Source organism: Mammaliicoccus sp. A-M4, assembly GCF_022386955.1.
Classification (GTDB): Bacteria; Bacillota; Bacilli; order Staphylococcales; family Staphylococcaceae; genus Mammaliicoccus; species Mammaliicoccus lentus.
Genome location: NZ_JAJNHH010000001.1, coordinates 115,344 through 173,014, shown reverse-complemented (window position 1 = coordinate 173,014; position 57,671 = coordinate 115,344). Strand labels below are relative to the sequence as shown.

The following is a 57,671-nucleotide window of genomic DNA, read 5'->3' as shown; positions in this document are numbered from 1 at the left end:
AATCAGTATATTTGTGAACCTAATCATCCCAAGTTTTGAATTAAATATGAATGTGAATTACTTATTAATTCTTAATATGTTTTATGGTGTATTAGTTATTGTAGTTATGCTATTGTCACTTCTCAATACCAAAAAGAAAATTGCGAATGAAGGTAAATTTGTTAATAATATGCTCGTTTTAGGTTATGGTGTTTTTATTCTTATTAATTTCTTAATCATTAGTTTTAAGCCAGATTCAATTTTAAAATTTTATGAAGGTGTATGGATTGTATACGTATCACTAATATTCTATTACTTAAACATTATCTTCATATTTCAAAATCTTTATGCTTGGATCATAAGTGGGTTATCAAGAAAAAGAAAAAGTCATTTCATTATCGTTTTAGGAGCAGGCATTATAGAAGACAAAGTAACGCCATTACTTCAAGCAAGATTAGATAAAGCAATTAAAATAAAAAAGAAAAATTTAGATGCGGTGTTTATAGTAAGTGGAGGCCAAGGACCAGACGAAATTGTAAGTGAAGCAGAAGCTATGCGTAAATATTTGTTGAGTCAAGGGGTATCAAATAAAGATATTATTATGGAAGAAAAATCTACAAATACTAAAGAGAACCTTATATATTCTTATGATATTATGAAAAAATATGAAGTAAATCCGTTTGCGATTATTGTTTCGAATTATTTTCATATATTGAGAGCTGGATTTTTATCAAAGCAATTAAAGATTGATGCTACTGTTTCAGGTGGTGTTTCAAAGACATACTTTTATCCTAACACGTATGTTAGAGAATTCATGGCTTTGTTGGTCATGTTTAAGAAGACACATATAATCGCATTTTTATTGATAACAGCTTATGTTATATCGTACGTATTAATACAATAAGAGGGTGTCGCCTCTAAGACGAAAGAAATTTTAACTAAACACGTTATATCTAAATTTTAATTGACGACTATAACAAAATAGCATCTCATTTCTAACTGAATAAATCAGTGAAATGAGATGCTATTTATTTTAAGTTAGGAATTATATTCCAGACTGTTTTTTATTTAAGGAGTCCAAATTACAACGTCTTCTCCAGATTGATTTTGTTGCTCGATATCTTTAAATCCATGATTTACAAAGAAATCTTTAGATTGGTTACGTGCAATACATTTAATCGGTAGGCCATAGCTTTTAGCATAGTCTAATAATTGCAATCCGTAACCTCTGTCTTGATAATCTTTTAACACTTCTAGTTTCCATAAAATTAAATAATCACTAAAGTTAGGGAAATAAGTCTTCTCAACTTCATCTTGCTTGAATAAGCACATTCGAGCTACTAATTTATCCCCAACATAAATGCCGAAAAATGGTGAATCTGAACTTGCATCTATAATTTTGCCTTTTAGTTCTTCTACCATATATAAACCTTCGTTACCGAAGTTTCGGAATTGTTCAAATGCTTCTTCTGTTTTGTAATTAATTTGTAAATGTTCTACTTTTGCCATGATAATCCCCCTTGCTCTTTTCTTAATTATACTTCATTTATAACAAATTTTAAATTATAAGCCGTTAGATTGTTTTATTTAGCTATAATCTTTATACTTATTATAGTAATCAATTCTGAAGGAGAAAGACACGTATGGACTGTATAAAGACGTTAATTGATAAACAAAATAGTTTCATAGATAGATACACTAATCAAAGTGAAGAAATACTGAATTTTTATGATTATAAGCCAGGCTTACAAGATGAATTCGTTAGACGAAGCGAGACATCTGCTAATGGTAGAGAAGAAACATTAGCACATGTTATAAGAAATTATATGTCTGATTTAACTTTATCAAAGGCTCAAGAAACTAATATTCAAAATTTAAGTAAAGGTCATAAAGTTGTAATTGGTGGTCAACAGGCGGGATTGTTTACAGGACCACTTTATACATTTCATAAAATCATTTCTATCATTATTTTAGCTAAAGAGCAAAGTCAAAAATTAAATCAACCTATCATACCAGTATTTTGGATTGCTGGGGAAGATCATGATTTTGATGAAGTGAATCATACATACGCGTATGACCGTATCACAAGACAGTTAAATAAAATCAAATATAATACTGTAGAACCACCAGAAAAAAGTGTTTCTGAATATGTATTTGACGAAGAGCTTATATTGAAAGCTTTAGATGATATGTTTAAATCTATTGGAGAAACAAAACATTCAAAAGATTTAAAATCGTTAATCACTCAAATAGTAAAGGATGCTCGTTCATGGAGTGATATGTTTAAATATTTAACACATGAAATTTTTAAAGAATACGGTTTATTAGTAATTGATGCTCATCACCCAAGATTAAGAGAAATGGAAAAACCATTCTTCAAACAAATTATAAATAATTATAAACAAGTTGATGAAGCCTTCAGAACAACGCAAAATAATTTTGCAGAAGTTATCAAAAATCGCATGATTTTGACTGATACGAATGTACATTTATTCTATGAGTATAATGACAAACGTCAATTAATAATGGCGGATGAAAATGCTTTTTATTTAAGTAAGGATTCTGAGGTTGTATTTAGTGAAGATGAATTGCTACAACTAATAGATAATTACCCAGAGAGATTTTCTAATAATGTGGTAACAAGACCTCTTATGGAAGAATATTTATTTAATACTTTAAGCTTTATTGGTGGTCCAAGCGAAATAATCTATTGGGGAGAGTTAAAAGGTGTATTCAACGTATTAAATATTGAAATGCCAATTGTAACACCTAGAATGCGTATAAGTTATTTAACTCAAGAAGCGAAAAAAGCTATAGAATCATATGAACTAGATATAAATGATATTTTAATAGAGGGCGTACAAAGTGATAAAGATAAGTTTATACGTGCTCAAGCATCTGATGAAGTATTAAGAGAAATTGAAAAAATGAAAGATATACAAACATCATTCCACCATAAATTAATTGATGAAATCGGTGATGAATATCAAAATAGACAATTAATAGAAAAAAACAACAAAATTCATCAACATCAGTATCAGTACTTATTAGATCGATATTTACTGAATGTTGAAAGAGAAAACGAAATTAGTATGAGACATTTTGAAATAATAGAAAATACGTTACACCCTCACCAAGGTTTGCAAGAAAGAGTGTGGAATCCGGTACAAATTATGAATCAATTTGGGACAGATGTGTTCAGTCCCTCCACCTATCCACCACTTTGTTACACTTTCGAGCATATAACAATAGAAGTATAGAAATATCAAGGGTTACACCGAATTTACAGACTTGTAAATTCGGTGTTTTTTTTATGTATTGTACAAATTTTGAGAAAACTTGTATAAATAGTGGAGGATTGTGGGGGAATGTGGTAAATTATAAATAAGGTGAGGTGAAATAAAATGTTCATGGGTGAATATCAACATCAATTAGATACTAAAGGACGTATGATTGTACCTTCGAAATTTAGATATGATTTGAATGAACGTTTTATTATCACTAGAGGCCTAGATAAATGTCTGTTTGGTTATACACTTGAAGAGTGGGCACGCATCGAAGAAAAATTAAAAAACTTACCTATTACAAAAAAAGATGCACGTAAATTTATGAGAATGTTTTTCTCAGGTGCTGTTGAAGTTGAATTAGACAAACAAGGACGTATTAACATCCCGCAGAATTTAAGAACGTATGCAAATTTAAGTAAAGAATGTACAGTAATTGGTGTTTCTAACAGAATTGAAATCTGGGATAGAAACACTTGGAATGATTTTTATGATGAATCTGAAGACAATTTTGAGGACATTGCAGAAGATCTCATCGATATTGATTTTTAGGAGTGGAGTAAATGTTTCATCACGTATCAGTACTATTAAGAGAAACAGTAGACAAATTAGACATAAAACCCGATGGTACATACGTAGATTGTACATTAGGTGGAGCTGGGCATAGTTTATACCTAGCCGAACAATTGAATGATGATGGTCATCTAATTGCAATCGATCAAGATGAGACGGCTATTCAACATGCTAAAAATATTTTGAAGGATCATATCCATAAAGTAACCTTTGTACAAGACAACTTTAGAAATTTAGAACATATATTAGAATCATTAGATATAAGCAAAGTAGATGGTGTGCTTTATGACTTGGGCGTTTCAAGTCCGCAACTTGATACTCCTGAAAGAGGTTTTAGTTATCATTATGATGCAAAGCTTGATATGAGAATGGACCAAACTCAATCACTATCTGCATATGAAGTGATAAACGAATGGCCGTATGAGCAACTTGTTAAAACATTTTTTAGATATGGTGAAGAGAAGTTCTCTAAACAAATAGCTAGAAAGATTGAAGCAAGACGAGAAAATGCTCCTATAGAAACGACTTTCGAACTAGTGGATTTGATAAAAGAAGGAATCCCAGCTGCTAAGCGTAGAAAAGGCGGACACCCAGCTAAAAGAGTGTTCCAAGCTGTGAGAATTGCAGTGAATGATGAGCTAGGAGCCTTTGAAGAATCTATTGAAGCAGCTATACAACATGTCAAAGTTGGTGGGAGGATTTCCGTTATCACTTTCCATTCTTTAGAAGATCGTTTGTGTAAACAAGTATTTCAAGAGTATGAAAAAGGGCCGGATGTCCCAAGAGGATTACCAGTTGTACCTGAGGAATACCAACCTAAACTCAAAAGAGTTAACAGAAAGCCTATTATTTCTGATGACGAGGAACTTGAAGAAAATAACCGAGCAAGAAGTGCGAAGCTAAGAGTAGCAGAAATCTTAAAGTAGTTAGAGGAGTGGCAATTGAATGGCAGTAGAGAGAATATATCCAAATTATAGACCTGACGAGTGGCAAGAGCCACAAGTCGAACCGCAAAGAAAAAAAGTTACCAAAAGTAAAATAGTTGGCATATCAAGGATAGAAAAGTTTGTATACATAACACTAATAACTATGATTGCGTTGATAAGTATTTATATGCTATCTTTAAAAATGGATGCGTACAATAATAAAACTCAAATTGCAGAATTAGATAATAAAATTGAAGAGCAAAAAACTACTAATGGTGATTTGAAAACAGAATCTATGAAGCAGTCATCATATGAACGTATCTACGAAAAAGCTGAAGACTATGGTCTTAAGTTGAATAACAACAATGTAAAGGTAGTGCGTAGTGATGCCAAAAATTAAAATAAAGAAAAATAAAATAGGAGCAGTCCTCTTAGTAAGTTTTTTCGGACTGCTCTTTTTTATATTGGTCTTAAGATATTCCTACCTCATGATCAGCGGACAAGCTGCTGGAGAGGATTTAGCATATAGAGCAAGTGAAAAATATTTAAGACAAACAGTTGCTCAACCTGAAAGAGGTAAAATTTATGACAGAAATGGAAAAGTGTTAGCAGAAGACACGGATAGTTATAAATTGGTCGCTATTCTAGATAAAAAAATGAGTAAAGATAGTGATAAACCGAGGCACGTAAAAGATAAAGAGAAAACAGCAAAAGAACTTTCGAAAATCTTAAAAATGGATGAAAAAGATGTATTAAAAAGGTTGAAAACTAAAAATGCTTTCCAAGTTGAATTTGGTCAAAAAGGAAAAGATTTAACTTATAAGCAAAAAACAGATATTGAGAAATTAAAACTTCCAGGTATTACTTTTGAAACCGAAAAGAAACGATTTTATCCAAATGGCAATTTTGCATCCCATCTTATAGGATTAGCTGATAAAGATCAGGAAACTAATAAGTTAACAGGTGTATATGGTGCTGAAAAAGTCTTTGATAGTTATCTAAAAGGTAAGACAGGTAAAAATTCTTATAAACAAGATATTTGGGGCATGTTAGTACCAAACTCAGAAGATAATATTGAAGCTAAAAATGGTGACGATGTACATCTAACATTAGATTCGAATATCCAAGTATTTGTTGAGAATGCATTAGATAAAATGGTTGATCGTTATGAACCAGAAGATTTATTTGCAGTTGTTATGGATGCTAAATCAGGTGAAATATTAGGCTATAGTCAACGACCGACATTTAATCCAGATACAAAAGAAGACTTTGGTAAAAAATGGGCGAATGATTTATATCAAAATACATATGAACCTGGTTCGACATTTAAAACGTACGGACTAGCTGCTGCAATTGAAGAAGGCAAATTCGAACCTAATAAAAAATTCAAAACAGGTCATAGAGAAATTGACGGATTTAAAATTTATGACTGGAACGATGATGGCTGGGGTAATATACCTATGACAACTGGATTCACATATTCAGCAAACACTTTAATGATGAAATTACAAGATTTAGTTGGTGCAGATAAAGCGAAAACTTATTATGAAAAATTCGGTTTTGGTAAGAAAACAGGAAGTTTATTCGATAGCGAAGCTCCTGGTAACATTGCATTTGATAATGAACTTCAAAGAAAAACATCTTCGTTTGGACAATCTACAACTGTAACGCCAATTCAAATGTTACAGGCAGAAACTGCGATTTTAAATCAAGGTAATATGTTACAACCATATTATGTTCAATCAATAAAAAATCAACAAACTAAAGAAACGATTAAAGAAGGTAAGAAAAAAGTAGTAGGTAATCCAATTTCAAAAGATACAGCTCAGAAAACGATGACTGAATTGGATAAAGTGGTAAATAGTAAAGACAGTAATGCAACCAATTACAAAATTGATGGATATCGTGTTGCTGGTAAGACAGGTACTGCACAAGTTCCTGACACTAAAGGTGGCGGATACGTAGATGGGGCTAATCCTTACTTTGTAAGTTTTATGGGGTATGCACCAGCTAAAGATCCAGAAGTAGTAGTTTATGCAGGTATGTCGCTAGCTAAGAAACGAGACTTAGAAGCTTATGAATATGGTGTTTCTCGTGGCTTTAATCCAATAATGGAGAATACATTGAAATATTTAGATGTAGAAGAAAGTGAAGGAAAAGAGAAAAATGACTCTTCAAAAGTTCCAGATGTTGTTAATATGGAAACTAAAAAGGCTACAGACATTGTAAAAGGTAAGAAATTAGAACCTGTCGTTATCGGTAATGGAGAAAAAATAATAAAACAATTACCACTAAAAGATAAAAGCGTACAAGATAAAGAAAGAGTATTACTTGTGACAGATGGCGAACTAACAATGCCTAATACTGAAAAATGGACAAAACGTGATATATTAAAACTTCAAGAAGCGACTGGTATTAAAGCTGAAACAGAAGGTTCTGGTTATGTTAAAGAACAATCAGTAGATGAAAATCAAAAAATTAAATCAGGCACTGAAGTTAAATTTACGTTGTCTAATAATCATCCAAATGGAGATGATTCAATAGGGCAAGTACCAGAAGAAGATACAAGTGAAAAAGATAAAGAAGATAAAGAGAAAGATAATAAAGATAATAAAGATAAAAAAGAAGAGAAATCGAATGATTCTAAAGAATCAGATGATTCCTGATAAATAAACAAAAGAAAAGGTGAACTATTATGAATTTTACGCTACCTGTCATTGCGTTTTTATTGACTTTGATTCTTGTACCAATACTTATCCCCACACTTAAAAAACTTAAGTTTGGGCAGAGTATAAGAGAAGAGGGTCCTCAAAGTCATATGAAAAAAACAGGCACACCAACAATGGGCGGATTGACATTTTTACTTTCTACCATTGTAGTGACGGTTATTGCATTATTTTTCGCTGACCAAATCGGACCACTAATTTTATTATTATTTGTCACAATAGGCTTTGGACTGATTGGTTTTATAGACGATTATATAATTGTCGTTAAAAAAAATAACCAAGGCTTAACGAGTAAACAGAAGTTTTTAGCTCAAATTGCAATAGCTGTAATATTTTATATTGTCAGTGTTGCGTTACCAAATTATCAATTTGAGTCAGCGATTAATATACCGTTTACTGATTGGTCATTACCGTTATCAGTATTCTATATCGTGTTTATTATATTTTGGCAAGTAGGATTTAGTAATGCTGTTAACTTAACTGATGGGTTAGATGGCTTATCGACTGGGCTATCTGTTATAGCATTTGCATTTTATGCAATATTGTCATTTGTTTTAGATAAACCAGAAATAGGGTTATTCTGTTTAGTGATGTTAGCTAGTTTAATTGGATTCTTAATTTATAATAAGTATCCAGCAAAAGTATTTATGGGTGACACAGGTAGCTTGGCATTAGGCGGTATCTTTGCAACTATTTCTATTATGTTAAATCAAGAAATTACTTTATTATTGATCGGTTTTGTATTCGTTATTGAAACTTTATCTGTAATGCTACAAGTAACTTCGTATAAACTTACTGGGAAAAGAATATTTAAAATGAGTCCATTGCACCATCATTTTGAATTAGTAGGTTGGAGTGAATGGAAAGTTGTATTAGTATTTTGGGCTACTGGTATCATTACAGGGGCTATAGGTCTATGGATTGGAGTGATGTAAAGTGAAGCCATATACTGGATTGAAAGATAAGAACGTCTTGATTTTAGGGTTAGCAAAAAGTGGATATGAAAGTGCTAAGCTTTGTAAGAAACTAGGTGCAAACGTTATAGTAAATGATGGACAAGATTTAACGAACAATCCACATGCATTGGAGCTTGTAAATGATGGGATTAAAGTTATTAGTGGTGAACATCCACTGAGTTTATTGGATGATAATCCATTAATCGTTAAAAACCCTGGTATCCCATATAAAATTCCTTTATTACAAGAGGCATTAAATAAAAATTTAAAAATCATAACGGAAATTGAGTTAAGTTATTATATTTCTGAAGCGCCTATAATTGGTATCACAGGAACAAACGGGAAAACTACAGTTACTTCACTAATTGGTGATATGTTTGGAAACAGCAAAGTGAAAGGCCAAGTATCGGGCAATATAGGTGTTGTAGCATCGAAAGTAGCACAAGATGTGACGAAAGATGATTACCTAATTACTGAGTTATCGTCATTCCAACTTCTAGGAACGGTTGAATACAGGCCTCATATTGCAATTGTTACAAATATTTATTCAGCTCACTTAGATTATCATGGTTCATTAGAAGAGTATCAAAATGCTAAAAAGAATATATTTAAAAATCAAACTGAAGATGATTATCTAATATTTAATTATGAACAAAGACATCTTATTGACAAAGATGAAATTAAATCAAAGATTTTATATTTTTCAACAGAACAAGAGGTAAACGGGATATACATCAAAGACGATTATGTAGTATATAATGGTGTGCGTATTATTAACACGAATGACATCGTATTACCTGGTAAGCATAATTTAGAAAATGTATTAGTAGCAGTTCTCGCTTCTATTATATCCGGAGTAGATATCAAGTCTATAGTTCATACCCTTACTACATTCTCTGGGATAAAACATAGACTACAGTACATAGGAACGAACAGAGGTAATAAATATTACAATGATTCGAAAGCTACAAATACATTAGCAACAAGATTTGCGTTAAGCTCATTTAATTCACCAATTATTTGGTTATGTGGGGGATTAGATAGAGGTAATGATTTCGACGATTTAATTCCTTATATGGATAAAGTTAGATTAATGGTCACTTTTGGTGAAACAAAAGGTAAATTAAAAACTTTAGGTGCAAGTCAAGGTAAAGAAGTACTAGAAGCTAAAGATGTTAAAGGTGCTGTTGATTTAATACAAGATCATATTCAATCTAATGATGTTGTATTATTATCTCCCGCATGCGCAAGTTGGGATCAATACGATACATTTGAAGCACGTGGAGATGAATTTATTGAGAGTTTCCAAAAACATTTACCTTCATTCTAGAAAAATGGTTATAAGGAGTGACAACAGTGAGTAAGAGTTCTGATAAAAATGAAGATATTTTACAATTTGAAACGGCTACAGAAGATAAACACCTTAAAAGTCTAAAAACAAAAAGAAAGCGTAGACGACAAATTCAATTAGGCGTATTCATTGGTGTTATACTCCTTGTCTTGTTAGTAGTTTTATATATGTTTACGGATATCAGTAAAGTAGATAAAGTAGAAATTAATGGTGAAAAGCTTGTTGCTAAAAAAGATATCGAAAAAGCATTAAATATAAAATCTGATTCTAGAATTTATAATTTGCCAATGAGAGAAATGAAATCTAAGATTGAAAAAATCGAAGGTATTAAAAATGTTGAAATAAAGCGTCGTTTTCCTAATGATTTAATCGTAAATGTTAAAGAATATGAAACAATAGGCTTAATCAAAAATAAAAAAGGGTATGAACCACTATTGGAAAACGGTTCTACTATCAAAAAATTATCAACAGATTTACCAATCGATGTTCCGATTTTAAATGACTTCACTTCTAAAAAATTAAACAAAATTGTACCAGAGTTAAAGAAAGTAAAACCTAAAGTAAAATCAATGATTTCAGAAATTAATTATAAACCAGGTGAAAATAATCAAAATAGAATCCAAATGTTTATGACAGATAATGTAGAAGTTGTTGGAGATATTCAAACTTTTGCAAATAAAATTAACTATTATCCTAGCATATCTGATAAATTAGAGAGAGATAATACTGGAGAATTAAAAACACCAGGTTTTGTTGATTTACAAGTCGGTGCTACATTCTTACCATATGAATCTAAAGAACAACAAAAAGAGCGTGCAAATAAGGAAAGTGAACAAGAAGAAAATACAAAATCTGAGCAACAAAAGTTAGATCAAGCATTACAAGATTTATCAAAAGAACTAGAAAAATCTGATGAAGAACCAAAATCAACAGAAAAATCATCAGATTAACTAAAAATTCAACAAATAAACCTATTATTAGTTCACATTAAAACATCAATCATGTAAACTAAGAATAGTGTAAATTAGATTATCATGTCTTAGAGGAGGTGCCTATCGATGGAGGAACATTATTATATTAGTTTAGATATAGGTTCATCGAGTGTAAAAGTAATTGTAGGAGAAAAATTTCATAATGGCATTAACGTGATAGGTACAGGGCAAACGTTTACAAATGGAATAAGAAATGGTTGTATAGATGATTTTGATATTGCTAAGCAAGCAATTAAAGATACAATCAAAAAAGCGGCGATTGCTTCTGGAGTAGACATTAAAGAAGTTTTCTTAAAAATGCCTATCGTAAATACGGAAATATATGATGAAAAATATGAAATACCATTTGAAGGAACGGAAACAGAGATTGATGGTGCTCACATAGAATCTGTCTTAGAAGGCATAAGAGGATTGAATGACGTACCTGAAACCGAAGTTGTTGGGGTATTCCCAATGAAATTCATAGTAGATGATTTGCATGAAGTTTCAGACCCTAAAGAAATGGTTGCTACACAATCATTGAAGGTTGAAGCTGGTGTGATTGCAACATCTAAATCACTTTTAATCAATATAATTAAATGTGTAGAATCATGTGGTGTAGATGTATTAGAAGTATTCTCAGATGCTTATAATTATCAGTCAATCTTATCGCCAACAGAAGTTGAGTTAGGCGCTTGTGTCATTGATATAGGTGAAGATTTAACTCAAGTAGGTTTCTATGAACGAGGCAATCTTGTTGATGCGGATACAATTGAAATGGCAGGAAGAAGCATTACAACAGATATTGCTAAAGCATTAAATACTACATATGACAACGCTGAAAAAATCAAACAACAATATGGTCATTCATTCTATGACTCAGCATCTGATCAAGATGTTTTCAGTGTTGAGCAAATCAATGAAGAAGGTCACGCACAATTTACTCAAAAAGAATTAAGTGAAATTATTGAATCAAGAATGGAAGAAATTTTCTTCGATGTTTTTGATTTATTACAAGATATGGGTATTACAAATGTTAACGGTGGATTTATCGTAACTGGCGGTACTTCAAATCTATTAGGAATTAAAGAATTATTACAAGATATGGTGAACGAAAAAGTACGTATACACACACCATCTCAAATGGGAATTCGCAAACCAGAATTTACGTCAAGTATCTCTACCATATCTAGTGGAATTGTCTTTGATGAGCTACTAGATTATGTTACAATGAATAATTATGATGCGGATACAATTGAAGAAGAAACTTATGATGAAGTAAATCAAGAATCTAAAGCAAAACCTTATGAACAATGGTTTAAGAAAAAACAAAACAAAGACAAAAATAATGATACAAAAGCTTCAAGTTCTGGTAACGACAATCACTCCGAAGCTGATTATGATTCGGATAGTCAAGAAGAGAAGCCAAGTGTATTCAAGAAATTAATGAAATCGTTATTTGATTGATGGGTCATAAAGATTAGGAGGATAATAAATGTTAGAATTTGAGCAAGGATTTAATCATTTAGCTACTTTAAAAGTAATTGGTGTTGGTGGCGGCGGTAACAACGCTGTAAACCGTATGATAGACCATGGTATGAATAATGTAGAATTTATTTCTATTAACACAGATGGTCAAGCGTTAAACTTATCTAAAGCGTCATCAAAAATTCAAATTGGTGAAAAATTAACTCGTGGTTTAGGAGCAGGTGCTAACCCAGAAATTGGTAAAAAAGCTGCTGAAGAATCTCGTGAACAAATAGAAGATGCTATTCAAGGTGCAGATATGGTATTCGTAACTGCAGGTATGGGTGGCGGAACTGGTACAGGTGCTGCACCAGTTGTTGCTAAAATTGCTAAAGAAATGGGTGCATTAACAGTTGGTGTTGTTACTCGTCCATTTAGCTTTGAAGGTCGCAAACGTCAAACACAAGCTGCAGCTGGCGTAGAATCTATGAAAGCTTCAGTAGACACTTTAATCGTTATTCCTAACGATCGTTTATTAGATATTGTAGATAAATCTACACCTATGATGGAAGCTTTCAAAGAAGCAGACAATGTATTACGTCAAGGTGTACAAGGTATCTCTGATTTAATCGCTGTTTCTGGTGAAGTAAACTTAGACTTTGCAGACGTAAAAACGATTATGTCTAACCAAGGTTCAGCATTAATGGGTATCGGTGTTTCTTCTGGTGAAAATAGAGCAATTGAAGCGGCTAAGAAAGCAATTTCTTCTCCATTATTAGAAACATCTATCGTAGGCGCTCAAGGTGTCCTTATGAACATTACGGGTGGAGAATCACTATCTCTATTCGAAGCACAAGAAGCTGCTGATATCGTTCAAGATGCTGCTGACGAAGATGTTAACATGATATTTGGTACAGTTATTAATCCTGAATTACAAGACGAATTAGTCGTTACAGTAATTGCAACAGGTTTTAATGATAAACCTTCTAGTGCGCGCAAACCTCAAGGTGGCGGAGCATTTGGTGGAACTACAGAAGCACCTTCCAAAAGAGATGAAGGAGAGTCACTAGATAGAAAAGCTTCATTTGAAAGTAAACCTGCTGCAAATGAATCAACTGATGATAGTGATATTCCAAGTTTCATTCGAAATAGAGAAGATAGACGTTCTAGACGCTCTAGACGATAAATGAACTTTAAAAGTCATCAGGCATATGTCCTGATGACTTTTTTTATTAGGAGAGATAACATGGAAGAAATATTTAGTCAGCAAAATCACCACTTATCATATAATGTTCAAGAAAGACCTGATTTAACAATTGGGATCACAACAAGAACTGACGGTCACAGTCCTTACCCAAATAATGCTTTTAACATGGCGCGTTATATAGATGATAATCCAGAGAATATTACAAAACACCAAAGAGTATTAGCTGATGAGATTGGCTTCTCGTGTGATTCATGGGTGTTTCCAATCCAAACTCATGAAAATAAAATTCAAGAAGTTAAATCATCAGATAGAGGTAAAAATATATCAGAGCTTACTAACGAGTTATATGGATTAGATGGATTATACACTTATGAATCAAATATTTTACTGACAATGTGTTTTGCTGATTGCGTACCAATTTATTTGTATGATACGAATAGCGAGTATGTCGGACTTTGTCATGCAGGTTGGAGAGGAACTCAATCGCAAATCATTAAAGAGATGATTGAAAACTATAAAGGTGATATTGAGAACCTTAGAATTGTTATCGGTCCTTCAACTTCAAATAGTTATGAAATTAACGATGATATTTACAATAAATTTAAGTCTTTACCAATTGATTCATCTTTGTATATTGAAAATAGAGGTCAGAATAAACATGGTATAGATTTGAAAAGAGCAAATGAATTGTTAGCTATATTTTATGGTGTAAAACCAGAACATATCGTTAAGACAAATCATTGTACAGCTAGTGAAACAGATAAGTTCTTTTCCTATAGAGTAGAACAAGGAAATACTGGAAGAATGCTTGCATTTATAGGTAGAAAGTAGGTATAATTTTGAAATCGGTAAAAGAAAATTTAGTAGATATAGAGTCACAAATTCGTAACAGTACTAAAGAATCAAGTTTTGAAACATCACCTCAAGTGATTGTTGTTACAAAATATGTTACAATAGACCGAGCTATAGAAGCTTATCAAGCTGGTTTAAGAAATTTCGGTGAAAATAGAATTGAAGGTTTCATTGAAAAGAAAAAGCAACTTCCTGATGATGCAATTATGCATTTTATTGGGTCTCTGCAAACAAGAAAAGTAAAAGAAGTCATTGATGACATCGATTACTTACACGCACTAGATAGGTTGAAATTAGCAAAAGAAATAGAAAAACGTGCCAATCATAAAGTTAAATGTTTTGTTCAAGTTAATGTTTCAGGTGAGGAATCTAAACACGGTATGTCACCAGAAGAAGTCATTCCTTTTATTAAAGAAATGGAAAATTTTGAACACATTGAAATTGTTGGTTTAATGACTATGGCACCACTAACCGAAGACAAAGAAAAATTAAGACAATATTTCAAACAACTAAGACTGTTAAAAGATAAAGTACAATCATTAAATCTAAGCTATGCACCATGTACAGAATTATCTATGGGCATGAGCAATGATTTTAATGAAGCAATAATAGAAGGTGCTTCATATGTTCGAATTGGTACAAAATTAGTTGGTGAATAAGGAGTGTAAATTATGGCTATTAAAGATGTGTTTAAAGGTTTCTTCATAGTAGATGATGAAGAGGAAGTATACGAAGAACCACGTCAAGAGCAAAGTAGAGCCCCCGAGCAAGAACAAAGCTCTCAAGAGAAAAAGAAAACAGCACAGAATACTTTAAAAAGTGTACCGTCACAACAGAATAATACAACAAGATATCAATCACAACGTTCACGTGATTTTAATAAACCTGAAAGGAAAGAAGCCATGAGTGAAAAACGTACAAATTCATCTCAAACAAATGTGGTGAGCATGGGTGGTAATATGGATTTTGCGCAAAATTCAAAAATGTGCTTGTTTGAACCAAGAGTATTTTCTGATACACAAGATATCGCAGATGAACTTAAAAATAGAAGAACAACACTAGTAAACTTACAAAGAATAGATAAAGTATCTGCTAAAAGAATAATCGATTTCTTAAGTGGAACAGTTTATGCTATCGGCGGTGACATTAGAAGAGTTGGGACAGATATTTTCTTGTGCACACCTGATAATGTTGAAGTTGCTGGATCAATCACAGAACAAATTGAACAAGTTGACCCTTATCAAGAATAGAGGAAATAGTATATGGATAGCGGATTATTAAGTACAATTTTAGGATTTGTATTGTTTGTTGTTAAAATTTATCAATATGGTATGATTGTTTACTTCTTAACATCTTGGTTACCTGGATTAAGAGAAGGAGCTATAGGACAATTTTTAGGTAAGATTTATGAACCGTTTTTAGAACCTTTCAGAAAAATAATTCCACCTCTAGGTATGTTAGACATATCTTCAATTGTGGCTTTTATTACTTTAAGTTTATTCTATGTAGGTTTAATAAGCGTATTCAATATGTTTGTACCTGTAGTACCAATCCTGTAAATTTAACATGAATGATATAGTGTAATGGGATGGGACAATGCGTCCATCCTTTTTTTATATATATTTAGAGGTGTAACAATGGATATCTATCAACATTTTAGAAAAGAAGAAAGAGAAGAAATTGATTTATTTATTAATAAATGTGAAATAGCAGAAAGAAATTATCAACATGTTCTTACGGACTTTTTAGACCCTCGAGAACAATACATTTTAGATACAATAGTTGGTAGTTTTGAAGGATTAAGAGTCCATTATTTTGGCGGAAGTAATGAGGCTGAAAGAAAGCGTGCAATAATTGCTCCTGATTACTTCACTCCAGAAGAAGAAGACTTTGAAATAGTATTAATCGAACTTAATTATCCAACTAAGTTTGTAACATTAACACATCGAAATATATTAGGAACGATAATGTCTCTAGGAATTGATCGTAATCAATTAGGTGATATTATTGTTAACGAAAAAATACAATTTGTTTTGACAAAAAGATTTGAATCATATATTATGTTAGAATTAACAAAAATTAAAGGTGCAGGAATCAAATTGAGTTCTATTCCTTTTCAAAATATGATACAATCAAATGAGAATTGGGTTACACGAGATACAACTGTGAGTGCTATGAGGCTTGATGTAATTGTAAAGCATATAACTAATACAAGTAGAGCGCTAAGTAAGAAACTCATAGAAGGTAAACGTGTAAAAGTCAATCATAGAGAGATTGAAAGAGTAGACTTTTTAGTCGAAGAGAATGATTTACTATCGATAAAAGGATACGGTCGTGCTAAGATTGTAGCCAATAACGGTGAATCAAAAAAAGGCAAATTACGTATAACATATCGTACTTTGTTTAAATAGTGCTAAGGAGGAAAACTGATGGCATTTACCCCAGAAAATATTAAACAAAAAGAATTTAGTAGAGTGCATAAAGGCTTAGATGAGTCAGAAGTACGTCAATATCTAGAATCATTAAGCGATGAAATAGAAAAATTAAAATCAGAAAAAGCGCAATTACAAACATTAATAGATGATAAAGATGAAAATATTAATCGTTTTAGAGCGGTCGAAAACACAATTTCTGAAGCAATATTACAGGCTCAAAAAGCAGGCGAACAAACAAAGCATTCCGCTGAGCTAAAAGCTGATTCTATAGTTAAAGAAGCAGAAGGTAGAGCTAATATTATCATCAATGATGCTTTACAAAAAGCACGTAAAATAAGCTTCCAAACTGAAGATATGAAGAGACAATCTAAAGTATTTAGATCTCGTTTTCGTATGTTAGTAGAAGCGCAACTTGATTTGTTGAAGAATGATGATTGGGATTATTTATTAAATTATGATATTGATCAACAACAAGTTACTGAAGAAAATATTGACATTTTGCAAAAAGAAGAACAAAATAATCAAGAGAAGATTAATAATCAATCTATAGATAGTGATGAGGACGCGTCTAAAGAATAATTATAGTAGAAGCGAGCTAGGGATGGTGAAAGCCTAGTCGAATAATTTCTTTAGGTATCACCTTTTCATAAAATTATATATAGTTAATGAGTGAACTCTAAGTTGAGTTAATAAGGGTGGTACCGCGATTACTTCGTCCCTATTATTTCAACTTAGAGTTTTTTATTTTAATAATTGAAGGAGATTAAAACTTATGGACTACAAAGACACGTTACTTATGCCAAAAACAAGCTTCCCAATGAGAGGTGGACTTCCAAATAAGGAACCTCAAATTCAAGCTGAATGGGATGAAAAAGACTTATTTAATAAAATTTTAGAAAAAAATAAAGGTAAAACACCATTTATTTTGCATGACGGACCTCCTTACGCAAACGGTAATCTACACATGGGTCATGCATTGAATAAAATCTTAAAAGACTTTATTGTTCGTCATAAAGCAATGACTGGTTATTATGCACCTTATGTTCCAGGTTGGGATACACATGGCTTACCTATTGAACAAGCATTAACAAATAAAGGTGTTAAGCGTAAAGAAATGTCAGTAGCAGAATTTCGTGAAAAATGTGAAGAGTTTGCGCTTGAACAAATCGAAGTACAAAAATCTGACTTTAAACGTTTAGGTGTAAATGGTGATTGGCAAAACCCATATATTACTTTAAAACCTGAATTCGAAGCAGCTCAAATTCGCGTATTTGGAGAAATGGCAGCTAAAGGTTTAATTTATAAAGGTAAAAAACCAGTTTATTGGTCACCTTCAAGTGAGTCATCTTTAGCAGAAGCTGAAATTGAATATAAAGATAAAAAATCACCATCTATTTATGTAGCTTTTAAAGTAGTTGATAGTAAAGGGGTTGTAGATGAAGATGCATCATTCGTTATCTGGACAACAACTCCATGGACAATTCCATCAAACTTAGGAATTGCTGTTAATCCTGAACTTACTTATGTACAAGTAAATGTTGAAGGTAAAAAATATGTAGTAGCAGAAGCGTTATTAGATGCTGTTTGTGAAGATTTAGACTGGAATAAAGAAACAATTGTTCGTGAAAAAGAATTTAAAGGTTCTGAACTTGAATATGTTACAGCGCAACATCCATTTATCGACAGAACATCATTAGTAATTTTAGGCGATCACGTAACTACAGACGCAGGTACTGGTTGTGTTCATACCGCACCTGGACACGGGGAAGATGACTATGTTATCGGACAAAAATATGATTTAGGTGTAATTAGCCCAATCGATGATAAAGGTGTTTTCACAGAAGAAGCAGGAGAGTTCGCAGGGCAATTTTATGATAAAGCAAACAAAACAATTACAGAAAAATTAGATGAAGTTGGAGCACTATTAAAACTATCATTCTTCTCACATTCGTATCCACATGACTGGCGTACGAAAAAACCGGTTATCTTTAGAGCGACTGAGCAGTGGTTCGCTTCAATTAGTAAAGTAAGACAAGATATTTTAGATGCAATTGATACAACTAAATTTAAAATTGATTGGGGTAAAACACGTTTATACAACATGATTAGAGATAGAGGAGAATGGGTAATTTCTCGTCAAAGAGTTTGGGGCGTACCATTACCTGTATTCTATTCTGAAAATGGCGATATCATCATGACAGAAGAAACAATTAATCATGTTGCTGATTTATTCGAAAAACATGGATCTAATGTTTGGTTTGAAAGAGAAGCTAAAGATTTATTACCTGAAGGATTTACACATGAAGGTAGTCCTAACGGTGTATTCACTAAAGAAACAGATATTATGGATGTTTGGTTCGATTCAGGATCTACGCACAGAGGAGTACTTGAAACTAGACCTGAATTATCTTACCCAGCTGATATTTATATTGAAGGAAGTGACCAATATAGAGGTTGGTTTAACTCTTCAATTACAACTTCAGTAGCAACTAGAGGCATTTCACCATATAAAATGTTACTTTCACACGGTTTTGTAATGGATGGTGAAGGTAAAAAAATGAGTAAATCTCTTGGTAATGTTATCGTACCAGATAAGATTGTTAAACAAATGGGTGCTGATATTGCTCGACTATGGGTGAGTAGTGTTGATTACTTGGCTGATGTTCGTATTTCTAATGAAATTTTAAAACAAACTTCAGATGTTTACCGTAAAATCAGAAATACATTCCGCTTCTTATTAGGAAACGTGAATGATTTTAACCCAGCAACTGATAGTGTTTCTTATGATGAAATGCTTGAAATCGATCAATACATGCATAACCGTTTAAATCAATTTATCGGTAAGACATTATCACATTATGAAGCTTACGACTATTTAGACATCTATCAAGATATTCAAAACTTTATCAACGTAGATTTAAGTAATTTCTACTTAGATTACGGTAAAGATATTTTATATATTGAAAAAGCAGACTCATTAAAACGTCGTAGTATGCAAACCGTATTATATGAGACATTAGTTAAATTAACTAAGTTATTAGCACCAATTATCCCACATACTGCAGATGAAATTTGGGGTCATATTCCACATGTTGAAGAAGAAAGTGTACATTTAACAGATATGCCTGAACCACATGAAATTGATACTGTATTAATGGAAAAATGGTCTCAATTCATGAAATTAAGAGACGATGTTAACAGAGCTCTAGAAGTAGCACGTAATGAAAAAGTAATTGGTAAATCATTAGAAGCGCATATTACTTTATCTAACTCATCTGAGTTTGATACTGTTGATTTCTTAAGTAAATTTAATGATTTAAATCAATTGTTCATTGTATCAAAAGTTGACGTTGTAGATGAATTAACTGAAGGTACAGAATATGAATTAGTTAAAGTTAAAGTTGACCATGCAGAAGGTGAAAAATGTCAACGTTGTTGGAACTATTCAGATCAATTAGGTTCAGTTAATGGACTAGATCACTTATGTCCTCGTTGTCAATCAGTTGTAGCAACTTTAGGTTAATCATTTAATTTAAAAAACAATTTGTTGTGTAAATAAATACTCCTATTAAAGTTTTCACTTTAATAGGAGTATTTTTAATGTAATAACATAAAAATAGATGTTTAATATTATTTGTCAGATTAACAAACCTACCTGTTTATGTGGTAAAATAATCAAGATTGGAGTGAACAATAAATGCGTAAAGGTTATAATATTCCTATATGGAGTATTTTTATAGTTATAATTATAGCGTTAGACCAATTAACAAAATATATGATTGTAAAATCATTAGAAATTGGTGATTCTGTAAAAGTTATTAAAAATCTTTTATATATAACTTCTCATCGGAACGAAGGTGCTGCGTGGGGTATTCTTCAAGGGAAAATGTGGTTGTTCTATATTGTGACAATCGTTGTGTTAGTTATATTAATTATGTTCTTTAAAAGCGAAGGTTATGGAAAACCATTAATCCAATTCGGTCTGAGTTTATTAATAGCTGGTTCGATAGGTAATTTTATAGATCGATTGTTTAGAAGTGAAGTAGTAGATTTTATAGATACGTATATATTTGGTTATAATTTCCCGATATTTAATGTTGCGGATGCAGCTTTAACAATTGGTGTTATTGTATTAATTATTGTAATTTTATTTGAAGGCAAGGAGGAAAAAGCTTGAATACGTTTGAATTTAAAATAGAAACAGAGCAAGAAGCGGGCGTAAGAATTGATAAATTGTTACCTGAATTAAATCCAGATTGGTCAAGAAGTCAAATACAAGATTGGATTAAATTAGGTTTAGTTGAGGTAAACGGTAAAGTCGTAAAATCAAATTATAAAACTAAATTGAATGATACGATTGTTGCTACTGAAAAAGTAGTAGAAGAAGTAGACATAGTAGCAGAAGATTTAGGCATAGAGATATATTATGAAGATAAAGATGTTGCGGTAGTCTACAAGCCTAAAGGAATGGTAGTACATCCTGCTCCCGGACATTATACTGGAACTTTAGTAAATGGACTTATGTATGCTATAACAGATTTATCAGGCATTAATGGAGAAATTAGACCAGGTATTGTACATCGAATTGATAAAGATACTTCAGGTTTATTGATGGTAGCAAAAAATGATATTGCACATAGAGGGTTAGTAGAACAATTAGTCGATAAGACAGTAACTAGAGAATATACTGCTTTAGTACATGGTCATATCCCTCACGAATTCGGTACTATTGAAGCGCCTATTGGTAGAAACCCAAAAGAGCGCCAAGAAATGGCTATCGTTGATGATGGCAAAGAAGCAGTAACGCATTTTAACGTGATAGAAAAATTCGACCAATATACATTGGTGAATTGTCAGCTTGAAACTGGGCGAACACACCAGATTAGAGTGCACATGAAACATATTGGTTACCCATTAGTAGGGGATCCAAAGTATGGTAGAAAGAAAACTTTAGATTTAGGCGGACAAGCTTTACATGCAGGGTTACTTGGATTTGAACATCCTATAACTGGAAAATATATCGAAAAAGAAGCGCCTTTACCTGAATATTTCGAAGCGTTAATAGAAAAGTTAAGAAAAATAGAAGATAAAAAATAATTGTAATAATACTAGTTTAATTTCAGATATACTTTGACAATATACTAGAAAAACGATATTATAGTTTTAACAATTAAATCGTCTTTAACAGACAGTCCTGAGAGGCTGAGAAGACATATATGTGCGTGTGGACCTTTTTAAAGGTACCAGTATATACTCATGTCTTCTTAAAGACATGAGTATTTTTTTGTGGAAGGAGATTGAATATGGCTGAAAGAATGATTATGGATGATGCAGCAATCAATCGTGCTTTGACGAGAATGTCACATGAGATTTTAGAGAAAAACAAAGGCACGAAAGATATTGTATTATTAGGTGTGAAAACTAGAGGCGTACACTTAGCAAATAGAATTGAAAAGAAAATCAAATCTATAGAAGATGTGCAAGTGCCAACTGGCGAGATTGATGTCACACATTACCGAGATGATGTAGAACATAGTCAAATTAAAGTGAAATCATTTGATATCGAAGTAGATATTAATGATAAACATGTTATTATCGTCGATGACGTGTTATACACAGGTCGCACTGTTAGAGCTTCACTTGATGCTATATTAGACCATGCACGACCACGAAAAATCAGCTTAGCTACATTGGTAGATAGAGGTCATAGAGAGTTGCCTATTAGAGCAGATTACGTTGGTAAAAACGTACCAACTGCTTCTAACGAATCAATAGTAGTAGAACTAGAAGAAATTGACGATAAAACAGCAGTAACATTAAATTAAATAATTCCTTTTAAATCAGTACGAGATACTGGCAAAGGAGCGTTTTTGTAACAGTCTACCTGTATATATTTGTATAGGTATAACTGTATACATAGATCCCTTTGCATATCTTGTAAAGGGATCTTTTTTTGAATAGGAGAATGGAAAATGACACACAACGAAGAAATGTTTGAACGCACGGTTGAACCTATTTTAGATGTAAATGAGAAACCAAAACCTTCTCAATGGTTTTTCTTAAGTTCACAGCACTTATTTGCAATGTTTGGAGCGACAGTATTAGTACCTTTCTTAACAGGATTACCTGTTTCAGCAGCATTAATCGCTTCGGGGCTTGGAACATTACTTTATATTCTAATTACTAAAGGAAAAATACCTGCATACTTAGGATCAAGTTTCGCGTTCATCACACCGATTATAGTCGGTCTTAAATCACACGACCTAGGCGAAATGTTAGTGGCTTTGTTCATGAGTGGTGTCCTTTATGTAATCATCGGATTGATTATAAGGCTTACAGGCACAGATTGGTTGCTGAATTTATTACCACCTGTTGTAGTAGGACCAGTAATTATGGTTATAGGACTTGGTTTAGCGCCAGTTGCTGTCAACATGGCAATGTACACTGATTCAAACGCAATGACTGGATACAGCGGTGTTTATATTACAGTGGCACTGATTACACTGATTACAACAATAATTGTTTCAGTATTCTTTAAAGGATTTTTATCAATAATACCAGTATTGATAGGTATTATTGTAGGTTACATTTCATCATTACTATACGGCATTGTTGATTTAGAACCGATAGCAAAAGCGAAATGGTTACAATTACCAGACATATACATGCCTTTTCATGATTACACACCTTCATTACAGTGGGGATTAATATTAATCATGTTACCGATTGTATTTGTAACGGTAAGTGAACATATTGGGCATCAAATCGTTATTAATAAAATTGTCGGTAAAAACTTTTTCAAAGAGCCAGGTTTACATCGATCATTAATCGGTGATGGCGTGTCAACTATGATGTCTTCTATTATAGGTGGACCTCCAAGTACAACATACGGAGAAAATATAGGTGTACTAGCAATTACAAAAATTTATAGTATATGGGTTATAGGAGGTGCAGCAGTCCTCGCACTTATTTTAGGCTTTGTTGGAAAGTTTACAGCTATGATTTCCACTATACCGACACCAGTCATGGGCGGTGTATCGATACTGTTATTCGGAATTATAGCTTCAAGTGGATTGAGGATGTTGGTAGAAAACAAAATTGACTTTGGTAACAATAGAAATTTAATTATAGCATCAGTAATTTTAGTACTAGGAATCGGAAAAGCACATCTAGATTTTACAGGTATCGGTATTCATTTGAATATTGAAGGGATGGCATTAGCAGCAACAGTTGGTATTTTACTGAATCTCATTTTACCCAAGAAAATAAAATAATTCTAGGAGGCGTTACCCTTGAAAAACATATTATCTATGGCTGATTTAACAAAAGACGAAATATTAAACATTATTCACAAAGCGCAGGATCTAAAAGAACAAGGTATAAGTTCAATTGATAGAAAAGCAACTGTAGCAAATTTATTCTTTGAAAATTCTACAAGAACGAAATGTAGTTTCGAAATGGCTGAAAGAAAATTAGGATTAGACATTTTACCATTTGAAACAAATACTTCATCTGTTCAGAAGGGTGAAACGCTATATGACACGTGTAAAACTCTCGAATCTATAGGAGTTGAAGCGCTGATCATCAGACATAGTGAAAATGAATATTATGAACCTTTAAAATCGCTTAATATACCTGTTATTAATGGAGGAGATGGAAGTGGACAACACCCAACTCAATCTTTACTGGATATTATGACGATTTATGAAGAGTATGGTTATTTTAGCGGGTTAAAAGTTTTAATTTCAGGAGATATTAAAAATTCAAGAGTAGCAAGAAGTAACGCTGACGCTTTAACAAAATTAGGTGCAGAAGTCATGTTCTCAGCTCCAAACCAATGGAAAGAACAGATTTCTGATATTCCTTATGTAAATATTGATGATGTTATTAATGAAATTGATGTGTGCATGTTGTTAAGAGTACAAAATGAAAGACATGATAAAGGTCAATCTTATAGCAAGTCTGAATATCATGTTGGTTATGGCCTTACAAAAGAAAGATACGAACAACTGAAAGATAGTGCAATTGTAATGCATCCTGCTCCAGTAAATCGAGGGGTCGAAATTGATACAAATTTAGTTGAAAGTCCAAAATCTCGCATTTTTAGACAAATGGAAAATGGTGTTTTCGTGAGAATGGCATGTATTCAAGAAGTACTTAATCATAAGGAGGAAAAAGTAAAATGTCACTTATAATCAAAAATGGAAAAATCTTATCTCAAGGTGAACTTGTGAAGAAAGATATACAAATAGAAGATGGTAAGATCAAAAGTATCGCTGATTCAATAGAAGAAGGAAATTTGAAAGTGATTGATGCTAAAGGACATTTTATTTCGCCAGGTTTTGTTGATGTCCATGTTCATTTAAGAGAACCAGGTGGAGAGCATAAAGAAACAATTGAAACAGGAACTAAAGCAGCGGCAAGAGGTGGTTTTACAACTGTATGTCCAATGCCTAACACTAAACCTGTTCCTGATTCAGTTGAAAATCTAGAAAAAATACATGACATTATAAATAAACATGCTGCTGTAAGAGTATTACCATACGCATCTATTACTGTGAGACAAGCAGGTAAAGAGCACGTAGATTTTAAAGCTTTAAAAGAAACAGGCATGTTCCAATTTACTGATGATGGTGTAGGAGTACAGACAGCTTCAATGATGTATGAAGCAATGATAGAAGCAGCTAAAATCAATAAAGCAATCGTTGCGCATTGTGAAGACAATTCACTTATTTACGGTGGAGCAATGCATGAAGGAAAACGTAGTAACGAACTTAACATACCAGGCATACCTTCAATATGTGAAGCTGTCCAAATTGCAAGAGATGTGTTATTAGCCGAAGCTGCTAATTGTCATTATCATGTGTGTCACGTTTCGACTAAAGAAAGTGTAAGAGTAATAAGAGATGCTAAAAAAGCTGGAATTAAAGTGACTGCAGAAGTAACACCACACCATTTATTGTTAACTGAAGACGATGTACCTGGAGACGACGCAATATACAAAATGAACCCACCATTAAGAGCAAAAGAAGACAGAGATGCTTTAATTGAAGGACTTATTGATGGAACAATTGATTGTATTGCAACAGATCACGCTCCGCATGCCAAAGAAGAAAAAGAAGCTTCTATGGTTGATGCACCATTTGGAATTGTAGGAAGCGAAACTGCTTTCCAATTGTTATATACGCATTTTGTTAAAACAGGAAAATTTACTCTAGAACAACTTGTTTCTTATTTAACAATAAAACCATCTGAAACATTCGATTTACCTTATGGACGACTTGAAGAAGGTGGCTATGCTGACCTTACGATAATAGATTTAGAAACAGAAAGACCAATTAAAGCTGAAGAATTTGCTTCTAAAAGTAGCAATACACCATTTATCGATGAAGTTGTATCAGGATACCCAATCATGACAATTTATGACGGTGAAATAGTTTATGAGGAGGCAGTAAAAAATGCGTAATAGAAGATACTTAGTTCTTGAAGATGGCACCATTTATAAAGGGTTTAAGTTAGGTTCAGATGAATTAACAATCGGAGAAATTGTATTTAATACAGCTATGACAGGTTATCAAGAAACGATTTCAGATCCATCATATACAGGTCAAATTATTACATTCACATATCCACTTATTGGGAATTATGGTTTTAACCGAGATGATTTTGAATCATTAACACTGACTTTAAATGGTGTAGTTGTTCGTGAAGCATGTCAAGAACCGAGTAACTTCAGATCTAGTAAAACACTCGATGAAACTTTGAAATTTTATAATATTCCAGGTATATCCGGTGTTGACACAAGAAGTTTAACTAGAAAAATTAGAAACCACGGTGTTCTTAAAGCTGGTTTTACAGATAATGAAAACGAAATTGAAACAGTTATTCACAGATTGAAAAATGATACGTTAAGAACTGATGAAGTTGAACAAGTATCATCAATTAGACCGTATATTTCAACAGGTGACGGATATAAAGTAGTACTGATTGACTATGGTAAAAAAGAAAATATTGTACGTGAGTTAAATAGAAGAGGTTGTGATGTGACAGTTGTACCATATCAAACATCTGTAGAAGAAATATTAAATATTGCCCCTGATGGCGTGATGGTTTCTAATGGTCCAGGTAATCCAGAGAATGTTAAAGAAACGCTAGATACGATTCAATCAATTATAGGAAAAATACCATTCTTTGGTATATGTTTAGGACATCAATTATTTGCACTATCACAAGGTGCAACTTCTTACAAAATGAAATTTGGTCATAGAGGTGCTAACCATCCTGTTATGAACTTAAGTACTGGAAAAGTTGATTTAACAAGTCAAAATCACGGCTACGCTATAGAAGAAGAATCAATCAAAAATACAAAATTAGAAATTACACATATCGCATTAAATGATCGTTCAATAGAAGGTCTGAAGCATAAAGAATATCCAGCTTTCTCTGTACAATATCATCCGGAAGCTTCTCCAGGACCACATGATTCAAATTATTTATTCGATGAATTTATTGAAATGATTCAATTACATAAAGAGAAGGAGCGTAATATTAATGCCTAAACAAACAGATATAAAATCCATCTTAGTTATCGGTTCAGGTCCAATCATTATAGGACAAGCAGCTGAATTTGATTATGCAGGTACACAAGCTTGTCTAGCTCTAAAAGAAGAAGGATATAAAGTCATACTTGTTAATTCTAACCCAGCCACGATTATGACTGATACAGAAATTGCAGATACAGTATATATCGAACCTTTAACATTGGATTTTGTTAGTAGAATTATAAGAAAAGAACAACCAGATGCACTATTACCAACATTAGGCGGTCAAACAGGTTTAAATATGGCAATTGAATTACATGAAAATGGTGTACTTGAAGAAAATAATGTTCGTTTGTTAGGTACGCAATTATCTTCCATCGCTCAAGCAGAAGACCGTGATTTATTCCGTAATTTAATGAATGAATTAAATGAGCCAGTACCGGAAAGTGATATTGTAAATGATTTAGACGCCGCCATCCAATTTGCGAATAAAGTAGGTTATCCTTTAATTGTTCGCCCAGCTTTTACGATGGGTGGAACAGGTGGCGGAATTTGTAATGATGAGACTGAATTAAGAGAAGTTGTTCAGAACGGTTTGAAATATAGTCCTGTAACTCAATGTTTAATTGAAAAATCAATAGCTGGATATAAAGAAATTGAATATGAAGTAATGCGAGATAAAAATGATAATGCCATTGTTGTGTGTAACATGGAAAATATTGACCCTGTTGGTATACATACTGGAGATTCAATCGTGGTGGCACCAAGTCAAACATTATCAGATGTTGAGTACCAAATGTTAAGAGATGTTTCATTAAAAATTATTAGAGCTTTAAAAATAGAAGGTGGATGTAATGTACAATTAGCACTTGATCCACATTCTTTAAATTATTATATCATCGAGGTTAATCCACGTGTATCTAGATCCTCTGCTTTAGCTTCAAAAGCAACGGGGTATCCGATAGCTAAATTGGCAGCTAAAATTGCAGTTGGTATGACATTAGATGAAATGCTGAACCCTGTTACAGGCACGTCATATGCAGCATTTGAGCCTGCTTTAGACTATGTTGTTTCTAAAATACCTAGATTTCCTTTTGATAAGTTCGACAAAGGTGAAAGACATTTAGGTACACAGATGAAAGCAACTGGAGAAGTTATGGCTATTGGAAGAACTTATGAAGAATCGCTTTTAAAAGCAATTCGCTCATTAGAATATGGCGTACATCATTTAGGATTACCTAATGGAGATGAATTTGAACTAAACTTCATAGAAGAAAGAATTAAAGCACAAGATGATGAAAGACTTTTCTTCATTGGAGAAGCAATTAGAAGAGGAACATCGTTAGAAAGAATTCATGAACTAACTGAAATTGACTACTTTTTCTTAAATAAATTTAAACACATTATTGAGATAGAACATGAACTTAAAGAAAATAAAGGGAATTTAGAATGTTTAATGTGGGCTAAACAGTATGGATTTAGTGACAAAGTGATTGCGCATAGATGGGAACAATCTGAACGTGAAATTTATGATTTAAGGCAACAACATCAAATCAATCCAGTTTATAAAACTGTCGATACGTGTGCAGCTGAGTTTGAATCTGAAACACCATATTTTTATGGCACTTATGAAGAAGAAAATGAATCAATAGTATCGGAGAAGGAAAAAATTATCGTTCTAGGTTCTGGTCCAATAAGAATCGGCCAAGGAGTAGAATTTGATTATGCAACAGTTCATGCAGTATGGGCGATACAAGAAGCTGGATATGAGGCAATAATTATAAATAATAATCCAGAAACTGTTTCGACTGATTTCTCAATTTCAGACAAACTATATTTTGAACCTTTAACAGAAGAAGATGTTATGAGTATTATTAATCATGAAGAACCAATTGGAGTAGTTGTTCAATTCGGAGGTCAAACTGCGATTAATTTAGCTGATAAACTTTCTGAAAAGGGCATTAAAATACTTGGTACTTCTTTAGAGGACTTAAATAGAGCAGAAGATAGAAAAGAATTCGAAGCTTTATTACAAAAAATAAATGTACCACAACCATTAGGAAAAACTGCAACATCTGTAGAAGAAGCAATAAAAAATGCGAATGAAATTGGTTACCCTGTTGTTGTGAGACCTTCATATGTACTAGGTGGTAGAGCAATGGAAATCGTATACGCTGAAGCGGAACTACGAAATTATATGGAGCAAGCTGTTAAAGCGAGCCCCGAACACCCAGTACTGATAGATAGATATTTAACAGGTAAAGAAATAGAAGTAGATGCAATATCAGACGGGGAAACAGTTGTTATACCAGGAATCATGGAACATATTGAAAGAGCTGGCGTTCACTCAGGAGATTCTATAGCAGTTTATCCACCACAAACTTTAACAGATGAAGAAATTAATATGTTAGTAGACTATACGACTAAATTAGCTAAAGGGCTAAACATTATCGGTTTAATCAATATTCAGTTTGTTTTATCTAAAGGTGAAGTCTTCGTACTTGAAGTTAACCCTAGAGCAAGTAGAACTGTGCCATTTTTAAGTAAAATAACGGACATTCCAATGGCTAAGTTAGCTACAAAAGCAATTACAAATATATCTTTAAAAGAACAAGGATATGAAAACGGATTAGTTCCTTACAAAGAAGGCGTGTATGTAAAAGCACCAGTATTCAGTTTTAGTAAATTGAAAAATGTAGATATTACTTTAGGACCTGAAATGAAATCAACAGGTGAAGTAATGGGGAAAGACTTAACGTTAGAAAAAGCATTATATAAAGGTTTAACGGCAAGCGGATTAAAAGTACAAGATCAAGGTACAGCACTGTTTACTGTAAGTGATAAAGATAAAGAAGAAGCTTACATTATTGCAAAACGATTCCATGAAATAGGTTATAGAATTTTTGCAACTGAAGGAACATCAAAATATTTCCAAGAAAAAAATATACCAACTTATACTGTAGGAAAAATTGGTGGAGAACATGATTTGCTATCTGTTATTCAAAAAGGCGAAGTACAATTAGTCGTTAATACAATGACTAAAGGAAAAATTTATGAAAGAGATGGTTTCCAAATTCGTAGAGAATCGGTAGAGAACGGAATTCCTTGTTTAACGTCACTTGATACTGCAAACGCATTAGCAGATGTAATTGACAGTATGACATTTAAAACTGACCAAATGTAGAGGGGGATCACAATGTCTCATTTAATGACAGTTGTATCAAATAATCAAATTGCAGACGCTATTTATGAATTAAAAGTTTATGGTGATATTACGAAAAATATGAAAAAACCTGGCCAATTCGTACACATAAAGGCAGGTATGGGTACTGAACATATGTTAAGAAGGCCTATATCAATTTGTGAAGTGAATCGAGAAGATGAGACTTTCACAATGCTTTTTAGAAAAGAAGGGCAAGGAACTGAAAAAATTTCTAAACTAAAATCAGGAGATTCTATAGATGTTATTGCGCCTTTAGGTAATGGTTTTCCAGTGGAAGAAGCACAAAATACCGCTTTATTAGTAGGTGGCGGTATTGGTGTGCCTCCACTATATGAATTATCTAAACAACTTAATGCAAGAGGAATTAAAACAATTCATGTGTTAGGTTTCCAAAGCGCAAAAGATGCATTTTATGTCGAACAATTCGAATCTTTAGGAGAAACGTATATAAGTACGGTTGACGGAAGTTTAGGTACAAAAGGATTTGTTACAACTGTTATTGAACAATTAGAAACACCTTTCGATATATTTTATAGTTGTGGTCCCAAAGTGATGCTCAAAGCATTAAAAGCACAATTAAGTGATGTTAAAGGTTACATTTCTTTAGAAGAACGCATGGGTTGTGGGATTGGTGCATGTTACGCCTGCGTGTGCCATACTGATGATGATGTAGGTTATGTTAAAGTATGTACAGATGGACCAGTATTCGAAAAAGGAGCCGTTATCATATGAGTAGATTAAATGTAACACTACCAGGTTTAAATTTGAAAAATCCAATAATGCCAGCAAGTGGATGTTTTGCATTTGGTAAAGAATTTAGTCAGTTCTATGACTTATCAGAGCTTGGATCTATTATGATAAAAGCTGCTACTAAAGAAGCAAGATATGGGAACGAAACACCTCGTGTTGCCGAAACTGCTAGCGGAATGATAAATGCTATTGGATTACAAAATCCAGGGGTTCATCATATTATTGAACATGAGCTAAAATATTTAGAGCAATTTGATGTACCAATTATTGCTAACGTAGCTGGTTCAACAGAAGAAGAATATGTATATGTAGCAGAACACATTTCAAAATCACCTAACGTACATGCATTAGAATTAAATATTTCATGCCCAAACGTTAAAGAAGGTGGCATACAATTCGGAACAGTACCAGAAGTAGCAAGTGATTTAACAAAAAAGGTGAAAGAAGTATCTTCTGTTCCAGTGTATGTTAAACTATCTCCTAATGTTACGAACATTGTTGAAATGGCTAAAGCAATCGCTCAATATGCAGACGGAATCACGATGATTAACACTTTAGTTGGTCTACGTGTTGATGAAAAAACAGGAAAGCCGATAATAAGTAACATTGTTGGTGGTTTAAGCGGGCCAGCAATTAAACCTGTAGCTTTAAGAATGGTTTATGAAGTTAGTCAAAATATTGATATTCCCATCATTGCAATGGGTGGCGTTAGAACAGCTCAAGATGTAATCGACTATATATCAGTAGGTGCAGATGCAGTAGCAGTAGGAACAGCTAATTTTGAAAATCCTACAGTATGTAAAGAAATTATTGATGAATTACCAAGTTTATTAGATAAATTAGGGGTACAACATATTCACGAACTTAAAGGTAGAACATATAGACAAGAAGGAGTTGTAAAATAAATGAAAGATACACCAATTATTGCATTGGATTTTGCAACGCTGAAAGAAGTAGAAAATTTTTTAGACTTATTTGATGAACCACTATTTGTGAAAATTGGAATGGAACTATTTTTACAAAATGGTCCTGATACAATTAAAGCAATTAAGGATAGAGGACACGACATATTTTTAGATTTAAAGCTACATGACATACCAAATACTGTACAAAGTGCATTGGCGGGATTAGGAAAATTTAATATAGATCTTATTAATGTGCATGCAGCAGGTGGCATAGAAATGATGAAATCTGGTTTAAAAGGCCTGAAATCTACGAATCCTAACGCAAAATTAATAGCTGTAACGCAACTTACTTCTACTACTGAAGAACAAATGCAGAAAGAACAAAATATCCAAACATCTATAGAAGACTCAGTTGTTCATTATGCTAAAAATACTAAAGATGCTGGTTTAGATGGGGTCGTATGTTCACCATTAGAATCTAAAATATTAAAAGAAACTCTTGGTAAAGAATTCTTGAAAGTAACACCGGGAATACGATTAGAAACGGATAAAACGCATGATCAACAACGTGTTACAACTCCAGAAGAAGCGAAAAATCTTGGTTCAACACATATTGTTGTAGGCCGTTCAATTACACAACATACGAATCCAGTGGAAAGATATCACGAAATATTACAAAGATGGAAAGGATAATGAACATGACTTCAAATATTGCACAATCATTATTAAAGATAAAGGCGGTTACACTTTCACCAGATGATCCTTATACATGGAGTTCAGGCATTAAATCGCCAATATACTGTGATAACAGAGTCACGTTAGCTTACCCTGAAATAAGAGAAGACATTTATAAAAGTTTAATTAATTTAATAAAAGAACATGCTAATGAAGTAGAAATTATTTCAGGGACTGCAACAGCTGGCATACCTCATGCTGCATTTATCGCCGATGATATGAAGCTACCTATGAGTTATGTAAGATCAAAAAGCAAAGGGCATGGTAAAGGTAATCAAATTGAAGGTGCTTCAAGCAAAGGAAAAAAAGTTGTTGTCATTGAAGATTTAATTTCTACAGGTGGTTCTTCAATCAATGCAGTAGAAGCATTATTAGAAGATGGCGCTGAAGTTTTAGGTGTATTCGCAATATTTACATATGGTATTTCCAAAGCAGAAGAAGCATTTAACAAAATTAATGTTCCATTTTACACTTTATCAAACTATGATGAACTTGTAACTGTGGCAGAAAAAGAAGGATTTATAGAAAATAAAGATATTAAAACTTTAAAAGAATGGAAAGATACTTTATAATGAACTCATATAAAGGGGGCCGTATTTTATGGAAAGTGAACATCGTTTAACTGCTGAAGAAGAACGTGAGCAGATTAAAAAATGGGGACACATTAATGATTTTCTTAAAAAAGATTCTAACAAACCGGCGGACTTTGAGCATTCAAAAGTAAGAGACGATAATTTTAAAGAAAGAACCGGCTATACAAATAATACAAATGTAGACAGAGATAGAAGATACGATTTAGACGATAAAAACATTTTCAAAAGTATAAAAAAAGAACTAGAGAAGAACGGATTCTTTAATACAAAAGAACAAAACAATTAAAAAATTTAAATTATAGCTATTTCTGAGGCTGGGGCATATATACATGCCCCAGCCTCGATTCATTATAATGGCAGTAGCTGACTGGTATGAAAATGCGCTTATATCAAGCTTTTTCAACCCCAGTCATTCTTGCCGAGGTGGGACTACGAAATCTTTTTTAATAAAATGAGATTTCTGGCCCACTCTTTTTTATAAATATATATAATTTTATACTTCCGTATATATAAAAAGCATAAATATTATAATAATTTAATAAAAATAGTATTCTAAAGAAGTAATATTTGTTAAAATGTAAACGAATACAATTTAAGGGGGTAGTAATATATGAAAGAAAAGGGAAATAAACTTACCGATAAGCTTTGGAAAGAAAGTGGAAGAACTAAAGAAATGTTAAAGTTCTTTTCAGCAGATGCATTAAAAGGACAAAAAGAACCAGAACCAAAGTTAAAAGCATATAATACAGCACAGTTAGTAGGATTAATTTTAGGGCCTTTATTATTTTTAATTGTCTTATTATTTGTTAGTCCACCAGGACTCAGCCAAAAAGGGGTTTATGTTATGGCTGTAACACTTTGGATTGCAGTTTGGTGGATTACAGAAGCTATCCCTATTCCGGCAACGAGTTTAATGCCTTTATTCCTATTTCCTTTAGGGGGCGTAATGGATAGCGAAACAGTGTCTAGCGCTTATGGGGATGACATCGTATTCTTATTCTTAGGTGGATTTATTATTGCTATTGCAATGGAAAGATGGAACTTACATACAAGGATTGCACTTGTTATCATTAAAACTATCGGGACAAGTACAGGGCGAATTTTATTAGGATTTATGATTGCTACTGGTGCTTTATCGATGTTTGTGTCTAATACAGCAGCAGTAATGATCATGATTCCAATTGGTTTAGCTATTATTAAGGAAGCACATGAATTAACAACTGATGATTCTAAAGAACATCATTTATCACAATTTGAAAAATCGCTTGTTTTAGGTATTGGGTATGCCGGTACAATTGGTGGTTTAGGTACTTTAATTGGTACACCACCGTTAATTATTTTAAAAGGACAATATGAGAAAATATTTGGAGAAGAAATTAGTTTTGCCCAATGGATGGTTATGGGTGTGCCAGTAGTTATTATTTTATTAGCTATTACATGGGCATATTTAAACTTTGTGAAATTTAAACACGATATGAAGGAGCTACCAGGTGGTAAAGAAATAATTACAAAAGAATTGAAAGCTTTAGGTAAGACAACTTATGAAGAAAAAATCGTGTTAACATTATTCTGTTTAGCAGCATTTTTATGGGTATCAAGAGAATTTTTACTTTCACAATTTACATTTACAGAGCTTGTTAAAGATGGAACGATTTCAATGTTCGTTGCGGTATTATTATTCTTAGTGCCCGCAAAAAGAAAATTTGCTCGAATTTTAGATTGGTCTATTGCAAAAGACTTACCATGGGGTATTTTATTACTATTTGGTGGAGGTTTAGCTGTAGCATCAGCTATTACAGAAAGTGGTTTAGATAAATGGATGGGTAAACAAATATCTAGCCTTGAAGGTATTAACATCATCTTGATTATCTTTATTGTTACACTGTTCGTACTATTCTTAACTGAGATTACATCGAATACAGCTACAGCAACAATGATATTACCGATTTTAGCGACTATAGCAGTGGGTATACACATACATCCACTTGCACTGATGATACCAGCGGCTATAGCAGCAAACTGTGCATTTATGTTACCAGTAGGTACACCACCGAATGCGATAGTATTTGGTACAGATAAAGTATCCATTCGAGAAATGGCGACAACAGGATTCTGGTTAAACTTATTCAGTTGTGTTGTAATCGTGATATTTGTTTGGTTCATGGTGCCATGGTTATTCGGCATCGATTTAATGTCTACTAAATAAAAAGTGCATAATTATTAAAAACTAATTTTATAAATTACAAATGGATTTATAAATAAAAAGCGTCACTCCGTTAATTCAAAATATGACGGAGTGGCGCTTCAGTTTGCTTTTAGCTTATTATTTTATAAAAATTTTTATAATCAATGTTTATCCTAAGAACAATTTTATGAAGACATAACCTATAATGATGATTGCTAATAAGATGACAACCGGTAATAATAATGACAATGACATAATATCTCTCCTTTGTCTTTAAACCTTATAATGATTATACTCATTATATAAGATAAAAGAAACAATTTAAATACGTTAATGGAGTGAAACCAATGATACCTAAAATAACAACATTTTTAATGTTTAATGGTGAAGCGGAAGAAGCTATTAAATTTTATACATCTATTTTTAAAGATAGTGAAATACTAACTATGGTTAAGTATGACGAAGAAGGGCCAGGTGAACCTGGAACAGTACAACATTCTATATTTAAAATAAACGGTGAAATTTTTATGGCGATTGATCAAAGTAACGGAGTAGATATTGAAATGAACCCAGCAATGTCTTTATATGTTACTTGTGATACTGCTATGGAAATGGAAACCTTATATTCAGAATTAAAATCAGGCGGTGCTATTTTAATGCCTAAAACAGAAATACCACCAACTTTTAGAGAATTCGCATGGGTACAAGATAAATACGGCGTTAATTTCCAATTAGCGTTGCCAGAAAATCAATAAAAAATAGCAGTGAATTCTCCATCAACGTGGAATTTTCACTGCTATTTTTATAACTTTATTTTGATGAATTATTTCTTTAATAATTTCTTTATATCATCATAGTCAGTTGTAACATATAGCGTCGATTGATGATCATAAGTTACAAATCCTGGCTTTGCTCCGCTTGGTTTGTGTACATTTTTAATTTCAGTATAGTCTACAGGTATTTGACCTGATTGACTTGCTTTTGAATAATATCCTGCAATCATTGCCGCTTCATTTATCGTTGTTTCTGTAGGCTCTGTATCTTGTATAACAACATGTGAACCTGGAATATCTTTAGTATGGAACCAAAGTTGGTTCTTTCTTGCGATACGATGTGTAAGATAATCGTTTTGTTTATTATTTTTACCTAATAATATTGTTTGACCATCAGATGATTCAAACGTTGTTAAAGTAATTTTATTAGATTTTTTCTTTTTATTATTTTTACGTCTTTTTACAAATCCTTGTTCTTCTAACTCTTCTCTAATATCGTCAATATCTTCAACAGAAATATGTTTAAGTTGTTGTTCCAATGACTCGAAATATAGAATGTTAGATTGAGTAAGTTTAATTTGTTTTTCTAATTCTATTTCACGCGTTTTTAAACGGTTATATTGTTTATAATAATATTGTGCGTTCATAGAAGGTGATTTAGTTGGATCTAAAGGAATAGTAATAGGCTCGTTATTATAATAATTAATTGTTTCTAACGATTCATCACCTTGTTTTATTTGATACATATTTGCTGTAATCAATTCACCATATAATTGTTGTATATCTTTAGTACTTGCTGCTTCTTGTTCGTTAATAAGTTTTTCTAACTTATGCTTATTCTTCTGTAAATGTTGGTCAACAATTTTAACTAAGTCTAATGCACGTTGTTTTACACGTTCTCGTTCTCCACGAGATTCATAAAAACGGTCTAAACATTCATGCAATGTGTTAAAACTTGTATAGTCTTGTCCATAAGAATGTAGAGGCATAAAATAGAAAACTTCTTTACCAGTTGAGTGGTTGTTATATATGACTGGCTTAGGTTCTTCCTTTACTTCGTTAATCACTTCATCGAATGCTTCTACAAGCGTACTTTGGTTCATGAACGGTCTTCTAGATACAATTTCTTTTGTGATAAGTGGACTAAATCCTTCGAATTGTTGAAGTAATTGTCTATCAATTTTACCAGAATTAAAATCAATATATTTATTAATATCGTCTACTTCAAAAGGATTCATTTTCTTAGTTGTAGGTGGATATTCATATTTAAAACCTGGCATAATCGTACGAGCAGTATTTGTATTTGGTGTATGATGTTTAAACCCATCTATAATTTTACGTTCACCATCTACTAAAATAATATTGCTATGTCTTCCCATTATTTCTAAAATGAGGGTACGTTTTCTTAAGTCACCAATTTCATCTCTCGAATGAATATCGATTTCAACTAATCTATCATTTCCAATTTGCGTTATCGCCTGTATGATACCACCATCGAGATGTTTTCTTAAAACTCTTAAGAACATCGGTGGATCAAAAGGATTCTCTAGTTTTTCTTCAGTAAGATGAAATCTACTAAAATTAGCATGCGTAGATAATAATAGATGATTATTCTTTCTTTCACTACGAATTGTTAAAATAATAGTGTCGTTACTTGGTTCTGTTATTTTATGAATTCGCCCAGTTACGAGCGATTGTATATCTTCGACTATCTTTCTTGTAAATAAGCCATCAAAAGCCATTTGCATTCACACCTTTTTAAAAAGTCAATTTATTGTAACATGTAAGGGATTAAATGAGTATATTTCTGTTTAAAGTTTACAACCTCTCTAGCCATACAGAATTGAAGTATGGTAAGATATAAAAAACAAAATGATGATAAATCGTTAGTATTCATTAGGAAAGGTCGTTTGACATGAACATAGAAAAAGGGTTACTGATTGTTCTCTCAGGTCCGTCTGGTGTCGGAAAAGGAACAGTAAGAAAATCAATCTTTGATGATCCTAGTACCGATTTTAAATATTCTATCTCAATGACTACAAGGAATATGCGTCCAGGTGAAACTGATGGCGTAGATTATTTCTTTAAATCAAGAGAAGAATTTGAAGCTTTAATTGCCGATGATCAATTTATAGAGTATGCTGAATATGTAGGTAATTATTATGGTACACCTGTACAATATGTAAGGGATACAATGGATAACGGATATGATGTATTTTTAGAAATTGAAGTGGAAGGCGCTAAACAAGTTAGAAAGAAGTTTCCTGAAGCTTTATTTATATTCTTAGCTCCACCAAGTTTAGAGCATTTAAAAGAAAGACTTGTTGGTAGAGGCACAGAATCGAATGAAATTATTCAAAATCGTATTACTGAAGCCCGTAAAGAAGTAGAAATGATGAATCTTTACGATTATGTTGTCGTGAACGACGAAGTAGAATTAGCGAAAGCACGTATTCAATCAATTGTTGAAGCTGAACATTTGAAAAGAGAACGTGTAGAAGCTAGATATAGAAAAATGATATTGGAGGCAAAAAAATAATGTTATATCCAGCACAAAATGAACTTAAAGATAGTATTAACTCTAAATATTTAATCGTAACAACAGCTGCAAAGAGAGCACGTGAACTTCAAGAATATCCTGATAGTTTATTATTAGATGAGTATCGTTCTCTTAAAAATGTAGGACAAGCACTTGAAGAGATTGCAGCTCATAAAGTACAAGCTAAACTACAAGATTAATATCTCCATAATATCAGCAGGCTGGGACATTATCATGTCTCAGCCTTGTTTATTATATAGACAGTAGCTGATTGGACTGGAAATGCGCTTATAACATACTTTATTCAATTTAATATATAGATTGAATTCATGACAGTATAAATTAAAGAATGTATAATAAGTGTTAATAATAATTGTAATTTGGAGGCGTACACAAATGAAGAATATACTTCTAGCTGTTACTGGTGGCATAGCTGCCTATAAAGCGATTGATTTAACAAGTAAATTAACACAAAACGGATACGTAGTGAGAGTGATGTTAACTGAAAATGCCCAACAATTTGTTACTCCTCTAGCTTTCCAAGCAATCAGCCGTAATCATGTTTATACAGATACTTTTGACGAAAAAGATGTTAGTGAAATACAACATATTACTATAGCAGATTGGGCTGATGCTGTTATTGTTGCGCCTGCTACTGCAAATACTATTAGTAAGTTGGCAAATGGGTTAGCAGATAATATGGTCACATCTACATTACTAGCGACTACAGCGCCTGTATTTATCGCACCAGCGATGAATGTTCATATGTTGGAACATCCTTCTATAGTAGCGAACATGGCTAAATTGAGAGAGTATGGTTATAAATTTATTGCACCTGGAGAAGGATATTTAGCATGTGGTTATGTAGCCAAAGGAAGAATGGAAGAACCGATTACAATATTAACGATTATTGATGATTATTTTAAAGAAAATTTAAACCTTCAAACTTTCTCATTACAAGGCAAAAAAGTTTTGATAACTGCAGGTCCGACTATAGAAAAAGTTGACGCAGTAAGATACTTTACAAATCGCTCTAGTGGAAAGATGGGTTATGCACTGGCTGAAGCAGCAAGAGACCTAGGTGCCGAAGTTATATTAGTAAGTGGAGAAACTCAATTGACTCAGCCTAAAGGTGTGGAATACGTCCAAATTACAAGTGCGGAAGATATGTTTCAAGCTGTGAAACAGTACAAAGATAATATGGATATGATTATTAAAGCAGCAGCTGTAGCTGATTATACCCCGGTTGAAACATCAGATAAGAAAATGAAAAAGCAAGATGGTGACCTTGAATTAGTCTTTAAACGAACGACAGATATTTTAAAATATTTAGGTGAACATAAACAAAATCAATATTTAGTTGGTTTTGCAGCAGAAACCGACAATGTAGAAAAATATGCTATGGGTAAATTAAAAAAGAAAAATGCTGATGTGATTATTTCTAATCATGTTGCAAATCAGGAAATTGGATTTAAATCTTCTGATAACGAAGTTGAAATGTTCTTTGCTAATGGAGATAGAGTACCATTTAAGAAAGAATCTAAACAAAAAATAGCATTTAAAATTTTAAACGAAATTGCAAGTAGGTGGAATTCTTGATAGCTCATGTAGTAGTAGATATTCCTTCTAAAAATGTAGACAAAATGTTCGATTACAAAATACCACAAGACATTGAAGAAATCGTTAAAGTTGGAGTTCGTGTAGAAGTGCCTTTTGGATCAAGAAAAATCCAAGGCTTTGTTATCGACATTAGTGAACATTTATCTAGTGATATAGATGCCTCTAAATTAAAATCAATAATAAGAGTTAAAGATTTTAAACCAGAACTTACATCTGAATTGATTAAGTTGAGTGAATGGATGGCGAATTTTCATTTAGTTAAACGTATATCCGCTCTTGAAATCATGTTGCCTAGCGCCGTAAAAGCAAAATACCAAAAAATTTATCAAGTAAATGACCCAGAACCTTTACCAGCAGAATTGCTAAATACCTTCAATAAAGAAGGTATTTTAACTTTTGATCAAGCTCAGAAATTGCAAATAGTTTCAGAACTTGAACATTTTGTAGATAAAAATATATTGTCTAAAGATACAATTGTAGGTCAACAATTAACACGTAAGTATGCAACATGTGTAAGGATTATACCGACTGATAGATTAGATGAAATATTGGAAGCTATTAGTAAAAAAGAAAAACAATTAGATGTATTAAATTATTTGATAGAGCATCGTCATGAGGATGTGTTGTTAAGAACATTAAAAGAAGAAGGATTTTCAAATTCTAGTATTCAAACACTTGTGAAAAATCAAGTGTTAGAAAAATATGAAGCGGTCGTTAATCGTGATCCGTATGAGAATAGAATATTCGAAAAAGAAAATAATAAAGAACTTACTGAAGCACAGCAATCAGCTTTCGAAAATATAGATAAATCAGTTTCAAATGAAGAATCAAAGACATTTCTATTACACGGTGTCACAGGTTCAGGTAAAACTGAAGTGTATTTACAAACGATAGAAAACGTCCTTAATCGAGGTGAACAAGCAATAATGCTTGTTCCTGAAATTGCATTGACGCCACAAATGGTTAATAGATTCAAAGCGAGATTTGGTGATGAAGTTGCAGTTCTTCATTCAGGCTTATCAAAAGGCGAAAAGTATGATGAGTGGCAAAAAATTAGAGATGGTAAGGCGAGCGTTTCAGTCGGTGCTAGATCAAGTGTCTTTGCACCATTTGAAAATTTAGGTCTTATTATAATTGACGAGGAACATGAATCGACATATAAACAAGAAGATTATCCAAGATATCATGCCCGTGAAATTGCCATATGGAGAAGTGAATATCATAATTGTCCTGTTGTGCTAGGCTCAGCAACGCCAAGTTTAGAAACATTTGCACGCGCAGAAAAAGGTGTTTATCATTATTTAGGATTACCAGACAGAGTGAATTTGCAAAAAATGCCTGAAATAGCGTTAGTGGATATGAGAGAAGAACTTCAAGCAGGGAACCGTTCAATGTTCTCTGAACCATTAACAAGAGCGATTCAAGATAGAATCAATAAAAATGAACAAATCGTATTGTTCTTAAACAGAAGAGGGCATTCGTCATTTGTATTATGTAGAGATTGTGGACATGTACCGCAATGTCCAAATTGTGATATTTCATTAACTTATCATAAAACAACAGATGATTTAAAATGTCATTATTGTGGATATAGTGAACCGATGCCACCGACTTGTCCAAGTTGTGGTAGTGAACATATTAGACAAATGGGTGTGGGTACACAAAAGGTTGAAGAACTTATATATGAAACATTCGATAATGCCAAAGTTATTCGAATGGACGTAGATACTACGTCTAAAAAAGGCGCCCATGAGCGACTGTTAAATGCATTTGGAAATCAAGAAGCAAATATATTATTAGGAACACAGATGATTGCTAAAGGATTAGACTTTGAAAATATAACATTAGTCGGAGTTCTAAATGCAGATACAATGTTGAACTTGCCTGATTTTAGATCAAGCGAAAAAACATTCCAGCTCTTAACACAAGTAGCAGGGCGTGCAGGAAGACATGAGAAGACTGGAGAAGTAATGATACAAACGTATAATCCAGAACATTACGCTATTCTAGACGTAACTAAAAATGATTACTTATCTTTTTATGAAAAAGAAATGAAATTCAGACAAGTAGGAAGATATCCACCATATTACTTCCTTGTTAACTTGACCATTAGTCATTTCGATAAAAGAAAAGTATTAAAAGCATCGAAACATATACATGATATTTTAGTACAACATGTGACGCCACAATCATTTGTGTTGGGTCCTTCACCAAGTCCGTTATCACGTATTAACAACCAACATAGATTCCAAATACTTATTAAATTTAAAAGCGAACCAGGGCTACTTACAGCACTGCAATACTTAGATGATTACTATCACGAACAATACATGAAAGATAAACTATCATTAGAGATTGATATAAATCCTCAAATGATGATGTAGAAGTTATATATAGCACCAATTAACCCCTCTAACTTTAAAATAAGCTAGAGGGGTTAAATCAATTATTTAGAACTTACTTCTTCTAATTCCTGCCAATCATAATCATGATTTAATATTTGTTCCCTTTCTTTTTCAGAAATTTTATCGTCAGGTTCTCCACCTTTTGGATAAAATTTTTCTTTTGATTTATTTACAAACTCTGGTCTATCTTGCGTTAATATATAAGCAGTTATGTCTGAAGCTTCTTGTTTGCTCAACGTTCCTTCTTCACCAAAAGGCATATTATGGTAAATGAAGTCATACATTTTTGAAAATCTACTCATACCTGCACCAGTATTAAATGAGTCTGGTCCCCATAACGATGGTCCTGTAAATGGGGCACTCGATGCACCATTGCCATGACAAGATAAACAATTATTTCTATCGAATGCCTCTTTTCCTTTATCTACATTAGGTTCAGGTATATTTTTTGCTTGTTCTATCTCTGGTGCTTCAGATTTTTTAATGTCTTCACTAATAAAATCTAAATAAGCTACCATTGCTTTCATTTCCTCACTATTTTCTTTGATAGGTTTCCCATTCATACTCCTAGCAAAACACCCATTAATTCGCTCTTTAAGTGAAACATCTCTACCTTCACGGTCTCTGTATTGTGGGTATTTTTTAGAGACACCTTCTAGAGAAAGAGCATTTCCATTTCCTCCTTGAGCATGACAACTCGTACAAGCTAATTTGTTTCCAACATGCTCAGGCATCTTAGAGTTGGTATAAATCATTAATTCTTCACCTTTACGTAATAACTTACCTTTTTCAGTATTAGCGTCAGTCGTCCGAACTGATTTTACTGAACTTTCTTTTTCTGATTTTTTTTCGTCGTTAGAACATGCAGTAATTAAGATCAAAACAAATAAAATTAAAGTTCCAAATATAATTTTATTATATTTCATTTAACCCCTCCTTAATTGTATGCAATTTTAGTATACAATACAGAGTGCAATAATTTAACTAAATTGTATTTTTATATTTTGAAATAATTTTATTTAATTCCATTGTTTATTTCAATATATATTTGTTGAATAAAACAATAATGATATTTAGGTTATCCTAAAATATGTTTGACTAACATAATAAAAAAAGTTACGATTGTTTGAGAATGTGGGGTGTATAAAATTAGATTTAAAAATTATAATAAAATAAATAAAAATGTGGATAAAAGTATTTTATTTTGTTATTTAATATTGGGGATTATAGGAATTATATTTATTTACAGCGCAAGTATGGTTCCTGCACGAATGGGTTCATTAACAAATGGAAATATAATTAATAGTAATCATTTTATGGTCAGGCAATCTATATTTTTATTTGTAGGTACTTTAATTGTTCTATTTATTGCTTATTTTGTGGACATTGATGCTTTAAAAGCGAAAGCATTTCAACAATTTATTATTATCGGTGTCATCATTTTACTTATTATTACCTTGATTTTAGGAAGTGAAATTAATGGTTCTAAAAATTGGCTTAATTTAGGTTTTTTCAGCATACAATCTTCAGAATTTCTAAAGTTAGCCTCTATCATATATCTTTCATACATAATCGATAAAAAAATGTCCCAAGCAAGGATATATAACATTAAAACTTTATTACCCCCATTGTTTATGCTAGGTTTTGGTTTAGTTTTAATCTTAGTTCAAGGTGATTTAGGCGGCACAATATTAAATATTGGTATTATATTGTTTATTTTAATGTATTCAGATATAAAAAATATTGTAAAAATTCAATTATTCAGTTCGATTTCACTGCCATTTGTAATCTATTTAATTTACACATTAATATTTGATACAAAAAATACATACAGATTGAATCGAATTAAAGTAATCATGGAACCATTTAAATATGAAAATGGTGAAGGTTATCAATTATCTAATTCTTTATTAGCAATTGGTAATGGCGGCGTTACTGGTCAAGGTATGGGGAACGGCATTATGAAATTAGGTTATTTACCTGAACCACACACAGATTTTATATTTTCAGTTTTAGCTGAAGAAGCAGGTTTAATAGGGGTTATCGCAGTTATAGCATTATATATGTATATAACATTTAAAGGGATTATATACGCTAATACGACTAAAAATAATTACTACAAAATAATTTGTATAGGTGTAGTTAGTTATTTATTTTTACAAGTATTCATTAATTTAGCTGGAATATCAGGAATAATACCTTTAACAGGTGTTACACTTCCTTTATTAAGTTATGGAGGTTCTTCTCTTTTAAGTATCAGTGTTGCTTTTGGGCTATTACTCGCTACTACTAAAAAGATAAATATGGAAAAAGATTTAGAAACTGATAAATAGGGAGCGAAAACATGAAATTAACAAGAAAAGGTAAATTTGTCATAGCATTGTTTATCATCTTGGTTATAGGATCAACAATAACGATTTATGTAAAATCAAGACTGAACCAATTCAATGTTAATGTTCAAGAAAAGATAGGCACTAAAGAAGAACAAAAAGAATCCGTAGATAAAATTAAAAATAAAAAACCTTTATCAATTGCAATTTTTGGTGTTGATACTGATGAAAAAAGAGACGAAGAAAATATAGGGCAAAGAACTGATTCGATGTTGATTGCATCAGTTAATCCTAAAGAAGAAACTACAAAGCTTTTAACATTACCTAGAGATACAAACGTTTATATTAATGATATAGATAGAAACGAAAAAATAGCACATGCCTATGCATATGGAGGCGCTAAGACAGCAATAGATACAATCAAGAATAATTTTGACATACCAATAGATGGCTATATAACAATTGATATGGATGGATTCGAAGAAATTATAGACATTATTGATGGTATAGAAGTTACAAGTAATGCTTCATTTTCTTTTAATGGATCAACATTTAAAGAAGGAAAGAAAACTAATCTTAACGGCAAACAAGCACTTGATTATGTTAGAAGTAGGAAACAAGAGGGTGCTGGTGGAGATGAAGGTAGAACAGCGAGGCAAAGACAAGTTATTGAAGCTGTGTCACAAAAAGTGACGGAAAGTAAAAATGTTATAACATTAAATAAAATTTTAAAAGCAAGCGAAAAAAATGTTAAGTCGAATTATTCGGCAGGAGATTTTAAAAATTTATATGAAAGCTATAAAAAAGGTGCAAATCATATTGATAAATTGTCATTAGATGGAATGAATCAAATAGAAGATGATGGTATATGGTATTTTGAACCTGACGAGCAATCTAAGAAAACTATAATAGAAGAATATAAAACCAATTTACAAATAGATACATAATGGTATTTGTATAAAGTGTTTTTAAAATTTTAAAAAGGCAGTTATAGCTGTCTTTTTTATTTGTTTTAAGTTATAATTATACGATGAGTTTTTATAAAGGAGCGATAGATATGGCTGTAAAACCACTTGTTACTGCCCCCAATCCAATTTTAAATAGAGAAGTTAAAGATGTCGTAAATTTTGATGAATCAATAAAGCAATTAATTGCTGATTTAGAAGATACAATGTTTGATAATGATGGTGTTGGAATTGCCGCGCCACAAATTGGTGTTGATTTAAAAGTTGCGCTTGTTGATATGGAGCAAGATGGTATTTTGCAGCTTATAAACCCAACTATTTTAACACAATCTGAAAAAACTGAAACAGATGTAGAAGGTTGTCTCAGCGTTCCGGGTGTTTATGGTGAGGTTGAAAGAAGTGTCATGATTACTGTTAAGAGTAAAGATTTAAATGGTAATGATGTAGAATTAACTGCATATGATGATATTGCGAGAATTATTTTACACGAGATTGATCATTTATATGGTGAGTTGTTTACAGATAAAATGACGAGAGAAGTTAGTGAAGAAGAGTTAGAGGAGATGTATAAGGATGAGTAAAATTGTTTTTATGGGTACGCCTGATTTTTCTACAGGTGTGTTAGAGATGCTTATTCAAGAGTATGATGTAATTGCAGTTGTAACACAACCAGACCGTCCTGTTGGCAGAAAGAAGATACTAACACCACCGCCAGTTAAAAAGGTAGCTTTAGAACATAATATACCTGTATATCAACCTGAAAAACTGAATAATTCTTCTGAATTAGAAGAAATCATTAACTTAAAACCTGATTTAATCGTGACAGCTGCATTTGGCCAATTATTACCTAAATCTTTGCTTGATGCGCCAAAACATAAAGCAATCAATGTGCATGCATCATTGTTACCTAAATATAGAGGTGGCGCGCCAATTCATTATGCTGTTATGAATGGAGAGAAAAAAACAGGAATTACGATTATGTACATGGCAGAAAAATTAGATGCAGGAAATATTATTAGTCAAGACGAAGTTGAAATACTTGAAAATGACACAGTAGGAGAAGTTCACGATAAACTAGCAACACTTGGGACAGAATTGTTGAAGAAAACTTTACCTACTATTTTTAATGGTACTAATGATAGCATTGTTCAAGACGACAGTTTAGCTACATTTGCATCGAATATTTCTAGAGAAGACGAACGAATTGATTGGACTAAAGATGCTCAAACAATTCACAATCACATTCGTGGATTATCACCTTGGCCGGTTGCTTATACGACTATGGACGGTAAAAACTTAAAGCTGTGGCGTAGTGAAATCGTTGAGAATGTCAAAGGTGAACAAGGTGAAATCATTGAAACGACTAAAGATGCAATTATTGTTGCGACTGGTTCCGAAGATGGCGTTGCTTTAACTGAAATACAATTAGCAGGTAAAAAACGTGTAAAAACACGTGATTATATAAGCGGATTACAATCCAAAATTGATGGGACAAAATTAATATGATGAATAATAATGTAAGATATGTTGCTTTAACGATATTAGACGACGTACTAACAGGTGAAGCATACAGTAATCTACAGCTTAATGAAGCAATTAAAAATGAAGCTGTATCAAAAAAAGATATAGGCTTATTAACTGAGCTTGTATATGGAACAATACAAAGAAAAATCACTTTGGAATATTTAATAGAGCCTTTTATACAAACTAAATTAAAAGGTTGGATGAAACGTTTATTAATCATGAGCGCGTATCAATATGTTTATTTAGATAAAGTGCCAGATCATGCAATTATTAACGAAGCCGTAAACATAGCAAAAAATCGTGGTGACCTGCATAATAGTAAAGCTATAAACGCTATACTTAGAAGTTTCATGGCAGCACCTTTGAGAACATTTGATGAAATTAAACATGATGACAAAAGGTTATCAGTTGAAGCTAGTGTGCCTCTATGGTTAACAAAACATTGGATTACTCATTTTGGTTACGAAAAAACAAAAGAAATGTGTTTATTAAGTTTAACGCCTCCTGATACAACGGTAAGAGTGAATACGACAAGAATTACAGTTTCAGAAGCTATTGAAAGATTGGAAAGTAACGGTTATACTGTCGAATTAGATAAAGATATTGAACGTTGTTTGCACATTAAAGGTGAACCAATAGTGAACGATCGATTATTTAAAGACGGACTTCTTTCAGTTCAAGATAAAAGTTCAATGTTCGTAGCTGAAATAATGAATGTTAAAGAAGGTAGTACTGTATTAGATGCTTGTAGTGCACCTGGAGGAAAAACGTGTCATATAGCTGAAATGCTTAACCAAACTGGTCAAGTTGATGCTTATGATATTCATCCACATAAAATCGATTTGATTGATTTTAATGTTAAAAAATTAAGACTTAAAAATGTAAATACTGATGTTCATGACGCTACGCAACCATTTAATCAAACTTATGATTATATTTTAGTTGATGCGCCATGTAGTGGGTTTGGGGTAATGAGAAGAAAACCTGAAATCAAATATGAAAAAACATCAAAAGATGTAGAAGCATTATGGCATTTACAATTGGAAATTTTAGAAAATGCAAGTAAATCTTTAGCACCTGGTGGAGAACTTGTTTATTCAACATGTACGATTGAACAAATGGAAAATGAAAACGTTGTTTATTCATTTTTAAAAGCTAATAAAGACTTTGAATTCTCGACTTTTATAGACCCAAGAACCAATCAAGAAACGAAAACGTTACAATTACTCCCTCAAGATTATAATTCTGATGGATTCTTTATTACTAAAGTGAAAAGAAAGGAAAGATAATATGCCCGCGATACAGAAAAAGCGTAATAAATTTATGCCTAACTTTGAAAGACCTTCAATATATTCTTTACAGTTGGGAGAATTGGAAGATTGGTTAGTAGAACAATCAGAACCAAAATTTAGAGCAAAACAAATTTTTGATTGGCTGTATGTAAAAAGAATAAATTCTTTTAGCGAAATGACAAATTTATCAAAAGAATTAAGAGAAAAATTAGCTCAATCATTTGAAATCACTACATTAGAAGTAGCAGTTAAACAAGAAAGTAAAGATGGCACGATAAAATTTTTATTTGAACTTCAAGATGGGTACACAATTGAAACAGTTTTAATGAGACATGAGTATGGTAATTCCGTTTGTGTAACGACTCAAGTAGGTTGTCGTATCGGTTGTACATTCTGTGCATCATCTATAGGTGGATTAAAACGTAACTTAGAAGCGGGAGAAATTGTATCTCAAGTTCTAACAGTACAAAAAGCACTTGATGAAACTGATGAGAGAGTAAGCCAAGTTGTTATTATGGGTATTGGTGAACCATTTGAGAACTATGATGAAATGATGGGCTTCTTAAAAATTATTAACCATGACAAAGGTTTAAATATTGGTGCGCGTCACATTACAGTTTCAACTTCAGGTATCATTCCAAAAATTTACGATTTCGCAAATGAATCATTACAAATTAACTTTGCTTTAAGTTTACATGCTGCTGATAATGAAACACGTTCAAGATTAATGCCAATTAACAGAGCATATGATTTAGATAAATTAATGGAAGCTATTGAATATTACGTAGAAAAAACTAATCGTCGTATAACATTTGAATATGGTTTATTTGGAGGCGTGAATGACCAAGTTCATCATGCGAGACAACTAGCAGAAATGATTAAACATTTAAATTGCCATGTGAATTTAATTCCAGTAAATCATGTACCAGAGCGCGACTATGTTAAAACAACAAAAGAAGATATCTTTAAATTCGAAAATGAATTAAAAAGAAGAGGTATCAATGCTACAATTAGACGTAACCAAGGTGCAGACATTGATGCTGCATGCGGACAATTAAGAGCAAAAGAGCGAAAAGAAGAAACGAGGTAACAAATCATGGAAGCACGTTTTTTTACAGATGTCGGTCAATTTCGGGAACAAAATGAAGATGCAGGTGGAATCTATGTAAACCAGACTGGTCAAGAATTACTTGTAATTTGTGATGGAATGGGAGGCCACGCTGCAGGAGAAGTTGCAAGTCAATTTGTGAATGATTCACTTAAAGAAAGATTCGAAAATGAAAATTATATTGAATTTGAACAAGCTGAAGCATGGTTGAAATCGAACTTATCAGAAATCAATAGACATTTATATAACGAATCGATGAGCCACGATGCATTTAGAGGCATGGGAACTACATGTGTTTGTGTATTAATTTACGAAAAAGATGTCGTAGTGGCAAATATTGGTGATTCACGTGCTTACTTGATTAATAATCGAGAAATGATGCAATTAACAGATGATCATACATTTGTTAATCATCTTGTTTCGATTGGAGAAATAACAAAAGAAGAAGCATTTACTCATCCACAAAAAAATATTATTACTAAAGTTATGGGTACAGATAAACGTGTTATCGCCGATGTATTTTATTTTAATACTAAATTCTACGATTATTTATTATTAAATTCAGACGGTTTAACAGATTATTTACATGAAAATGATGTTCAAGAAATTATCATGTCTCATGAAGGAACAGTTGATGAAATAGGTAAAGATTTGATAGACGCTACCATTAACGCCGAAGGGAAAGATAATATTTCACTTATATTATGTCCATTCGAAGGTGGAAAAATATGATAGGTCGCATAATCGCCGGTCGCTATGAGTTTGTGAAGTATTTAGGTGGCGGTGGTATGAGCAATGTTTATTTAGCAAAAGATAATATATTAGATCGTAAAGTTGCAGTAAAGGTTATCAATATACCGCCTTATGAAAAAGAAAAAACTGTCGAACGTTTCGAAAGAGAAGTTCAAAACACAACAATCTTAAGTCACAATAATATTGTGAATGTCTTAGATGTTGAAGAAGATGATAATTGTTACTATTTAGTAATGGAATATATAGAAGGACCAACTTTGAAAGAATATTTAATTAAAGAAGGTCGATTATCTGCTGAAGAAGCGATTGAAATGACGCTTCAAATATTAAAGGGTATTGCTCATGCACATCATCACCGCATTATCCATCGCGATATAAAACCACAAAATATTTTAATGACTCAACATGGCACTTTAAAAATATTAGATTTTGGAATTGCTAGAGCTTTAAGTGAAACAGCATTAACTGAAACCAACCATGTAATGGGATCGGTACAATATTTGTCTCCTGAACAAGCTAAAGGTCAATCTACAGATGAATCTTCAGATATATACTCAATCGGTATTGTACTTTATGAATTACTAACTGGTCATCCACCTTTTAGTGGAGAAACGCCAGTTAGTGTGGCAATTAAACATATTCAAGAAGAAATACCATCTGTGAAAGAAGAACGACCATCTATCCCACAAAGCGTTGAAAATGTAATAATGAAAGCAACTCAAAAGGAAAAAGCTTTAAGATATCGAGATACAGACGAAATGTATTTTGATTTACAGACAGCTTTGGATGATGAAAGAAAAGATGAAACGCCAAGATATAATACAAATTCTGAGACAAAGACGATACCAGTTGTTAAATCAGAAAGTTCCAATGAACATACAAAAGCTGTACCTGTTGCTTCGGCGTCTAACAGTCAGACTAATTCAGCTCAAAACAATGAAAGTAGTAAACCAAAACGTAAAAAGAGCAAATGGTTGATTATATTTGTTCCGATTTTATTAGTGTTCATGCTTTTAGGCGCTATTGGTTTTGCTTTGACTGCTCCTAAGTATGAAGATGTACCAAATTTACTTGGTAAATCTAGAGGTGAAGCAATGGCGCTAATAGATGAAAAAGGTCTGAGAAAAGGCAAAATTACAGAAGATTTCAGTAATAATTTCAAAGAAGGCGAAGTAATGAAAGTTTCGCCAAAAGTAGGAACAAGAGTTAAAGAAATGACTAAAGTTGATTTAGTGATTTCTAAAGGTATAGAAACTTTTACAGTCGAAGACTATATTGGGAAATCCAGTGAAGAAATTAAAGAAAAACTAGAGAAAAGCGGTTTTGATTCTGTAAGAATAAAAGAGGAATATGATAGTGCTACTGAAGGGTCTATAATTAATCAAAGTATTGAACCAGGCAGTAAAGTTGTGCCTAAAGATACCACGATTATTTTAACTAAATCTATTGGTGTTGAACAAGCTTTTGTAAAAGATTATACAGGTGAAAATATAGATACTGCTAAATCTGAATTAGAGGATTTAGGGTTTAAAGTAGAAACTAAAGAAGTAGATTCTAAAAAGTCAAAAGACACTATCGTTAAACAGTCATATAAAAATGTACAATTACCTGTAGATTCAACAATATACTTTAATATATCTAATGGTAAAAAAGAAAAATCGGATTCAGATGAAGAAAATTCAAAAGATGAAGACAAAGATGATGAAGATAGTTTAAGTGATAAAACGTATAATCAAACAGTTTATATACCTTTTACAGGTTCTGATAGTAAAAAAGGTCAAAAAGTAGAAATATTTATTAAAGATAAATCACATAAAATAAAAGATGCTACTGAAACTTTCACTATTAAAAAAGATACAACCAAAACTTTAAATTTCGTAATACCTGAAGATGAATCAGCAGAGTATCGTGTTGTAGTAGATGGCAAAGAAATAGAAAGTAACGAGATTGATTATGATGATTTCTAAAACATTTAAATTTTAAAATGTCCAAGACATTAATAAGTAGTAAAAGTTCTGTTAATAAGGATTTTTACTACTTTTTTATTAGGGGAATTAACGAATTTAAAAAATAATTGATTTCAGCAGATGTTATTAGTAAAATTTAGAAAACGGTTATGAGGTGAATGAAAATGTTGCCATATGTATCAATATTTGAATATATTCATAAACAAGTTGAACATAATATAAATACACAAGAATCTATACTTGAAGTATATAAAGAGTATGAAAATATAGTGAACTCACCTCAACTAACAGATAAAGTGTTTATCGAAGTGATTAATAATTATTTCTATGATGCAAACATAAAGTATAGTAGCTTAACAGCCTTAAAAGAACAAAAGCAACAAGTTGGATTTAAAGTAAGAGCTACTAAAGATGCTTTAATTGTCACTGAAATAACGGATGACCTGAGATTTGTAGTAGGTGATGAAATTACAGCTCTTTCTGGAGATGGAATTGAATATTGTCGAAAAAGATATCATCGTATTTTAGGTGAGGAACCTTATCATCGTGAAGATTGGCATCATATTTTAACATTGCAAAATGATGTTGATATAAATAGAAGTCATCAATCTTACCATTTCGAATTAAAAAAGTATATATTCAAAGAAGAGGCACAAATTCGAATTTATGAAAGAGATGAAATTCCAATTGTAAATATTAAAGGTAATATTTCATTTGAACAAACAATTGATGCATTATATCAATTATCAAAAATTAAAAGTTCTCGAATCATATTTGACGTAAGAAATGCGAATTTCGACAGATTAAGCATCGCTGAATTTTTAATACCATATTTTTATGAGGTTGGCTTACGCTCGCAAGTTGGAACTAATGAAGCGCAAGTTGAAACTACAATTGAAAAACATACAAATTTATTTATAAGAAAACTTGAAAAGCTGTATAAAGAGTCTGAAGAAATGAATGAACAAGCTTTTTATCAAAATATTATCGATCAAACAGAAGGAAATTGGCAATATTTTGATGATAATCAAATTGAATTCACAGGACTAAGTCGCTTCGAAGATATAACAATTATAATAGACAAAGATACAGAGACGGCTGCAGAATGGTTTGTTCAAAAAGTTCAAAATTCAAACATAGTTAACGTAATTGGTAGACCTACAAAAGGTGATTTATCATATATGGATTTGGTTGAGGAGAAGATAGACCAACGTTTTCTATTAAGCTATCCTGTTTATAATCTAAAAAGAAAAAATTATGATTCAATGGTCTATCCAAATGAGCTCATTGAATGGTCAAAAAGACACGCATTATATGATTACGATATTAAATTTGCTATTAATAATAGATGTTAATTGATTATTTCGTCAGAAAATGAAATAATATGAAAGTATATGAAATTTACAATAATTTAGGGGGCAATCATATTTATGGGTAAGAATATACCAAGAGAACGAGGTCTTGATAATACTATTACAGTATTGAAAGAAGCGTACGAATATGTACCAAATAGACTTGAAAAACATAACACAAATATTTTTGAATTAAGAGCATTAGGTGGACGTAGAACTGTCGTAATAAGTGGTAAAGAAGCTGCTGAATTATTCTATAATAATGATTTAATTGAAAGACAAGGAACACTACCTAAACGTATTGTAAATACTTTGTTTGGTAAAGGTGCTATACATACTACTGGCGGCAAAAAACATATTGATCGTAAAGCACTATTTATGTCTTTAATGACTGAAGAGAACTTAGAGTATTTAAGAGAACTAACACGTAATCATTGGTTCATGAATACTGAGCGTATGGAAAGAATGGACGAAGTGAATGTTTATAAAGAATCGATCTTAATGCTAACAAAAATTGGCTTTAGATGGGCTGGTATTATTGCTTCTCCTGAAGAAATCGAACAATGTGCAGCAGATATGGATACAATGATTGATTCATTTAAAAATATCGGCACAGTATTTAAAGGATATAGAGAAGCTAAACAAGCAAGAGATCGTGTAGAGACTTTCCTTGAAAATCAAATTATTGCTGTTCGTGAAGGTAAAATAAACCCACCACAAGGTACAGCATTATACGAATTTAGTCATTGGGAAGATTTCGAAGGTAACTTAATGGATTCTAGATTATGTTCTATTGATTTAATGAACGTTGTTCGTCCATTAGTTGCGATTAACCGTTTTGTAAGCTTTGGTGTAAAAGCTTTCCATGATTATCCTGGTGAAGCAGAACGCGTCTTTAATAATGAAGATGACTACGCTTATAAATTTATCCAAGAAGTTAGAAGATTCTATCCATTCGTACCTTATTTACCAGGTAAAGCTGCGGTAGATATTGATTTTGAAGGTTATACAATCGAAAAAGATACTTTCTTAGTATTAGATATTTACGGTACATTACACAGAGAAGGTCTATGGGAAAATCCTGAAAGATTCTATCCTAACCGCTTTAACGATTGGGACGGTAGTCCATTCGACTTAATTCCGCAAGGTGGCGGAGATTATTACACAAATCACCGTTGTGCTGGTGAATGGATGACAATAATTATAATGGAAGAAACAATGAAGTATTTCGCTCAAAATATTTCTTACGATGTTAAAAAAGATCAAGATACGTCTGTTAATTTAAATAAATTACCTGGTCGTGTTGTTGACGGAATGATTATCACAAATGTTAACGCACTAGTTAACCGTAACGTATAAAATGAAAGTGATTTTATAAATGATAATGTATATGAGGCTGAGACATTTATTTTATGTCCTAGCCTCATATTTTTTCATAAATTAAATAGAAAAATAAGGTATTATGAGAATTTTTTATTCAATTTTTGGTATGATAGGAAGTAAGAGGTGATAGCTTGGTTAACTGTTTAGTTGTAGATGATGATCGATTTATTTTGAATGATTTAAAAAGAGAAATAGAGCGTGAAAATATACATGTTATTACGAGTTTAAATGGAGAAGAAGCTTTAGATGTTGTAGAGCATCAACATATAGATATTGCTGTTGTCGATATTATGATGCCAGGTATTGATGGGTTTGAACTTTGTAAAATGCTAAAAGACAGCTTTGATGTACCAGTCATTATGTTAACTGCTCGGGATGAACTTAGTGATAAAGAAAATGCATTTTTAGCTGGTACGGACGATTACGTTACTAAACCATTTGAAATGAAAGAATTAATTTTTAGAATTAAAGCTGTTCTTAGAAGGTTTCAAATTAATACTTCTAACGAATTGAAAATAGGCAATACTACAGTTAATTCTATCGATATGGAAATAACCATTAATCAAAAATCAATGCTACTACCCAAAAAGGAATTTACACTATTAGATTATTTAATGAGAAATAAAGATAAAGTGTTACAAAGAGAACGCATTATAGAAGTTGTTTGGGGATTAGATTTCGAAGGTGATGAAAGAACGTTAGATGTTCATGTTAAACGTTTAAGAAAAAGACTTGAAAAATTAAATAGCGACGTGCTTATTAAAACTGTAAGAGGTGTTGGTTATAAGGTGGTGCTAGAAGGTGAAGTTTAAATCATTAGCTCAGCGTATCACCATTTATACGATTGTAGTAATGATAATAAGTTCTGTTCTAGGATTCGTTTTAACCAATATTTATTATCATATAGATTTGAAAAATAAAAACGACCAAAAAGTCATGCAAACTTTAAAAAAAGTACAAAAATATATTGATGATGATGAAGGTGTATCTTTAGATACATATTTAAATCACGTTAGTGATTTGCATTATCAAGCCATTCTATATGATGAAAAACAAAAAGCTACTTACTATGGTGATTCATTTAGGAAATTTAATTTAGACAAAGGTGAAGTTACGAAAGTTTTAGATGGTAAAGATTATCATGGAATAAAACAAAGACCATTTAATATTTTTATAACAGGCTTTTTTGACAATGAAACGAGGAATACAGTAGGTCTTAAAATCAATCATAATGGAGAACATTATGCCTTATTCATGAGACCAAGCGTAGGGACGATGTTAGGTGAATTTAGAGTATTCTTAGCGATATTACTTGTTTTATTAATTATAATTTCACTCATACTAGTTATGTTCTCTAGCTATTCGTTAACAACGCCAATTAGAAGGTTGATGCGAACAACTAAAGCTATAGGTAAGGGTAATTTTGATGTTGATATTAAAGTAACTCGTGATGATGAAATTGGGGTACTTCAACAAAGGTTTATAAGGATGAGAGATGAATTAAAACAACTAGATACAATGCGTCAATCTTTCGTTCAAAATGTATCCCATGAAATTAAATCACCATTACAATCAATTTTAAGCTTACTAAGAGAACTTGAACATGAAGAAAACGCAGATAAGAGAACTCAAATTATTGAAGATATTTATAGCAGAGCTTATAGATTGAGTAATTTGACGAAGCAACTGTTATTGTTATCTGAATTAGATAACAGTGAACATTTAACTTTTGATGATGATATAGAGCTAGATAAGTTATTAAAAGACATAGTGAGAAATTTAAATTATTTTATTGATGAAAAAGATATGTCAGTTATGTTTGATTTAGAAGAAATAAATATTAAAGGGAACTCTAAGTTGCTATATCAAGCATTTTATAATATTTTAAACAATGCTATTAAATATTCACCAGAATTTAGTATGATTCAAATTAAATTATTTTATGATGAAAACAAAACGTATGTTTCTATCATCGATGAAGGTTTCGGCATGTCACCAGAA

Annotated in this window: 52 protein-coding genes (2 of these 52 cut by a window edge); 49 read left to right on the top strand and 3 right to left on the bottom strand. The window is 32.1% G+C overall.

The genetic code is table 11. From position 1 onward, the window contains the following. On the top strand, positions 1–883 hold the 3' portion of the coding sequence (locus tag LQ682_RS00925; RefSeq protein WP_239723712.1) for a YdcF family protein. The gene continues 107 nt to the left of window position 1, outside the view; the window shows 883 of its 990 coding nt (coding positions 108–990); the start codon falls outside the window, past its left edge; the stop codon is at positions 881–883. 164 nt (positions 884–1,047) lie between these two features. Here LQ682_RS00925 and LQ682_RS00920 read toward each other — a convergent pair whose 3' ends face one another. Beyond that, positions 1,048–1,488 (bottom strand): N-acetyltransferase, encoded by a 441-nt coding sequence (locus LQ682_RS00920; protein ID WP_017000538.1) that lies wholly within the window; start codon positions 1,486–1,488, stop codon positions 1,048–1,050. Between the two features lie 134 nt (positions 1,489–1,622). Between LQ682_RS00920 and bshC the strand changes: the two genes are divergently transcribed. The 32 genes from bshC (at position 1,623) to LQ682_RS00760 (ending at position 36,414) form a co-directional block, all read left to right on the top strand. Next, positions 1,623–3,239, top strand: coding sequence for a bacillithiol biosynthesis cysteine-adding enzyme BshC (bshC, locus tag LQ682_RS00915; protein WP_239723711.1), 1,617 nt, complete (start codon positions 1,623–1,625; stop codon positions 3,237–3,239). A gap of 144 nt (positions 3,240–3,383) precedes the next feature. Beyond that, positions 3,384–3,815: a division/cell wall cluster transcriptional repressor MraZ gene (gene mraZ / locus LQ682_RS00910; protein WP_017000540.1), complete on the top strand. Its 432-nt coding sequence runs from the start codon at positions 3,384–3,386 to the stop codon at positions 3,813–3,815. 11 nt (positions 3,816–3,826) lie between these two features. Then, positions 3,827–4,762, top strand: coding sequence for a 16S rRNA (cytosine(1402)-N(4))-methyltransferase RsmH (rsmH, locus tag LQ682_RS00905; RefSeq protein WP_017000541.1), 936 nt, complete (start codon positions 3,827–3,829; stop codon positions 4,760–4,762). Positions 4,763–4,781: 19 nt separating this feature from the next. Further along, on the top strand, positions 4,782–5,162 hold the full coding sequence (ftsL, locus tag LQ682_RS00900) for a cell division protein FtsL (protein ID WP_239723710.1): 381 nt from the start codon (positions 4,782–4,784) through the stop codon (positions 5,160–5,162). Next, positions 5,149–7,428, top strand: a complete 2,280-nt coding sequence (locus tag LQ682_RS00895) for a penicillin-binding protein (protein WP_239723709.1) — start codon at positions 5,149–5,151, stop codon at positions 7,426–7,428. Before ftsL ends, LQ682_RS00895 begins: the two co-directional genes overlap by 14 nt. A 29-nt stretch (positions 7,429–7,457) precedes the next feature. Continuing rightward, the gene (gene mraY / locus LQ682_RS00890; protein ID WP_017000545.1) at positions 7,458–8,423 is read left to right on the top strand and encodes a phospho-N-acetylmuramoyl-pentapeptide-transferase; all 966 of its coding nucleotides are present in this window, start codon (positions 7,458–7,460) and stop codon (positions 8,421–8,423) included. 1 nt (position 8,424) lies between these two features. Then, on the top strand, positions 8,425–9,774 hold the full coding sequence (gene murD / locus LQ682_RS00885; RefSeq protein WP_239723708.1) for a UDP-N-acetylmuramoyl-L-alanine--D-glutamate ligase: 1,350 nt from the start codon (positions 8,425–8,427) through the stop codon (positions 9,772–9,774). 26 nt (positions 9,775–9,800) lie between these two features. After that, on the top strand, positions 9,801–10,745 hold the full coding sequence (locus LQ682_RS00880) for a cell division protein FtsQ/DivIB (protein WP_239723707.1): 945 nt from the start codon (positions 9,801–9,803) through the stop codon (positions 10,743–10,745). Between the two features lie 108 nt (positions 10,746–10,853). Beyond that, a complete protein-coding gene (gene ftsA / locus LQ682_RS00875; RefSeq protein ID WP_017000548.1) occupies positions 10,854–12,233 on the top strand; it encodes a cell division protein FtsA in 1,380 nt (459 codons plus the stop codon). 28 nt (positions 12,234–12,261) lie between these two features. Further along, on the top strand, positions 12,262–13,419 hold the full coding sequence (gene ftsZ, locus LQ682_RS00870; protein ID WP_017000549.1) for a cell division protein FtsZ: 1,158 nt from the start codon (positions 12,262–12,264) through the stop codon (positions 13,417–13,419). Between the two features lie 60 nt (positions 13,420–13,479). Then, positions 13,480–14,271 carry a peptidoglycan editing factor PgeF gene (gene pgeF, locus LQ682_RS00865; RefSeq protein ID WP_017000550.1) on the top strand — a complete coding sequence of 264 codons (792 nt, stop codon included), beginning with the start codon at positions 13,480–13,482 and terminating at the stop codon, positions 14,269–14,271. Between the two features lie 8 nt (positions 14,272–14,279). Then, positions 14,280–14,951, top strand: coding sequence for a YggS family pyridoxal phosphate-dependent enzyme (locus LQ682_RS00860; RefSeq protein WP_017000551.1), 672 nt, complete (start codon positions 14,280–14,282; stop codon positions 14,949–14,951). A gap of 12 nt (positions 14,952–14,963) precedes the next feature. After that, the gene (locus LQ682_RS00855) at positions 14,964–15,542 is read left to right on the top strand and encodes a cell division protein SepF (RefSeq protein ID WP_017000552.1); all 579 of its coding nucleotides are present in this window, start codon (positions 14,964–14,966) and stop codon (positions 15,540–15,542) included. Positions 15,543–15,554: 12 nt separating this feature from the next. Beyond that, positions 15,555–15,851: a YggT family protein gene (locus LQ682_RS00850; protein WP_017000554.1), complete on the top strand. Its 297-nt coding sequence runs from the start codon at positions 15,555–15,557 to the stop codon at positions 15,849–15,851. A gap of 78 nt (positions 15,852–15,929) precedes the next feature. After that, positions 15,930–16,703 carry a YlmH family RNA-binding protein gene (locus LQ682_RS00845; RefSeq protein ID WP_239723706.1) on the top strand — a complete coding sequence of 258 codons (774 nt, stop codon included), beginning with the start codon at positions 15,930–15,932 and terminating at the stop codon, positions 16,701–16,703. 18 nt (positions 16,704–16,721) lie between these two features. Further along, positions 16,722–17,306 carry a DivIVA domain-containing protein gene (locus LQ682_RS00840; protein ID WP_017000559.1) on the top strand — a complete coding sequence of 195 codons (585 nt, stop codon included), beginning with the start codon at positions 16,722–16,724 and terminating at the stop codon, positions 17,304–17,306. 193 nt (positions 17,307–17,499) lie between these two features. Next, the gene (gene ileS, locus LQ682_RS00835; RefSeq protein WP_064204070.1) at positions 17,500–20,250 is read left to right on the top strand and encodes an isoleucine--tRNA ligase; all 2,751 of its coding nucleotides are present in this window, start codon (positions 17,500–17,502) and stop codon (positions 20,248–20,250) included. 174 nt (positions 20,251–20,424) lie between these two features. Continuing rightward, complete coding sequence (gene lspA / locus LQ682_RS00830) at positions 20,425–20,904, top strand: signal peptidase II (protein ID WP_017000562.1); 480 nt, start codon at positions 20,425–20,427, stop codon at positions 20,902–20,904. Further along, positions 20,901–21,824 carry an RluA family pseudouridine synthase gene (locus LQ682_RS00825; protein ID WP_064204069.1) on the top strand — a complete coding sequence of 308 codons (924 nt, stop codon included), beginning with the start codon at positions 20,901–20,903 and terminating at the stop codon, positions 21,822–21,824. The genes lspA and LQ682_RS00825 overlap by 4 nt, the downstream gene beginning before the upstream one ends. A 206-nt stretch (positions 21,825–22,030) precedes the next feature. Beyond that, complete coding sequence (gene pyrR / locus LQ682_RS00820) at positions 22,031–22,552, top strand: bifunctional pyr operon transcriptional regulator/uracil phosphoribosyltransferase PyrR (RefSeq protein WP_017000567.1); 522 nt, start codon at positions 22,031–22,033, stop codon at positions 22,550–22,552. A gap of 147 nt (positions 22,553–22,699) precedes the next feature. Beyond that, entirely contained in the window at positions 22,700–24,001 is a 1,302-nt protein-coding gene (gene uraA / locus LQ682_RS00815) for a uracil permease (protein ID WP_017000569.1), read from the top strand. Between the two features lie 18 nt (positions 24,002–24,019). Further along, positions 24,020–24,922: an aspartate carbamoyltransferase catalytic subunit gene (locus tag LQ682_RS00810; RefSeq protein ID WP_017000571.1), complete on the top strand. Its 903-nt coding sequence runs from the start codon at positions 24,020–24,022 to the stop codon at positions 24,920–24,922. Further along, positions 24,910–26,193, top strand: a complete 1,284-nt coding sequence (locus LQ682_RS00805; RefSeq protein ID WP_017000573.1) for a dihydroorotase — start codon at positions 24,910–24,912, stop codon at positions 26,191–26,193. Before LQ682_RS00810 ends, LQ682_RS00805 begins: the two co-directional genes overlap by 13 nt. After that, positions 26,186–27,286, top strand: a complete 1,101-nt coding sequence (locus tag LQ682_RS00800) for a carbamoyl phosphate synthase small subunit (RefSeq protein ID WP_017000576.1) — start codon at positions 26,186–26,188, stop codon at positions 27,284–27,286. Before LQ682_RS00805 ends, LQ682_RS00800 begins: the two co-directional genes overlap by 8 nt. Then, a complete protein-coding gene (gene carB / locus LQ682_RS00795; protein WP_064204066.1) occupies positions 27,279–30,452 on the top strand; it encodes a carbamoyl-phosphate synthase large subunit in 3,174 nt (1,057 codons plus the stop codon). Before LQ682_RS00800 ends, carB begins: the two co-directional genes overlap by 8 nt. 12 nt (positions 30,453–30,464) lie before the next feature. Next, positions 30,465–31,223 carry a dihydroorotate dehydrogenase electron transfer subunit gene (locus tag LQ682_RS00790; RefSeq protein ID WP_017000579.1) on the top strand — a complete coding sequence of 253 codons (759 nt, stop codon included), beginning with the start codon at positions 30,465–30,467 and terminating at the stop codon, positions 31,221–31,223. Beyond that, positions 31,220–32,146 (top strand): dihydroorotate dehydrogenase, encoded by a 927-nt coding sequence (locus LQ682_RS00785; protein WP_017000581.1) that lies wholly within the window; start codon positions 31,220–31,222, stop codon positions 32,144–32,146. The genes LQ682_RS00790 and LQ682_RS00785 overlap by 4 nt, the downstream gene beginning before the upstream one ends. Beyond that, positions 32,147–32,839, top strand: coding sequence for an orotidine-5'-phosphate decarboxylase (gene pyrF, locus LQ682_RS00780; protein ID WP_017000583.1), 693 nt, complete (start codon positions 32,147–32,149; stop codon positions 32,837–32,839). A gap of 5 nt (positions 32,840–32,844) precedes the next feature. Then, complete coding sequence (pyrE, locus tag LQ682_RS00775; RefSeq protein WP_064204133.1) at positions 32,845–33,453, top strand: orotate phosphoribosyltransferase; 609 nt, start codon at positions 32,845–32,847, stop codon at positions 33,451–33,453. 28 nt (positions 33,454–33,481) lie between these two features. After that, complete coding sequence (locus LQ682_RS00770; protein ID WP_064204064.1) at positions 33,482–33,760, top strand: hypothetical protein; 279 nt, start codon at positions 33,482–33,484, stop codon at positions 33,758–33,760. A gap of 324 nt (positions 33,761–34,084) precedes the next feature. Beyond that, entirely contained in the window at positions 34,085–35,680 is a 1,596-nt protein-coding gene (locus tag LQ682_RS00765) for an SLC13 family permease (protein WP_481817269.1), read from the top strand. 326 nt (positions 35,681–36,006) lie between these two features. Continuing rightward, the gene (locus LQ682_RS00760) at positions 36,007–36,414 is read left to right on the top strand and encodes a VOC family protein (RefSeq protein WP_017000162.1); all 408 of its coding nucleotides are present in this window, start codon (positions 36,007–36,009) and stop codon (positions 36,412–36,414) included. A 68-nt stretch (positions 36,415–36,482) separates the two neighbouring features. On the opposite strand, the gene LQ682_RS00755 is transcribed toward LQ682_RS00760, so the two are convergent. Then, complete coding sequence (locus LQ682_RS00755) at positions 36,483–38,174, bottom strand: Rqc2 family fibronectin-binding protein (protein ID WP_064204063.1); 1,692 nt, start codon at positions 38,172–38,174, stop codon at positions 36,483–36,485. A 173-nt stretch (positions 38,175–38,347) separates the two neighbouring features. Here LQ682_RS00755 and gmk point away from each other — a divergent pair, with 173 nt between their 5' ends. From gmk to priA, 4 genes are all read left to right on the top strand, one after another. Further along, on the top strand, positions 38,348–38,971 hold the full coding sequence (gene gmk / locus LQ682_RS00750; RefSeq protein WP_017000160.1) for a guanylate kinase: 624 nt from the start codon (positions 38,348–38,350) through the stop codon (positions 38,969–38,971). Next, positions 38,971–39,171 (top strand): DNA-directed RNA polymerase subunit omega, encoded by a 201-nt coding sequence (gene rpoZ / locus LQ682_RS00745; RefSeq protein WP_017000158.1) that lies wholly within the window; start codon positions 38,971–38,973, stop codon positions 39,169–39,171. Before gmk ends, rpoZ begins: the two co-directional genes overlap by 1 nt. A 196-nt stretch (positions 39,172–39,367) precedes the next feature. Beyond that, positions 39,368–40,570 carry a bifunctional phosphopantothenoylcysteine decarboxylase/phosphopantothenate--cysteine ligase CoaBC gene (gene coaBC, locus LQ682_RS00740; protein WP_017000156.1) on the top strand — a complete coding sequence of 401 codons (1,203 nt, stop codon included), beginning with the start codon at positions 39,368–39,370 and terminating at the stop codon, positions 40,568–40,570. Continuing rightward, positions 40,567–42,975: a primosomal protein N' gene (priA, locus tag LQ682_RS00735; RefSeq protein WP_239723705.1), complete on the top strand. Its 2,409-nt coding sequence runs from the start codon at positions 40,567–40,569 to the stop codon at positions 42,973–42,975. The genes coaBC and priA overlap by 4 nt, the downstream gene beginning before the upstream one ends. Before the next feature lie 62 nt (positions 42,976–43,037). Here the strand turns inward: priA and LQ682_RS00730 are convergent, their stop codons facing one another. After that, on the bottom strand, positions 43,038–43,922 hold the full coding sequence (locus tag LQ682_RS00730) for a c-type cytochrome (protein ID WP_239723704.1): 885 nt from the start codon (positions 43,920–43,922) through the stop codon (positions 43,038–43,040). A 213-nt stretch (positions 43,923–44,135) separates the two neighbouring features. On the opposite strand from LQ682_RS00730, the gene LQ682_RS00725 reads away from it, so the two are divergent. The 12 genes from LQ682_RS00725 to LQ682_RS00670 all read left to right on the top strand — a co-directional run. Next, the gene (locus tag LQ682_RS00725) at positions 44,136–45,329 is read left to right on the top strand and encodes an FtsW/RodA/SpoVE family cell cycle protein (RefSeq protein ID WP_174700881.1); all 1,194 of its coding nucleotides are present in this window, start codon (positions 44,136–44,138) and stop codon (positions 45,327–45,329) included. Positions 45,330–45,340: 11 nt separating this feature from the next. After that, positions 45,341–46,273, top strand: a complete 933-nt coding sequence (locus LQ682_RS00720; protein WP_239723703.1) for an LCP family protein — start codon at positions 45,341–45,343, stop codon at positions 46,271–46,273. 110 nt (positions 46,274–46,383) lie between these two features. Further along, positions 46,384–46,872, top strand: a complete 489-nt coding sequence (def, locus tag LQ682_RS00715; RefSeq protein WP_017000140.1) for a peptide deformylase — start codon at positions 46,384–46,386, stop codon at positions 46,870–46,872. Further along, positions 46,865–47,797 (top strand): methionyl-tRNA formyltransferase, encoded by a 933-nt coding sequence (gene fmt, locus LQ682_RS00710; RefSeq protein ID WP_239723702.1) that lies wholly within the window; start codon positions 46,865–46,867, stop codon positions 47,795–47,797. The genes def and fmt overlap by 8 nt, the downstream gene beginning before the upstream one ends. Further along, positions 47,794–49,104: a 16S rRNA (cytosine(967)-C(5))-methyltransferase RsmB gene (rsmB, locus tag LQ682_RS00705; protein ID WP_174700880.1), complete on the top strand. Its 1,311-nt coding sequence runs from the start codon at positions 47,794–47,796 to the stop codon at positions 49,102–49,104. Before fmt ends, rsmB begins: the two co-directional genes overlap by 4 nt. Position 49,105: 1 nt before the next feature. Then, complete coding sequence (rlmN, locus tag LQ682_RS00700; RefSeq protein WP_017000134.1) at positions 49,106–50,197, top strand: dual-specificity RNA methyltransferase RlmN; 1,092 nt, start codon at positions 49,106–49,108, stop codon at positions 50,195–50,197. A 3-nt stretch (positions 50,198–50,200) separates the two neighbouring features. Continuing rightward, positions 50,201–50,947, top strand: coding sequence for a Stp1/IreP family PP2C-type Ser/Thr phosphatase (locus LQ682_RS00695; protein ID WP_239723795.1), 747 nt, complete (start codon positions 50,201–50,203; stop codon positions 50,945–50,947). Beyond that, the gene (gene pknB, locus LQ682_RS00690) at positions 50,944–52,935 is read left to right on the top strand and encodes a Stk1 family PASTA domain-containing Ser/Thr kinase (RefSeq protein WP_017000131.1); all 1,992 of its coding nucleotides are present in this window, start codon (positions 50,944–50,946) and stop codon (positions 52,933–52,935) included. The genes LQ682_RS00695 and pknB overlap by 4 nt, the downstream gene beginning before the upstream one ends. A 164-nt stretch (positions 52,936–53,099) precedes the next feature. After that, positions 53,100–54,290: a S41 family peptidase gene (locus LQ682_RS00685; protein WP_239723701.1), complete on the top strand. Its 1,191-nt coding sequence runs from the start codon at positions 53,100–53,102 to the stop codon at positions 54,288–54,290. A gap of 75 nt (positions 54,291–54,365) precedes the next feature. Then, positions 54,366–55,646, top strand: coding sequence for a cytochrome P450 (locus tag LQ682_RS00680; protein ID WP_017000129.1), 1,281 nt, complete (start codon positions 54,366–54,368; stop codon positions 55,644–55,646). A gap of 155 nt (positions 55,647–55,801) precedes the next feature. Next, complete coding sequence (locus LQ682_RS00675) at positions 55,802–56,482, top strand: response regulator transcription factor (RefSeq protein ID WP_017000128.1); 681 nt, start codon at positions 55,802–55,804, stop codon at positions 56,480–56,482. Further along, positions 56,472–57,671: the 5' portion of a sensor histidine kinase gene (locus tag LQ682_RS00670; protein ID WP_017000127.1), read on the top strand. Its footprint extends 183 nt past the window's final position; the window shows 1,200 of its 1,383 coding nt (coding positions 1–1,200); the start codon lies at positions 56,472–56,474; its stop codon lies off the right edge, out of view. The genes LQ682_RS00675 and LQ682_RS00670 overlap by 11 nt, the downstream gene beginning before the upstream one ends.

Excerpts from the sequence above, each read along its gene's own strand:
- pyrF (WP_017000583.1), top strand. The coding sequence starts at position 32,147 with ATGAAAGATACACCAATTATTGCATTGGATTTTGCAACGCTGAAAGAA.
- bshC (WP_239723711.1), top strand. The coding sequence starts at position 1,623 with ATGGACTGTATAAAGACGTTAATTGATAAACAAAATAGTTTCATAGAT.
- ileS (WP_064204070.1), top strand. The coding sequence starts at position 17,500 with ATGGACTACAAAGACACGTTACTTATGCCAAAAACAAGCTTCCCAATG.
- ftsA (WP_017000548.1), top strand. The coding sequence starts at position 10,854 with ATGGAGGAACATTATTATATTAGTTTAGATATAGGTTCATCGAGTGTA.
- LQ682_RS00730 (WP_239723704.1), bottom strand. The coding sequence starts at position 43,922 with ATGAAATATAATAAAATTATATTTGGAACTTTAATTTTATTTGTTTTG.
- LQ682_RS00805 (WP_017000573.1), top strand. The coding sequence starts at position 24,910 with ATGTCACTTATAATCAAAAATGGAAAAATCTTATCTCAAGGTGAACTT.
- LQ682_RS00920 (WP_017000538.1), bottom strand. The coding sequence starts at position 1,488 with ATGGCAAAAGTAGAACATTTACAAATTAATTACAAAACAGAAGAAGCA.
- fmt (WP_239723702.1), top strand. The coding sequence starts at position 46,865 with ATGAGTAAAATTGTTTTTATGGGTACGCCTGATTTTTCTACAGGTGTG.
- LQ682_RS00770 (WP_064204064.1), top strand. The coding sequence starts at position 33,482 with ATGGAAAGTGAACATCGTTTAACTGCTGAAGAAGAACGTGAGCAGATT.
- LQ682_RS00785 (WP_017000581.1), top strand. The coding sequence starts at position 31,220 with ATGAGTAGATTAAATGTAACACTACCAGGTTTAAATTTGAAAAATCCA.
- gmk (WP_017000160.1), top strand. The coding sequence starts at position 38,348 with ATGAACATAGAAAAAGGGTTACTGATTGTTCTCTCAGGTCCGTCTGGT.
- def (WP_017000140.1), top strand. The coding sequence starts at position 46,384 with ATGGCTGTAAAACCACTTGTTACTGCCCCCAATCCAATTTTAAATAGA.
- LQ682_RS00720 (WP_239723703.1), top strand. The coding sequence starts at position 45,341 with ATGAAATTAACAAGAAAAGGTAAATTTGTCATAGCATTGTTTATCATC.
- LQ682_RS00680 (WP_017000129.1), top strand. The coding sequence starts at position 54,366 with ATGGGTAAGAATATACCAAGAGAACGAGGTCTTGATAATACTATTACA.
- LQ682_RS00755 (WP_064204063.1), bottom strand. The coding sequence starts at position 38,174 with ATGGCTTTTGATGGCTTATTTACAAGAAAGATAGTCGAAGATATACAA.
- pyrE (WP_064204133.1), top strand. The coding sequence starts at position 32,845 with ATGACTTCAAATATTGCACAATCATTATTAAAGATAAAGGCGGTTACA.
- LQ682_RS00840 (WP_017000559.1), top strand. The coding sequence starts at position 16,722 with ATGGCATTTACCCCAGAAAATATTAAACAAAAAGAATTTAGTAGAGTG.
- pgeF (WP_017000550.1), top strand. The coding sequence starts at position 13,480 with ATGGAAGAAATATTTAGTCAGCAAAATCACCACTTATCATATAATGTT.
- ftsZ (WP_017000549.1), top strand. The coding sequence starts at position 12,262 with ATGTTAGAATTTGAGCAAGGATTTAATCATTTAGCTACTTTAAAAGTA.
- ftsL (WP_239723710.1), top strand. The coding sequence starts at position 4,782 with ATGGCAGTAGAGAGAATATATCCAAATTATAGACCTGACGAGTGGCAA.
- mraY (WP_017000545.1), top strand. The coding sequence starts at position 7,458 with ATGAATTTTACGCTACCTGTCATTGCGTTTTTATTGACTTTGATTCTT.
- LQ682_RS00855 (WP_017000552.1), top strand. The coding sequence starts at position 14,964 with ATGGCTATTAAAGATGTGTTTAAAGGTTTCTTCATAGTAGATGATGAA.
- LQ682_RS00850 (WP_017000554.1), top strand. The coding sequence starts at position 15,555 with ATGGATAGCGGATTATTAAGTACAATTTTAGGATTTGTATTGTTTGTT.
- lspA (WP_017000562.1), top strand. The coding sequence starts at position 20,425 with ATGCGTAAAGGTTATAATATTCCTATATGGAGTATTTTTATAGTTATA.
- LQ682_RS00765 (WP_481817269.1), top strand. The coding sequence starts at position 34,085 with ATGAAAGAAAAGGGAAATAAACTTACCGATAAGCTTTGGAAAGAAAGT.
- LQ682_RS00800 (WP_017000576.1), top strand. The coding sequence starts at position 26,186 with ATGCGTAATAGAAGATACTTAGTTCTTGAAGATGGCACCATTTATAAA.
- LQ682_RS00895 (WP_239723709.1), top strand. The coding sequence starts at position 5,149 with ATGCCAAAAATTAAAATAAAGAAAAATAAAATAGGAGCAGTCCTCTTA.
- uraA (WP_017000569.1), top strand. The coding sequence starts at position 22,700 with ATGACACACAACGAAGAAATGTTTGAACGCACGGTTGAACCTATTTTA.
- carB (WP_064204066.1), top strand. The coding sequence starts at position 27,279 with ATGCCTAAACAAACAGATATAAAATCCATCTTAGTTATCGGTTCAGGT.
- LQ682_RS00685 (WP_239723701.1), top strand. The coding sequence starts at position 53,100 with ATGTTGCCATATGTATCAATATTTGAATATATTCATAAACAAGTTGAA.
- LQ682_RS00845 (WP_239723706.1), top strand. The coding sequence starts at position 15,930 with ATGGATATCTATCAACATTTTAGAAAAGAAGAAAGAGAAGAAATTGAT.
- rpoZ (WP_017000158.1), top strand. The coding sequence starts at position 38,971 with ATGTTATATCCAGCACAAAATGAACTTAAAGATAGTATTAACTCTAAA.
- LQ682_RS00760 (WP_017000162.1), top strand. The coding sequence starts at position 36,007 with ATGATACCTAAAATAACAACATTTTTAATGTTTAATGGTGAAGCGGAA.
- rlmN (WP_017000134.1), top strand. The coding sequence starts at position 49,106 with ATGCCCGCGATACAGAAAAAGCGTAATAAATTTATGCCTAACTTTGAA.
- pknB (WP_017000131.1), top strand. The coding sequence starts at position 50,944 with ATGATAGGTCGCATAATCGCCGGTCGCTATGAGTTTGTGAAGTATTTA.
- pyrR (WP_017000567.1), top strand. The coding sequence starts at position 22,031 with ATGGCTGAAAGAATGATTATGGATGATGCAGCAATCAATCGTGCTTTG.
- mraZ (WP_017000540.1), top strand. The coding sequence starts at position 3,384 with ATGTTCATGGGTGAATATCAACATCAATTAGATACTAAAGGACGTATG.
- LQ682_RS00790 (WP_017000579.1), top strand. The coding sequence starts at position 30,465 with ATGTCTCATTTAATGACAGTTGTATCAAATAATCAAATTGCAGACGCT.
- coaBC (WP_017000156.1), top strand. The coding sequence starts at position 39,368 with ATGAAGAATATACTTCTAGCTGTTACTGGTGGCATAGCTGCCTATAAA.
- rsmH (WP_017000541.1), top strand. The coding sequence starts at position 3,827 with ATGTTTCATCACGTATCAGTACTATTAAGAGAAACAGTAGACAAATTA.
- rsmB (WP_174700880.1), top strand. The coding sequence starts at position 47,794 with ATGATGAATAATAATGTAAGATATGTTGCTTTAACGATATTAGACGAC.